Raw genomic sequence first — 57,671 nt, 5'->3', positions numbered from 1 at the left:
ACGACTCAGAATTATTCAAAGGACGACAAATTCACCGAAATACCTTTCTCATCCGGTTCATCCTTTCACGAGTACGTTGAGCAACAATTGAGCGAGGTTTATCTTTCGGAGCACGAGTTGGTACTGGCTGAGCAGATCATTGGTAATATCGACGAAGACGGCTATTTGCGCCGCGATTTGGAATCGATTATGGATGATTTGGCATTCATGCAGAATGTCACCACCGACGAATTCGAGTTGCTTCGCATTCTTAGGGTTATTCAGGAATTCGATCCTCCCGGCGTAGGAGCAAGAAACCTTCGGGAATGCTTACGTCTGCAGGTGGAGAGAAAGGACTTGTCGAAGCCGGAAATACAACTGGCATCCCGGATTCTCCGCGATACATTTGACGAATTCACGCGCAAGCATTACGATAAGATTACCCGGAAATTCGGCGTTTCGGAAGACGAGCTGAAAAGAGCCATCGATGAAATATTAAAGCTGAATCCGAAGCCGGGAAGTTCGTTTAGCAATACGATTAATCGCACAAACCAATCCATTATCCCCGATTTCATTCTGGAATTGATGGATGGCGAGTTACAGCTTTCGCTGAACCAGCGGAATGTACCCGATCTTCATATCAACGGGCATTATGCTAATATGCTCAAAGCTTACCAGGAAAATCGAAAAAACCTAAGCCGTCAGGACAAGGACACCGTCATGTTCATGAAGCAAAAGCTCGATTCGGCCAAGTGGTTCATCGATGCCATTCGCCAACGTCAGCAAACGCTGCTGTTGGTCATGAACGAAATCATCGATTACCAGAAGGAGTACTTCATGGAGGGAGATGAAACCAAGATGCGTCCGATGATTCTGAAAGACATTGCCGACAGAACCGGACTGGATATTTCAACAGTTTCCCGCGTTTCCAACAGCAAGTACATTCAAACACATTTTGGAATTTTCCCGCTTAAATATTTCTTTTCTGAATCGATGCAAAAAGACACCGGGGAAGAAGTCTCTACCCGGGAAATAAAGCAAATACTAAAGGAGTGCATTGAAGGAGAGGATAAGCGCAAGCCGTTAACCGATCAGGCTCTGGCCGAAATTCTGAAGCAGAAGTCTTACCCAATTGCACGCCGTACTGTTGCCAAATACCGCGAACAGATGGACATTCCGGTCGCCCGTATGCGAAAAGAGTTGTAAGTAAAAAGGAAGGCAACAATATTCACCTGAACAATACCGTAATGGAAAAATTTTTAGCCCGAAGCATATCAATTGCTTTTCACCCGTTGTTATTACCCACACTCGGATTGCTTCTTCTGTTTCAAACAGATTTGTACATCACATTTCTATCGGGAACGCTAAAACAGGTTGTTATCATCAGCACACTGGTCAGCACAGGCGTTATTCCTGCCCTGTTTGTGCTTAGCGGACGAATATTTAAAAGCAACTCAGATTCGTGGGAGAAAGTTCCGGTCCAGACATTAACTTATCTCATTTCAGGTGTGAGTTATTTCGCCGGATATTATTTGGTTTCCAAATTACCGGTAGCTGGCTTTTTTAATGCTATTTTTCTTTCCGGAACACTGGTGTTGGTGGCTTTGGCGTTAATATCCCTTCGGTGGAATATCAGTTCACATATGGCCGCATTAGGAGCGTTGTTTGGGATTGTTTTGGCCATCATGCTACGTCTCGGACAACATGATATGGGCTTGATTGTAGTCATCCTGCTGGCCGGAGGATTTACAGGATATGCACGGCTGGTAATGGGAAAAAATAACCCGGCACAGGTTTATGCCGGGTATATCTTAGGATTTTCTATTTTATTCCTCATCTTCAATTTTGTTTGAGCGATTCATCACCCAGGCATCTTTAAACTCCGGGTATTCCTTCCGAAGCTTCAGTGCCGCAGCCATTGCATCGGAGTAATCGTCAAATGACTTAATCGCCAAACGATAATAGCCGTCCATATTCCGCATAATTACGTGGGGCTTAAATCCCTTCTTGCTCCATTCCTTGCTCTTTTCGCGGGCAATTTCCGGAATCGTATAGCTATTTACTACCACAAAATATTTATCATCGAGATTAACCCCTTCGTCTTTAACTACCGGCTTTGGCTTGGCTACCGGCTTGGGTTTTGGCTTGGGAGTCTCGATTTTTGGCGGTGCCGGAGGTGGCGGTGCCGGCTTCTCCTTTTTCTTACATGAATAGGAAAAAGCAACAACAATGACCATTACGGCAATCACAAATCTCTTCATAAGCGTGAATTTACGTGATTAAAACAAATGTAATAATTATCCGGTTGAATTCCATTATGAAAACTATCCGGACTACCGGGTTAATTCACAAACTTATAACCAATACCTTTCAGAGTTTTGATATGATCGTTACCTATCTTCTCCCGTAATTTCCTGATATGCACGTCAATGGTACGATCTCCGACAATCACGTTTTCTCCCCATACAGCATTATAAATCTCTTCGCGGGTAAAAACCTTTTCAGGTTTGGAAACCAGCAACGACAGCAATTCAAATTCCTTTCGGGGAAGAATCATCTCCTTATCATCGATTTTGAGGAGGTACCGTTCCTTATCAATCGTTAGGTTACCAATAGTGATAATTTGTTCGGGAGCAGCGGCCTCGGCTGCGGCAACGCCTGAGCGCTTCAGCAGCGCTTTAACGCGACTGATGAGCACCTTCGGCCGGATGGGCTTGGTGATGTAATCATCGGCTCCCGCCTCGAAACCGGCAATCTGTGAATAATCTTCACCACGTGCTGTCAGGAAAGCAATCACGGTATCCTTACATGACGGAATCTTGCGGATTTCTTCACAAGCCACGATACCATCCATTTCAGGCATCATAACATCCAGAATAATCAAATCCGGTTTTTTCTTTTCAGCCATCTTAATAGCTTCCACTCCATTCCTGGCTGAATACACCTTAAAACCTTCGCGCTCGAGGTTGTAGCTGATAAATTCAAGAATGTCTTCTTCGTCGTCTACCAGGAGAATTTTGTAGTTATTTTCTTTTTCTGCCATAATGATTATGATTATGCCGGGTCAGTTTTACCCTCCCAAATTACAAAATGTTAATTTGGTTTAACCCATTCCGGAAAAATTATTTGCCCGGAGTGCCCTTTTCTAACGTAAACGTAAAAGTAGTTCCTTTATCGAGAACACTCCGCACCTGTATGGTTTGGTCGTGTGCTTCAATAATATGTTTAACAATCGCTAGTCCAAGGCCGGTACCTCCCTGCTGCCGCGAACGACTTTTATCGACACGGTAGAAACGTTCGAAAATACGGGGCAGATCCTGCTTGGCAATTCCGAGACCATTGTCGCTCACCTCCACCAACACATGATCATCCATGTCGAAGAAACCAACTTTCACATAGCCGCCTTTCTTTCCGTATTTCAAACCATTCATCACCAGGTTGCTAACCGCTTCGAAAATTCGCTTTTTATCGGCCAGTACCCAAAGTGGCTTCGTATTGGTTTGCTGGAAAAGAAGTGAAATGCGGCGCTCCTGGGCTTCCATCAGCTCCAGCTCAAATACGTCTTCGGTCAGTTTCACAATGTCGAAAGTCTCCCAGTTCAGCTTCAACTCACCGGACTCTAATTTGGTGATTGACTCCAGATCTTCCACAATACTAATCATCCGGTCGATACTTCTCTCGGTACGTTCCAGGTACAATCGATTGATTTTCGGGTCGTCCATTCCACCGTCGAGTAACGTTAGAACGTACCCCTGAATATTAAAAATCGGGGTTTTCAGCTCATGCGAAACGTTGCCCAAAAAGTCTTTCCGGTACTTTTCCAAATCACGAAGGCGCTCAATTTCCGAAAGTTTTTCGCTGGCCCAGGCTTTTACTTCCATGTTTACCTGCGAAATAATATCAGAGCTGCCTTCCTGCCGTTTTAACTGTTTCTTTCCTTCAACCGGAACTTCCCGAATGGTTTTGTAAATTGGGGTGATTTTATCGTATATCAGGTGATTCAGAATGTAATGAATCAACAAATATGCGATTCCGAAAAAAACAGGAACAAAGAGAAAACTCCAGTACCAGTAGGTTACGTGCAGAAAGAAAGAGCTTGCCAATAAAAGCGTGAAAACGAGTGTGAGGGATACCGATAGTAACACCGACATCCTTCTTGGTGAGGAAGTATTCATTAATTGTTCGTTTTTCAATTCTATTACACTCTAAATATCAACAAATATAGGAATTGTTTGTCCGGTAAACCTAAACTAAACAATAAATAAGAAAATTCAGATAATGATAACCAGTTAACATTTCTTAACACAGGTAACAACTGTGTAACAATATCTTTGGCACGAGTTTTTTACAAAAATCTAATCAATGGAAAGCTTTTATCTAATCCTTGTAATTATCCTGTTTGCTTTGGCTGCGTCCGACCTGATTGTCGGGGTAAGTAACGACGCCGTTAACTTCCTGAATTCAGCCATAGGTTCCAAAGCCGCTCCCAAATGGCTCATTTTGGGTGTCGCCGGTTTAGGTGTTCTTATCGGAGCAACTTTTTCCAGCGGTATGATGGAGGTTGCCCGTAAAGGGATCTTCCATCCTGACATGTTTGCTTTTTCCGAAATTATGACCGTTTTCCTTGCGGTGATGATAACGGATATCATCCTGCTTGACATGTTCAATACGTTTGGTTTACCTACGTCTACAACCGTATCCATCGTGTTCGAACTTTTAGGTTCGGCTGTAGCAGTGGCTGCTGTTAAAATCAAAGAAGCCTCTGGTTCAATGGTAGAACTCGCTCAGTATATCAATACTGAAAAAGCACTCGCCATTATCTCCGGAATTCTGGTATCGGTAGTCATCGCATTTACAGTGGGAACCATCGTCCAATGGTTTACCCGACTGGTATTCACCTTTAAGTACGAAAAGAAAATTCGTTACATCGGTTCCATGTTTGGAGGTTTTGCATTTGCCGTTATCACCTATTTCATCGTCATTAAAGGTGCCAAAGGTGCATCGTGGTTAACACCTGAAAATGTTGACTTCCTCAAAAACAACATGTGGACGATTCTGTTTTTCAGCTTCATTGGGTGGACCATTTTACTACAAATTCTCCAGTTCATTTTCAAGAAATTCGACGTTCTCAAGTTCATCGTGCTGGTAGGAACCTTCGCGTTAGCGATGGCTTTCGCCGGAAATGATTTGGTGAACTTTATCGGGGTACCGCTTGCCGGATTCGAATCGTTCAAAGCGTGGATGGCTGCCGGTGCCGTTAATCCGGATGGATTCACCATGAACATCCTCAACCAACCGGTGAAAACCGATACCTACATGCTCTTGATCGCTGGACTCATCATGATTGGAACCCTGATTGCCTCCCGAAAAGCAAAATCGGTGGTTGCTACCACTGTCGATTTGGCCCGTCAGGCTGAAGGTGACGAGCGCTTTGGTTCTTCCTACGCATCACGTGCCCTGGTACGCTCTTCTATTCGCACCGGCGATAGATTGAAACGCATCCTGGGAAGCCGGGTTACCAGCTGGATCGACAGCCGTTTCGAAGCTGTTCCGATAGACGATACGAATCCGGACCGACCGCATTTCGATAAAATCAGGGCGGCCAGTAACCTGATTGTTGCATCGGTATTGATTACCATCGGTACCAACCTGAAACTACCGCTTTCAACAACTTACGTTACCTTCATGGTAGCCATGGGTACTTCGTTGGCTGACCGCGCCTGGGATCGTGAATCAGCCGTTTACCGTATTTCAGGTGTCTTCACGGTAGTAGGAGGTTGGTTCCTGACCGCTTTTGTTGCTTTCACCGTTTCACTCATCATTGCTACCCTGATTTCACTCGGTGGACAGTACATGATTTTTGTCTTTGCTGCTGTTGCTGCTGTTATGGTGATTCGCACCTATGTATTCTTCCGCAAACGCGAAGCTAAAAAGCTGGAAGAAGAGGATTTCCCGGAAGCAACTGTAGAAGTAGAAAAGGTACTGGACAAGTCCAATCAGAAAGTAACCAACGCGATTATTTCCACATCGAAAGCTTACTTCCTTGCACTGGAAAGTTTCTTTGCCCAAAACCGGAAGCAACTGGCACAGATTGATCGCGACGTGGAAGAGTTCAACCAGAAAGCGAGAAAGCTGAAAGCCAACATTTCCAAGGTGGTGCAAAAATTACAGAAAGATTCGGTTGAAACCGGACATTTCTACGTGCAAATTGTTGACTACCTGCGTGAAATGGCTCACTCAATCAAATACGTAGTTGGCCCGTTGCACCAGCATGTGGAAAACAATCACAAGCCATTCAACGATGACCAGGTTGAAGATTTAACCAAGTTCAGTTCGCAAATTACCGACTTCCTGAATTTTGCTCTTCACATTATTAAAGAAAGCGAGTTCGATCAAATTGAAGAACTGATTGCCAAACGACAGGTCATCATCGATAACATCCGCGATTTGGAGAAAAACCAGATTCGCCGTATCAAGAAGAAAGAAGTCAATAGCCGCAACTCGGTTCTGTTTTTCAATGTGATGTCAGAAACCAAAAACCTGTTGCTACAAACTGTTAACATGGTCAAATCGACCCGTGATTTTATCACACATTCAACAATGGAACAACAATAAACCAGGTTGCTTCAATATACTGAGCCCTTCCCCTTCCGGGAAGGGCTTTTCTTTTGGTCCCAGAATACTTCCCCTTATTTAAGCACTCCACAGCGATTTTTGTTAATTAATTATTAACCTGTAATAATCTCGAAATATTTCTTTAAAAACTTATTTAATCTGAATTAGTATTTACTTCTCATTTCATACCTATCTATGTATCACAGTAAAAGCATCAGGAAGAGAATTGAGTTGACAGAGCATTTTTCTTCTTTGGCGAACATATAGCTGAAACTTCATTAAGATACAAAGTAGGTTCAAAACAATTTTTCAAGAGGCCATTGTTAGATGGCGAGTAACTTTCCTTTCCAAAAAGGGTACCTGAAGCGTCGGGTGCCCTTTTTCTTTTTATTGCTAAACAGGTTTCGCTTCAATACAGAATGTGATTATCTTTAACATGTTCTAATCCAAAATAAACCAAACAATGAAACTGATTTTTTCACTATTCTTTCTCTGCTCATTTTTCTATGCAGCAGTGGCAGCACCAGATGCTTCAAAAAATATCCCGTTAAAAGAACATCCGCGTCCCGGATTCCAACGCAACACTTTTCAAAATCTGAACGGAACCTGGCATTTCCGGACCGATAAAAACAATGCAGGGGTCAGGCAGCATTGGCAAAACCAACCGGAAAGTTTCAACCAGCAAATATTGGTTCCGTTTTCGTGGGCAAGTCCAAAGTCAGGAATAAAAGAGCCCGATGTACATTACGGATGGTACACCCGGGAATTCACGCTGAATGACGAACTCACCGCGTCCGAGGGGAAAACCTACCTGGTTTTCATGGCCAGTGATTTTCATACCACCGTTTGGTTGAACGGTCATAAAGTAGGGGAGCATCGTGGCGGATACACCCTTTTCGATTTCGATATACAACCTTACCTGCAACAGGGAAAGAACCGGTTGGTAGTGCGCGTAGAGGATCGTGATTGGGACAACCGTCCTTCGGGGAAACAGTACTATGGCAACGCCCGGGGAATATGGCAAACGGTTTACCTCGAGAAACGTCCGGACATCTTTATCAAACAGGTTCATTTCCTGCCCGACATCGACAAAAAACAAGTAACCATACAAGTAACGCTTTCGCGGAAAGCGGAATCAGACTGGCCTTTTACTTTAACTGGAGAAAATAACAACCTGCATCTGAAAGGAGCGATTCCGGCTTCGAACACCACAGCTCAATTCACCCTTCCGGTGAAAAACATGCTCTTATGGGAATTGAGTAATCCCTTCTTATATAATGTAACCGTTACAGCGGGAAAAGGAAAACAAGCCGATGAGATTCATACCTACTTCGGTATGCGGAAAATTTCCTCTGTTAAAATCCCCAGAGAAGATTTCTGGTACGTGGCGCTGAACAACAAACCAATTTACCTGCGCCTGACACTCGACCAAAGTTATCATCCTGAAGGTTTTTACACCTTTCCTTCCGATAACTTCATGAAAAACGAAATAAAACGGGCCAAAGCGCTCGGATTAAACGGGCTTCGCATTCACATTAAAGCCGAAATTCCGCGAAAGCTTTACTGGGCCGATAAACTTGGTCTGCTTATCATGGAAGACATTCCGAACTTCTGGGGACCGCCAACACCGGAAGCAAAAAAGAATTGGGAGGAGTTAGCCGTAGCCGAAATTAACCGCGATTTCAACCATCCATCCATCTTTTCATGGGTTCTGTTCAACGAAACCTGGGGACTTTTTTCCGGAAAAGGGAATAACCGAAAATACACACCCGCTACTCAACAATGGGTTGCCGACTGGTATCACAAAGCAAAAAAAATGGACCCAACCCGATTGGTGGAAGATAACTCGCCTTGTAACTACGACCATGTGGTAACGGACCTCAACAGCTGGCATGCTTACTTGCCCGCGCGACAATGGTCTGATTTTCTGGACAACGTAGTCGCTAAAACCTTTCCAGGTTCAACCTTCAATTATATTAACGGGCACAAACAGGGCAAGGTGCCCATGCTCAATTCCGAGTGTGGTGCCGTGTGGGGTTATGCAGGCAGCACCGGCGACATCGACCTGACCTGGGAATACCATGTTATGATGAACGAATTCAGGCGCAGGCCGAAAATCGCTGGCTTCCTTTTCACTGAGTTCCACGATGTGATTAATGAATGGAACGGCTACTACCGCTTCGACCGTAGTAAGAAAATATTTGGACTGTCGGACCTCGTTCCGGGAATGAGCATGCGTGATTTCCATTCCAGCGACTACGTTATTCCCGGCAAAGATTTCTACCAGGTTTATCAGGCCGGGCAGAAAGCAACTATTCCTGTTGCCGTTTCATCGGTCACTCAAAAGAATATCGGACCAGCAACCATTGCATGGTATATTACAGGATATTCACCGACAGGAAAAGTAATTCAGGGCGAGAACGGGACCATGCCGGCTGTTATAAAACCGTTCGAGGCGGTTCCGCAAGAAAACATTACAACCAACCTTCCCGAAAATCTGGCGTCCGGTATGCTGGTCACCTTACTGAAAGATGAAAATGGTAATATTATTCAACGGAATTTTCTTCCATTCCGGACAACCGGTACAAAACTACCGGTGAATACGGTTGCAATTTCGCCTTCACAGTTCAGCAAAGCCGACTGGACCATCAAATACCGGAAGCCACAGGAAGGGAAAAAAGTGTGGGGAATGGGTACCGGATATTTCGAATACCGATTTAAGGTGCCGACCGGTTTGAATCCGGAGAATGTGACCGGCGCTGTCTTTCGCTGTGAAGTTGCATCGAGGTTTCCGCAGAGCAAATACCTGGAAGATGGTGATGCAGAAAATATCGGGATGACGATTGTTACCGAAAAAGGAACTGACCCGGGTTATGGGCAAAACTCCTATCCACAAACTGATGAAAACAAACATCCGGGGCTGCTCTCCATTTCCATCGATGGAAAACCGCTCAACCAAATTCTTCTGGAAGATGATCCAGCTGACCACCGGGGCATGCTGTCGTGGATGAACCAGAAAGCCGGAGATAAGTGGGGCGAAAACACTGGCAAAAAGTGGATGCTCGACGAAGCGGGTTCGTATGGTTACCTGGTTACAGTTGGATTATCGCTCGACGAGGTTAAAGAAGCGATGAAAAATGGCTTCCTCACCATTCGCCTGACATCGGAAAAAGGAGGTCTCTCTGTTTATGGAGCAGAATCCGGTCGGTACCCGGTCGAACCACAGATTGAATTTTTGACAAAAGAGTAATACCATTATATATAGTAATGGAAAGGGTGGAAATTTCTCCACCCTTTTTTTATTTGCCCAACCCTTGTTCTTTTAATTTTCACTTTTCATCCGGCTGAAATCTCCTCCAGACAATTTCTTCCCTGTCAACTCTTTTTTTATTTCTTTCATCGTCCTGAACAGCCTGTTTTTAGCCAAAACCACCCCAAAAGCTGTCAAAATTTCGTTACAAAAATACTTCCCTACATTGTTACAACAGCCCCCTGTAATAACACTAAAGACACCACATAATAAACTGTTTTACTGTCAATTAATTATTAATCGAATTGTAACAGAACCCACCGGTTTGTAACACAAAAGTTAATATTCCTTAATCACAGTGTAATATTTTACGTCGTTCTTCACATCGAATTCGAAAGGGATTGATATTCTAAAATATGACAAAAATGTAACAACTAATTTCTTCACCAAAAACGGCTTTAAACCGTGGGAAAAAAGAAGCAATTAGTGAACATAAATATCAAATCTGAAAACGAACCCGAATTTTAAATTAAATAATGAAGAGGATTATGAAAAAATTGCATTTTTTCCTGTTTGCAACACTGATTATGGGCGCAGTAATTTTGAACTCATGTTCAAAAAATGACAGCCCTTCAGTAGCAGATGCTCCATCTGTAAGTGCTCCTTCTGTCAACACTGATGTACAGGTTGCTACAGACGTTGATGTTACCTTCAATGTTTCTGTTCCCGGAGGATACAATTCAGCCACTGCAAATGCCACAGGAGGTTCAGCTACTATTAAGAGTGAACTTACTGCCGGAGCAACCAGCGGCGATGTAGTAGTTACCTTTACTGCTGACAGTGAAGTTGGTGCAGGTTCAGTTAGCCTGACCGTTACCGATGCCAATTCGAAATCGGACAACGCAACGGCCACTATGAACAAAACGGCTGAGCCGGCAATGCCGACCAAAGATGTCTACGCGAGTGCTGATGGTATTGGAACCGTAACCTGGAGTGCCGACACAATCTATGTATTGCGTGGTTTCATCTTCGTTAACGACGGTCAAACGTTGACCATCGAGCCCGGAACTATCATTAAAGGACAGCCCGGACAGGGTGCTGGCGCATCTGCTTTAATCGTTGCCCGTGGTGCTAAAATCATGGCTGAAGGTACCGCAGACAAGCCTATCATCATGACTGGTCTGGCTGATGACCTGAACGGTTCTGTACCGGACGATGCCAACCAAACCTGGGGTGGCTTGATCATTCTTGGTAAAGCAACTACCAGCAACGTTGCTGAAGGTGGCGAAAAATCAATCGAAGGTATTCCCGAAACTGAAACACGGGGATTGTACGGTGGTACTGATGATACCGACAACTCAGGTGTATTAAAATATGTATCTGTTCGTCACGGTGGTAGTGTAATTGGCGCCGACAACGAAATCAACGGTATTTCACTGGGTGCTGTAGGTTCAGGAACAACCCTTGATCACATTGAAGTATTCTCCAACTTCGACGATGGTATCGAGTTCTTCGGTGGTGCTCCGAACCTAAGACACGCTGTTCTTTCATACACCGGTGACGACGGTCTGGACGAAGACGAAGGTTTCCACGGAACTGTTCAGTACGCCCTGGTATGGAAAAAAGCTTCAGTTAACGAAAGTAGCGACCCACGCGGTTCTGAAGATGACGGTGGTGTTGGAGCCAACGAAGCTGCAAGACCTTTTGCTACCGTAGCAAACGTAAACGTTACTCTTTACAACGAAGGTACGAACGATAACCTGACTCCGAGCAACAAGCAGACCATCTATATGCGCGATGGTTGGGCAGGACGTTGGATCAACTCTGTATTCTACGGATTTGATGGTCCTATCGATATGGAGAGAAGAACTGACAAAATCAATGCAACTGATAACAAATCAGCAAGCTGTTACGATATGTGGCTTCCGGTGGCCGATGGTGGTTACGGAACGCTGAAAATCGAAAACAACCTGATTTATACCAACAATGCATTCTCTAACGATTCTACAGGCTTTGCCAACATGTTCCAGCTCAGCGACGAAACTGATGCAGCTCTGGAATATAATGTAGAGAAATACCTGATGGCGAAAAACAAAATCGGTGACCCTGCTTTCGGAACGGGTGCTCAGAAATTCACTCCAACCTCTGCAGATATAACTACTGATGTGGCTACAGGTCTTGCTTCTGCATACAATGTAAGCCTGGAAGACGCAGGTTTCAAAGGTGCAGTTGACCCCAATGCAACGACTCCGTTCTTTGCTAACTGGACAAAAACATGGGAAGTGATCAACAACTAGTACCCAGTGATGATATACAAAAGGGCCAATTCACTTTGGCCCTTTTTTTTAGAATACCATGTGACAAAATCTTTACATAAAAATCAACCGAGTAAACCAACATAACAAAGCCCAAATTTTATCAGTCTAAGAATTTTAACAGATTTATTATGAATTTCAAGCATGCTGTATTAAGTCTAATGTTGGTAATTGGTAGTGTTTTTTCCGCCTTTGCCCAAACAACAGGGTCCGTCCGGCTGACAGTGGTTGATGACAAAACCGGAGAGACATTGATTGGGGCAACGGTAATGATTGAAGGAACCTCAAAAGGAACCATTACCGATTTTGATGGAATTGCCACACTAAACAATATAAACGCTGGCACATACAATGTCAGAGTTTCATACATTTCATACCAAACTACTGTCATTTCCGATGTAAAAGTTGAAGCTGGTAAAGCGGAAGAGTTGACCGTCCACTTGAAACCGGCCGATCTCGAAATCAATGAAGTTGTTATTACCGCCAAAGCGGCAAAAAACAGCGAAAACGCTCTGCTCACGTTGCAACGCAAATCACCGAAACTTTTCGACGCTATTACCGCCGACCAGTTTTCAAGGATTGGTGTAAGCGATGCAGCCGGTGCCCTGAAAAAGGTAACCGGTGTCACCATCACATCAGGAAAATATGTATTTGTCAGGGGACTGGGTGACCGCTATAGTAAATCAGTACTGAACGGTTCCGATGTTCCAAGTCTTGACCCGAACAAAAACTCGGTTCAGCTCGACTTGTTCCCAACGAACCTGATTGACAACATCATCGTTTATAAGACATTTACGCCCGATCTTCCGGGCGATTTCACCGGAGGATTAGTAGACATCACAACCAAGGACTTTCCGACTTCCTTTAACCTGACATTTTCGGCCGGACTCGAATACAATCCGCAAGCCAACTTTAACAGCGACTTTCTGGCCCCAAAAGGAAGTTCAACCGACTTCCTGGGATATGATAACGGCTTCCGGGCCTTACCGAAAGAAATTGCCCAGTACAGTGCCAGCGATTTCCCCGATCCGTATCTCAATAAAAGCGAAATCACGTCGGTTTCACGGGCGTTTAAAAACCGCCAATTCAATCCGGGAAAAGCTTCACAGTTTCTGAATCACAGTTTCAGCTTCTCCGTAGGTGACCAGGTGAAACTTTTCGGCAAACCACTTGGATACATTTTCGGACTGTCATACAATCGGAAATATTCCAACTACACCGATGGGGTTCAAAATTCCTACGAGGGAATTAGTGAAGGACAAACCACGTTGAACCGTGACATTCACATGGCTACAACCGAACATAAATCAGATGATGAGGTATTGCTCGGTGCCATGTTCAACACCTCATACAAGTTCAACAATAACAACAAAATTGGTTTGAGTCTGATGACCAACCAAAGTGGAACAAATGATGCTCGTTATCAGGACGGTTACTTGCTGGATGCCAACCCCGACTCAACAACGCACTTACAGAACCGTGCTATCACTTATACGCAAAGGGCTTTCCGTAACGGACAGCTTCGGGGTGAACATGTGTTTCCGCACCTGAACAACCTGAATGTAAAATGGAGCAATTCTTTCACTATTTCCTCCATTAAGCAGCCCGACACGCGGATGATCAGGAACCAGTACACGATCAATCAACAGGGAGACACCCTTTATTACATGGGAAACCTTGATCGTCCGTCCCGCTTTTATCGTGACCTGAAGGAGATCAACAACAGTTCAAAACTCGATTTTACCCTTCCGGCGAAATTGTTTGGCGGACGCGATTCAAAGATCAAATTCGGTGGTTTGTATACCTACAAAAACCGTGAATTCCGGGAAAATATTTACCAGTACAATATCCAATCGAATAAAAATTTCGACGGTGATATCAGCGTCTTCTTTCAGGACCAGAATCTCGGTTACGTAGACGGAACGCTGAAAAACTACCTGATGATGATCAACATCGACGGCAACAACTTCGATGCTTACCAACGTTTGTTCGCGGGTTACGCAATGATCGAAAGTCCGATTGCCAAAAAACTGAATCTGACAGCAGGTGTCCGGATGGAAAAAACCGATATGGAATTGCGCGCCTTTAACGATTCGACAGGTACAATTAAAACCAATGACCTGCTTCCGTCGATTGCGCTGACCTATAATATCAACGACAAAACCAACATTCGCGCTTCTGCCAACCGCACGTTGGCACGCCCTTCATTCAGGGAGTTTGCGCCGCTGGCTACGTATGATTTCTTCGGTGGATACATTCAGAACGGTAATCCCGATTTGAAACGTACATTGGTGAACAACTTTGACCTGCGCTGGGAAAAATACCCAAGCCCGGGAGAATACCTGTCCGCAAGTCTGTTCTATAAAAAGTTCTTTAACCCAATTGAAAACGCACAGTTGCCTCGTGCCGGAGGATCAACCAGTCAGTTCCAGTTTAAAAACGTTGACAAATCGACTCTATACGGTGCCGAGATTGAAATCAGAAAAAACCTTGGTTCATTTACCGAAGCACTGAAGAATTTCCGTGTGTCAGCCAACTATACGTATGTTTACTCTTACGTGAATGTCACTCCGGAAGAGTTGGTAGCCATCCGCGCCTGGAACCCGGGAGCCAGCGATACGCGGCCGATGTATGACCAGGCGCCGTATACATTCAACGCCAGTTTATCATATGATAACCCGGAAAAAGGTTGGGAGTCAACACTAAGCTATAACGTCAGCGGAAAACGGTTGATCGTTTACCAGATTGACTTGCCGTCGATTTACCTGCAGCCGATGCCCGAGATGAATTTCACACTGAAAAAGAACTTGTCGAAACGTTGCTCATTGATGTTCAAAGCGAAAAACATTCTGGACAATACGTACAAGGAGCAAATTACACTTGGCGACAATGTTTACTATACAACCAAGTACCAACAAGGCCGTACTTATGCCATATCGTTCAGTTATAATCTAAGTAAATAGGAAAACATACATATCAGATGAAGAAATCTGTTCAAATTTTCATTTTTGCACTGCTTGCCGGCCTCATGTTTGCCTGCAACCCGCAAAAGCAAAATAACGGGCTCGTATTCGATGCAACGTTATTTAAGGGACATCCGGATACGACGGAAGTCAAAAAGTTGTTGGATGCCCAGCCGGACACAGCCTTTTACCGCTTACTTTTCGGTCGACCGAGATACATTCAGATGTATGATGCTCTCGACTCTACAGAATTTCGGTTCAAGCATAATAAGCTAATTGAGATCATCGTGCACAAGCCGACGGTGGATTACAAACCGGAAAGCATAACCCGCTTCGGTTTGCCATTTAAACCTGCAACCAGTCGGGATACCAGTGCTTATATCATGTGGAAAAACGTATATCCTCAATATCCGGTAGTGAACTTTTACCTGGTCGGAAATAAACCAAGCGGGAACGAAAAAGCTTTCAAAATATACTTCAAACTGAAGGACTAAAACACCACTGTTTATGCTTTCAATTTATTTATACAGCATGCGGAATTGCAAAATTCCATCGAATTGACAGCGCTCAAACAGCACGAATGAACCAGCATCCAAACCGGGTCTGGTTCATTCTTAAGAACTAAAAACGCCGGCATCCTAAACAGAACCGGCGTTTTTCAACTACCCTCAATACTAATTAAGTAGGCAAACCTTGCATAACGATCTTAATCAGATCTTCACATCTTTGTAACCAATCTGTAACCTTTTAGCCATACTTTTCATTTTGAATAAACACAAGCGAAATGAAAAAATTTGTTTTATCAGTTTTATTGATTGGAAGCACCGTTTTCGCGATGGCTGCCAATAACGAAAGTAAATCAGAAAATACCTCTACCGGGAAGGCTGTCGTAACAGAGCTCTCAGGTGAAATTGTAGACACCAATACCAACGAAACCCTGGTTGGCGTAAAAGTGTCAATTGACGGAACTGATAAGGTTGCTTACACCGATTTTGACGGAAAATACCATTTCGATAATCTGAAACCGGGTACATATAACCTGACAGCTTCCTACATTTCGTACGAAAACAAAACCGTTGAAAATATTGTACTCACTCCAACAGCAAATGAAGTTGATTTAAGTTTGAAGAACTCGAACTAAATTTATTTCAAAATCATTCGACCCGTTCTGTTGCCCCGGAGCGGGTTTTTTTATTGAATTCTCTGGCCCAATTCGCATTCGTTTCGCCGTTTTTAGCTACTTACTTCTCACCAATTCGAAGCAAATAAGCAGCTTATAAAACTCCTATTTTATATATTATGTTTTATACAATTACAGAATTAAACTTTAGATATCTCTTTATAGACATATTCCACATTTTATTAATTTCATTTTGAAATAAATATTTAACATTAATTTTCTGTTAACCCAAAATCAACTCAGTTAACTTTTACTTAACTTTAGCATAATAAAAACACGTAACGAGATAAGGAGGCTGTTATGAAGAAGTTAATTGGATTGATCGCGATATTGCTTTTCCTCTTACCCAATACATTTGCCCAGGATGTCAGTAAAGTCGACGGTATATATTATGCCGATTCGAAGCCTTACACCGGCGAATACACCCAGTATTACGAAAATGGAAATCCGAAAACAAAGATGAACCTGAAAGATGGTTTGAAGGATGGCAAAGCGAAAATCTATTTCGAAGATGGCAAACTGAAGGGCATTTGCTCATACAAAAACAACGAAATGGACGGAACCTGGGTTACCTACAACCAGCAGGGAGTAAAGGTAGCTATCGCCAATTACAAGAACGGCGAAAAGAATGGTGAATGGAAAATCTGGGACGACCAGGGAAAACTCATTTATGAAATGAACTATGTGAACGGACAGAAATCGGGCACGTGGAAAAAATATGGCCCTGAAGGAAAACTGTTGAGCGAAAGAACATTTTAATGATTCTCTGGATCTTAAAATTCGGGTTAATAGATTACATCTTATGGTATGAAAAAAGCCGGTTTTGAAGCCGGCTTTTTCTATATTAATTCATCTCTACATTCTCAGTTGTCGAAACTTCTGGTTCTTCAGCGGTCGCTGGCTGACGATCGAAAAAACGACGGTAGAAAAGCAGAATCAAAAATATTCCAATGGTAATTGACGAGTCAGCGAGGTTGAAAACCGGCCGGAAAAATATAAACTGCTGTCCGCCCCAGAACGGGAACCACATGGGGTAATGTCCCTCCAGAATGGGGAAATAAAGCATGTCAACCACTCTTCCGTGCAGGAAAGAAGAATAACCTCCACCGGGAGGGAAAAGCGTAGCCACCTGTCCGTAGCTATCGCTGAAAATCATTCCGTAGAACGCACTATCGATAATGTTACCAATAGCACCCGCCATGATAAGGGAAACACTAATAATCAATCCAAACGGCACGTCTCTTTTCCATAATTTCGTTAGGTACCAGCCAATCCCCACAACGGCGGCAATGCGAAATACGCTCAGGAATATTTTGCCATAATCACCGGCAAACTCGAATCCAAAAGCCATACCGTTATTCTCCACAAAGTGAATGACAAACCATTTCCCGAAAACGGAAAATTCCTGTCCAAGCATCATATGCGTCTTCACCCAAAACTTCAACGTCTGATCGGCCAGCAAAATCAGAAAGACAATCAATAACGAACTGGTTTTCTTACCCATTATCCTATATTTTCAACAAACCATTAAAAAAAATCCGGAGCGCAGAATTCCACCCCGGACAAAATAAGTCATTTATTTTTTACAACCTTCATCCAGTAACCTCTGCACGAACAATTACCGTTGCTTGTTTTTTGCATCGATACTGAGCGTAGCATGAGGAACAGCACGCAGTCGTTCTTTCGAAATCAATTTTCCTGTTTCGCGGCAAATACCGTAGGTTTTGTTTTCGATACGGATTAATGCAGCTTCGAGGTGCTGAATGAATTTTTGCTGACGTTGAGCTAATTTACCGGCTTCTTCTTTAGAAAGGGTTGCAGCTCCTTCTTCCAGCACTTTAAATGTAGGCGAAGTGTCTTGCGTGTCGTTTCCGTCACCATGGGTGATAGCATTACGGTACAACTCGTAATCCTTCCGCGCTTTCTCAAGTTTCTTCAGAATGATATCCTTGAACTCGGCCAATTCTTCATCTGAATATCGCATTTTTTCAGCCATAATGTAAAAGTATTAAGGTGAATACAGGCTTAAAATAAGCTGACTAATATAACTTTTTTCAGCTTATATTTCCATGGCTGATAACATGGGAAATTATTTTCCCACCTTCTCAACCATAATATAGGTTTCGACTCCTTTATCAATTTCAACCAGTCTGGCCTTTTCATCCTCAATGGCATCCACCAGTTCGAGATTCGAAGCCAATGTCTGGTTACTGATGTAATCACTAAAATTATTGACCGCTTCATTAATCTCATCCTGACGAGCAATTCGAAGGTTAATCTTATCGGTTACCTCAAAATCGCTTTCCTTCCGGAGATTCTGAATACGGTTAATGAACTCACGGGCGATTCCTTCCTGCCGCAATTCGGGCGACACTTCAATATCGAGCGCCACGGTCAGTCCACCTTCATTAGCGACCAACCAACCCGGAATATCTTCCGAAAGAATTTCAACATCTTCCAGTCCAAGATGAACGTTTTCGTCACCAACGACAAGTTCGTAAGCACTCTCTTTTTCGAACCGGGCAATGTCATCCTGCGACATCTGGTTGATAGCACCAGCAATCTGCTTCATGATTTTGCCGTACTTCGGACCTAACGTCTTGAAATTAGGCTTTATCTTTTTCTTGATAATACCTGCAGTATCATCAATATATTCTACTTCCTTAACGTTGACTTCCGTCAAAATAATATCCCGGACAGCCTCAAACTGTTCCTTAAAATGTTTATCCAGCACTGGAACCATAATTTTCGCCAGCGGCTGGCGCACTTTCAGTTTTTCCTTCCGGCGAAGGCCGAGAATCATCGAGGAAACGCGCTGAGCGATATCCATCCGCTCTTCGAGCGACTTATCGATAAGCGAACTATCCGCTTTCGGGAATTCAGTCAGGTGAACCGAGATATCTTCATCACGACCGGTTACCGCGTTCAAATCACGGAACAACTGCTCCATGTAGAACGGTGCGATCGGAGCAGCTAATTTGGCGACCGTCTCCAGGCAAGTATAAAGTGTCTGATAAGCCGAAATCTTATCGGCACCGTACTCACCACCCCAGAAGCGTTTGCGGCTCAAACGCACGTACCAGTTCGACAAATTCTCGGTAACAAATTCCGAAATAGCTCGTCCGGCGCGCGTCGGCTCGTAGCTTTCCAACGCATCGCCGACTTCAAGTACCAAACTGTTCAGCAGCGACAAAATCCAGCGGTCAATTTCGGGGCGATCAGCAGCGGCTACTTCCGGCTCGCTGTAACTAAAGCCATCCACATTCGCGTAAAGCGAGAAGAAGCTGTAGGTATTGTACAACGTACCGAAAAACTTGCGGCGTACCTCTTCAACACCCGCAATATCAAATTTCAGGTTATCCCACGGCTGCGAGTTAGTCAACATGTACCAACGCAGCGGGTCAGAACCGTATTTTTCAATCGATTCAAACGGGTCGACTGCATTGCCGAGCCGTTTCGACATCTTGTTTCCTTTGGCATCGAGCACGAGGCCGTTGGAAATAATATTCTTGAACGCAACCGACTTTTTCGTCATCGTTGCAATCGCATGCAATGTAAAGAACCATCCACGGGTCTGGTCAACACCTTCAGCGATGAAGTCAGCCGGGAATACCTGGTCGAATACTTCCTTGTTTTCGAACGGGTAGTGCATCTGCGCAAACGGCATAGCTCCCGAGTCGAACCAAACGTCGATCAAATCGGGCTCACGGAACATCTTTTCACCTTTCGCCGATACCAATACGATGTTGTCGACATACGGACGATGCAAATCGATTTTGTCGTAATTCTCTTTCGAGTAATCGCCCGGAACAAATCCTTCGTAAGGATTCTTGTCCATAAATCCGGCAGCAACGGCCTTTTCGATTTCACCGTAAAGCTCTTCGACCGAACCAATACACTTTTCTTCAGTTCCATCTTCCGTACGCCAGATAGGCAAAGGCGTTCCCCAGTAACGTGAACGCGACAGGTTCCAGTCAACCAGGTTTTCCAGCCAGTTACCAAAACGGCCTGTTCCGGTCGATTTCGGTTTCCAGTTGATGGTATTATTCAGTTCGATCAAATCATCACGAACCGCTGTGGTCCGGATAAACCATGAATCGAGCGGGTAGTAGAGCACCGGCTTATCGGTACGCCAACAGTGCGGATAGTTGTGCTCGTGCTTTTCGACACGGAAGGCTTTGTTTTCCTTCTTCAGCATCACCGAAATATCCACATCCAGCGTTGCATCATCGTCGGCCAGACTTTCGTCGTACGCATTTTTCACATATCGTCCGGCATATTCTGCATACAACTCTGTATTGACATTCTCGTCAACAAACGATGTATCCAGATCTTCCGTACGGAAGAAGCGGCCTTTCCTGTCTACCATGGGTTGGCGACGACCTTCGTTGTCTATCAGAATCAGCGGTGCAATGCCTGCTCTCTTAGCGACACGGTCGTCATCCGCACCAAACGTAGGAGCGATGTGCACAATTCCGGTACCGTCCGCGGTGGTAACAAAATCACCGGTGATAACGCGGAAGGCGTCTCCCATTGGTTTTACCCACGGGATTAATTGCTCGTAAGCTGTTCCTTCCAAATCGGAGCCGGTAAATTCGGCTGTGATCTGAAACGGTATCTTTTTGTCGCCGGGTTGATAATCTTCCAGCGAAAGCTCTTCGTTTTTCTCGGGGAAATAGCTTCTCAGCAAATCTTTGGACAGGATCACCGTTACCGGAATGCCTGTATAAGGATTAAAAGTTTTTACCCGGACGTACCGAATCTTTTCACCTACAGCCAGCGCTGTGTTCGAAGGTAAGGTCCAGGGCGTAGTGGTCCAGGCCAGGAAATACAAATCCGTATCAACGTCAGCAAAAAGTTTTTCCGACTTATCGTCACGAACCACTTTAAACTGAGCCACACAAGTCGTGTCTTTCACATCGCGATAGCAACCCGGCTGGTTCAGCTCGTGTGAGCTCAATCCGGTTCCTGCAGCAGGAGAATACGGCTGAATGGTGTACCCTTTGTACAACATATCCTTGTCGTACAGTTGGCGCAACAACCACCAAAGCGTTTCGATGTAACGGTTATCGTACGTGATGTACGGGTCATCCATGTTCACCCAGTAACCCATTTTTCGGGTCAGGTCCTCCCACATGTCGGTGTATTTCATCACCTCTTTTCGGCAGGCGGCGTTGTATTCCTCAACGGTAATGCTCTTACCAATGTCTTCCTTGGTAATGCCCAGCATTTTTTCAACACCCAGTTCAACCGGAAGTCCATGCGTATCCCAACCGGCTTTCCGTTTTACCAGGTAACCCTGTTGGGTCTTATAGCGGCAAAATACATCTTTGATAGCACGGGCCATTACGTGGTGAATACCCGGCTGACCATTGGCAGAAGGCGGACCTTCGTAGAACACGAATGTCGGACGTCCTTCGCGGGTCGACATGGATTTATGAAACGTATCGTCCTGCTCCCAATAGCTCAGGACATCCTTGTTTATTTGTGATAGATCAAACTCCTTATATTCCCTGAATTTCCTCGTCATAATGATTGAAAACCTCCGGTTTTTAAAAGTCTACAAATATAGGAAAATTTTTATTGAACATCAGATGTTTTATGGCTTTCCAAATAGGGTTAAAGAGTACATTTTTCTGTGGAAATTATTGAAAACTTCAGGTGACCATAGTTTATCATAAAACCTAAATCCAATTCTTCATCACAGTACTTGGGAAATCAATTTTGTTTCCAAAAACGAAAGTCTGACCGGGCAGCAAAAACTTCTACGTATAAGTTCGTAAACTTCTACTGTTCTTTTTGAAAACTTCTACTTATAAGTGATCAGTACTTCTACTTAGAAAGATGGAAAAAGAACAGTAGAAAGATTTCCACTTCTCTTGTTCTTTTCTATAAGAGAATAAAAGGGCGTGCAATAAAAGGCTTGGAGAATGAAAAACGCCATCTGCCCAACTACAAAGATTGACTGGCAGAAGGCAACAGATCGAGTTCGGCAATAATGACAGGTTCGTAAGTTTTCGAAACCTGAATGACTAAATTTTCCGGTCCGTTCAAATGAAGTTCCAGACCTTTCTTTCCTTTTTGCATCATTTTTACCTGCTCAATATTCACCATATAGGAACGGTGGCAACGCAAGATATGATGGGGTTTCATCTCGTTTTCCAGCTTCTTCAAACTGTTTCGCAACAGGTATTGCTTAATATCGCTTCGAACACGGTAATGAACCAACACATAATTTTCGCTGGCTTCGAGGTAAAGTAAATCGCTCTTTTTGAGGCTCAGGCGCATCACACCGTTTTCATCCCGGAAGGGAATAAAATCGATAGCCGGCTTTCGCAGATAATCGAACATGAGGTTTTCGAGTTTAATCTTCTTTTCCTGGAAAGCGAAAAAAAGCAAGCTGATAACATACGGTATGAGGAGAATCAGCGCTGTATTCTGAATGGCAATAAACCAAAGTTCGGCATAGGTGCGCGAATCATCGAGCGCGTAATCCTCGATGAGGGCGAAAAAGGCAGCCATAATGATGATTTCAGCGGCTACCATCCAACTGTACTGCAAAATAGAAACCGACCGCACTTTATTAATCTGGTACATGATGACCCGGCTGACGATCACCACCACCATCCCCAATAAAACCAACAATCCGGAATAGAGCAGAAACTGCCACTTGGTGATAGCGTACCAGTGAGCAGCGCCAAACGGCTCGTAAATATTGATAAAAGCATAGGCAAAAACCGTTGTAAAGGCAATCTGAACGTAAATATTTCTTTTACTGATGAAATATTCAGGTATGCTTTTGGGTCTTTCCATAGAACACGTACGGTGAGATTAATTTCTTCTGCTGTTAAAAGTAAACATATTCTACTTACGTGATCCGAAACCGGGTTGCTTTCCCTTCGGATTTTCGCCCCAAAACTACACTTCACGCCGAAATCCGCAAAATCGGAAAAAGCATCCGTCATCATAACCGGGCATACCTCCAAAATTTCATTGGATTTTTATCCCGAAATAATAAATTTCATCCCCCAAAAAGCAATTCCATCCCAAATCGGAAGCATTGATGGCAAAGGAGCAAAATCACCACTACTGATAGTCAATATCGAGCTAACTTGCAACTGAAAATACTGATTATCAACCTCCATCAGAATACAATGAAAAGAGACTACGCTGAGATGCAACAAATGATTGCCGCCAATTTTGTGGATGACAAGCCGGAAATTCAGTTGGAAAGTTGCCCGGTGAGTATTCGGAACTTTCAGTTTCGTTCGGAATTTCGAAAAAAGCGTAGTTGGAAGGATTTGCTTCCTGCTTCGTTAAGCAATCATGAGCTACTGGGAACCAGTTATCCCGAAAATGACCAATTCTGGTATCCCATTTTCCTTCCGGAAAAAGACCGAAAATCGGACGAAGCTATTTTGTTGCTTCACGGCCTTAACGAGCGGAGCTGGGACAAGTATTTTTCTTGGGCTTTTTACCTGGCCCAGCACACCGGAAAAGCAGTTATCCTGTTTCCCATTGCATTTCATATGAACCGCTCGCCGAAAAAGTGGACCAACCCAAGAGAAATGAACTCAGTGGTAAAAGAACGGAAAACCAGCTCGGCGGAATTAAAAGAGCTTTCATTCGCGAACGCTGCACTAAGTTCAAGGCTGGATGAGCGGCCCGAACAGTTTTTTCTTTCTGGTGCGCAAAGTTACCAGGATGTGGTCAGTTTGCTAAAACAAATAACGAATGGAGAACATGAACTCTTTCCGGAAGGAACTAAAGTAGACTTCTTTGCTTATTCCATTGGAGCTTTTCTATCGGAAATTCTTTTCCTGTCCAATCCCAAAGGATTGCTGAAAGATGCACGGCTATTCATGTTTTGCGGTGGTCCAACTTTCGACCAAATGAACGGAGCATCGAAATACATCATGGACAACCAGGCGTTTTTCACGTTGCGCCAAATGTTTTTCCACAAACGAAACAGGGAAATACGGGCCATTCTGAAAATGTACGGCATTCTGCGCTTTCGCGAGATGTGGAAATCATTTGTAACAATGCTTCGGATTGAGAAAAAGAAACGGAGGAGGGAACGTTTTTTCAAGAAATACAATCAGCAGATTTACTCGATTGCCCTGGCAAAAGACAAGGTGATGCCGCCGGATGCCATCGACCGGACGCTTCATGGAAGAAAAGGAAGTATTCCCGTTCCGATGGAAGTGTTGGATTTTCCATTTCCATACAGTCACGAAAATCCTTTTCCGGTAAGTAATAATGGAATTGCGAAAGACGTGGACGAAAGTTTCCGGCAGGTATTCAGTAAAGCGGTTGCTTTTTTGAGTTAAGATATAAGATTGGGTTCGATTCAGAGCACTTCATCGACAGCGTTCTTTAGAAACTGACGAGTATAATAATCGCGATCGACTACTTTACCGTTCCATACAACTACATCAAGGTCGATGGTTCTGGGTCCGAAGCGGGGCTGTGTACGGTCCCGTTTCAACCGATCTTCAATATTTTTCAGATAAACCGAAAATTCTTCTTGCGCCATCGAAGTCGAGATTTTTACCGCACCGTTGATGAAAGCCGGCTGATCGGTAACACCAATGGGTTCGGTTTCTACCATCGCCGAAACCGATAGAAGAGTCTGCTCTCCTTCCAAAATGCGAAGTGCTTCCCTGATATTCTCTTCCGGTTGAATATTCGAACCGATACCAACCACGCAAGTATTCATTTCGCTCATCTTTTTTCCTCCATTACAACGGAAACCGATTCAGCAAAACGAAGGGCATGAGGTTTGTCTACTTCAACGCGAGCCCGTTTTACCCGCTCATCTTTCATAATAAGAGAAAGAATTGTGTGCGTTAATTTTTCCAGCAGATTGAACTGGCTCTCCTGCACCAGGCTTATCACCTGTTTCGTGATGGCTTTATAATCGTAGATACCATCTGGTTCGTCGGTTTCTATCGCCTTTTGGGTGTCGACTTCTATCTCGATGTTAATCAGTACATCCTGACGATTCTTCCGTTCGTCGGGATTAAATCCGATGATGGTGCGTATGAGCAGATCTTTGATGCGTATCAGGGCCATAAAAAGGGGAATCTAAGTTAGCAGGCTAAAAATTAGCACTTCGGTAAATAAAAACAAAATGATCAGTGAAAAGTTAAAGCAATTGCTCACCACTATCGCAGAACAAAACCTGGCCGGTCAGATTTTCATTTTCCAGTATATAGGAAAGGCTTTGTAAAACCGGCTTCAAACCGGCAGCCTCTTTCATTGGTGTTCTCTCGGACAAATTATTCAGGTAAGCATCATCTTTTCCTTCCGGAGGAAGAACAGCACCGGGAGCAATAGCGTTTACGCGGAATGCCGGTGCCAGTTCCAGTGCACTCATTTTCGTTAGTTCCCAAAGTACTTTTTTCGATAAACTATAAGCAGCATGAGAGGAATTGTTCTTCTTTATCCGGGTATCGACCAAATTAATGATCACACCATTGTCGGCATGGTTCGCGAATTCCCTCGTGAGTATGAAAGGAGCCACGAAATTCACCTGCAGATTACGCTGCAACATCATGGTAGAGGTTTCTTTGATAGTGCCAGGCTGAAAAACGGAAGCATTGTTCACCAGCAAATCGAGTCGGGCAAAAGCACTAATCACATTCGAAATCAAATTCTCCGCATCCGGAACATGATTCAGGTCGGCCTGAAACAGGCGATAGGTACCGTGACTGTTGATGTGTTTTAACTCTCTCTTTAACTCAGCCGCCTCCGTCTCCGAATGATGAAAATGAAGCGCCAAGTCCCATCCTGACTGAGCCAGATGCAAAGCAACAGCCCGTCCGATGCGCTTGGCGCTTCCGGTAATCAAAGCCACTTTTCGCATACCTCTTGATTTTGTTTCCACTAAAGGTACAACGAACGAGCTTCATATAAAAAGGGCAAAGCCTTTTCGGAAAATTTCAAAATTTTAGTTCATCGGAATTTCCATAATGAGAAACCTGGCCGGTTGCAAACTCTTCACCGAGAATTCCGAAGTATCGTAAATACCTATTCCATCGCGGCTTTTCAGCGTATCTCCATCCACTTCCAGTTCTCCGTCAATCACGAAAAGATATACGCCACTGTTGCCGGAATGCATTTGGTATTCCATTTCTTTGCCATCGTCCGTTTCGGCAAGTGAAAACCAGGCATCCTGATGAATAAACAACGATTCACCGGCGCCGTCGGGCGTGACCACTGTCAGAAACTGATTTTTCATTTTCGAAGTATCGAAACGTTTCTGGTCATAGCGCGGCGTTAGATTCCGTTCGCGCGGGAAGACCCAGATTTGTAACAAATTCACTTCTTCTTCCTGTGAAGGATTGAACTCAGAGTGTGTAATTCCCGAACCGGCAGTCATTACCTGAACTTCACCGGCTTCGATGATGGAACCGTTTCCCATGCTGTCGCGGTGCTCCAACTGGCCCTCCAACGGAATCGTTATGATTTCCATATTGTTATGTGGATGAGTTCCAAAGCCCATTCCGGGTTTTACCACATCATCATTCAGTACCCGAAGCAAGCCAAACTGAATGCGATCGGGGTTATAATAGTCAGCAAAACTAAATGAATGATAAGTATTAAGCCACCCGTGATTGAAATGACCACGGGTTTCAGCTCTGTGAATTACTTTTGGCATGATAATTTCCTTTCTTCTTTAAATGAGTTGGTTACTGATGGGCAACCAAACTGAAATCGAGGGTGAAAACATCGTCAATCATTTTATCACCCAGATTGGAAAAGAACGAGCCCGAACCATATTTGATTCCATATTTTGTTCTGTCTACCGGAATTGTACCAGTTGCTTCCAGTTTATTCCCGGTTACCAAAATACTGGAATCGAATTCAACAGGCTTTGTAATTCCTTTGATGGTGAGATCTCCGGTCACATGATACAGATTTCCACCCTTGGATTCTACCTTCTTAATGACCAGCCTGGAAACAGGAAACTTTTCCACGCCAAAGAAATCGTTGGAACGCAGATGCCCAACCAGTTTCTGATTCCATTCGGGATCGGTTAAATCTAAATCTTTGATGGTTGTCATATCAACTACCACACTGCCACCGATCAACTGGTTACCTTTCATCTCCAGTTCACCTTCTTTCAGTGCGATGGTCCCGTGATGACTTCCTGCTACCTTTTTACCTGTCCATTTAACTGTACTCGCATTTGTATCTACCTGATATGACTGTGCAAACGCCGGAGCCACCGTCAACACAAGCAAGGCCAGAACCACAGCCAGTTTATTTACCTTCGTTTTCATAACTGTCAATTTTTGGTTTTTAATTGAATACAACACAAAGGTATAACTGACTGGTATTCCAGTAAATGAACAAAAATATGTTTTACTTGTACTTTTTACGCGAGCGTTCTCTAAAATCGGAAAGCGAAGTACCGGTGTACTTTTTGAAAAACCGGCTGAAATAGGCAGGATCGTCGAATCCCATTTCAATACCAATCTCCTTGATTGACATGTCGGTGCTAAATAAAAGCCGTTTGACTTCGGTAATAATGCGATTGCGAATCATTTCGCCGGCTGTTATTCCAGTCGTCCTGCGGGTGACATTGTTCAGACACGAAGGTTGCATGTTTAGCTTTTCGGCATAAAAAGCAACCCCTTTTTCTTCGCGATAATGTTTATCGATTAGCGATTTGAATTCGATAATAGATGAGTTGGGAGCATCGCCGGGTTCAACTTCTTCTTCCTGGCTCTGCTGCTCATAAATGCGGGATGCTTCCAAAAAGAAGAGATTGAGCAAATTAAGGATAATGCTGCGCGAGAACTTGTCGTGCCGGTTGTATTCCTTCATCAACTTTTCCACAATCATCTCGAAGGCAGGAATATCATCATCCGTTAGTGTAACCATACTTTTAAAAGTATGATTGAAGAATATTTCATATTGGTGCACGGGAATATTCGAATCAAAATTCATCCGGATGAATTCTTCATTGAAAATAAACGTGACTCCATCACAGTATTTATCCAGAATCATTCGATGACGTATCCCGGGCGGAACAAATAAAATACTGTTCCCTTTCAAGGTATATTCCACAAAATCGGTGGCATGAACTACTTCGCCCGTTTTTATCCAGAACACTGAATAATAATCATGCAAGTGAAAAACTTCCGATTGGTTTTCCGTTTTGTAATCACATATAGTCATCAGTTTGAAAAACCACTGGTCGTTGGTCCAGCCTTTGTGCGCGTCTCTTCTTTGTATTGCCGGAATTACCATTTTTACACAATTCGTATTTCTGAAGTCATATCCACCACTTCACGGTAGACAGCACTTACCCCACAATACTTCTCTTCGGATAACTGAACAGCTCTTTCCAGTTTAGCCAAAGGGAGATCTTTCCCGCTAAACTGATAAATTACGTGCATCTTATCGTATTTCTTTGGATGCTCGTCGGTTACTTCAGCTTCAACAATTACATTGAATTTATCGGGTATAATCTTCATTTTTCGTAACATCGATATCACATCCATGGCAGTGCAACCTGCTAATGCCAATAGCATGAGTTTCTTGGGACGGGGTCCCTTATCCGTTCCTCCACTTTCTTCCGAAGCATCAATAATAAGGCGGTGTCCGTCTAAAACCGTGTCGAAAAACATGTTTTCATGCCATGCTAAATCCACCATATGTTTCATATAATCAGCGTTTAAGTGTTATTACAGCATTTTTAGTTATTCGAACCGTAAGTTGTATATTTACGAAATCTAAAAACTATTCAATTCAATCGCATTTTCAGAATGAGAAATTATAATGAACCTATAGAGGAGGAGGCCGATCTTTCCAAATTCCGTTTCTTTCAGACATTAACAACAGAGGAAATGGAAAGGTTGAATTACGAAAAGACCTGTTCATTTTACAAAAAGGGAAGCGTAATCTATCGGGAAGGTAACCGGCTAACCGGATTTTACTGTGTCACCCGTGGAATTCTGAAAATTTATAAAACCGGAATCGACGGCAAAGAACAGATCATCCGTTTTGTGAAGAAAGGAGATATTATTGCGTATCGTTCGTTACTGAGTCAGGAATCGGCTTGTACAACTGCCAAAGTAATCGAAGATGCCGTTTTATGCCACATTCCGTATAAAACCTTACTGTATCTGATTGATGAAAACTCGAAGTTTTCGCTGGCTATGTTACGCATTGTTTGCGCCGAACTGAAAGACGCCAATGATTTCATTACGGACATTGCTCAGAAAACAGTTCGCGAACGGCTGGCCGAAGTTTTGTTATTACTAAAGGAGAGTTTCGACCTGGATGATAATAAAACCCTCCAAATTTCGCTTACGCGGGAAGAATTGGCCAATATGGTAGGTACAGCGACAGAATCGGTTATTCGGCTTCTTTCGGAGTTTAAACACGATCAATTGATCGAACTTCACGGAAGGAAAATACGAATCGTCGATTTACCCGGATTAACACGAGTAGCCAACTTATAAAATAGAAAAGCTGTCATTGGAAGACAGCTTTTTTTGTGTTTACTACTTTTTCACAATCCAATCCTCTGGATTCTGTTTTTTGTTCTCGTGCCATATCTGGAACTTCAAAACCGTCTTATTATCTCCCGGATCGGTGTATATCTTTCCGATTTCCTGTTTCGTTTCTACTTTCTGTCCTACCCGAACAAACACGTCACTCAGGTTCGAATACACCGAGAGGTAATTTCCGTGACGAATAATCACAGCTATGTTACCACCGGGTATCGCTACCACACGCGAAACCGTTCCTCTGAATATCGCCCGTGCTTTTTCGCCTGCACTGGTGGTAATGTCGATACCGTTATTCCGCACCATCACCCGCTTCAATACCGGATGCGGATGTTCTCCAAATTCCTCGGTAATTAATCCGCGATCGACAGGCCAGGGGAAACGTCCTTTGTTTTTGCCAAAATCATCCGACAGCTCTTTCTCGGCAGGTGTTAAACTAAAACCCTTTTTGTTTTTGGCTGCGCTTTTCTTTGCTTCTTCTGCAATAATGCGTTCGATCTCCTTTTGAAGACGCTGCTCTACTTCACGCTGCTGTTCCAGTTTTTTCTTCAGTTCGCGCTGTTTTTTTTGCAAACCGGCGTAGTATTGATTTTGCTGAACCTTTTGCTGACGAATTTGAGTTGATTCGTCCTGCTTTTGCTCCAGCATATTTTCTTTCTCTTTCCGCCTTTTTTCCAAATCCGCCAATTTGGCGTCCAAAATATCTTTCACAGCCAGAATGGATTCTACCTGCTTTTTCCGGTAATCGGCGTATTGTCGTAAATAAAGAAACCGTTTATATGCCTGATTGAAATCCTCAGCTGACAACAGGAACAGAAGCTTGCTGTTGGCGTCCGCATTTCTGCGGGCATACCGTATCATTTGTGCGTAATTAGCCCGGATACGTTTCAAATCAGAGGTAAGACCATTAACCACATAGGCATTGTCAGCAATGGAGCTATCGAGGTAGGCAATTTCACCGTTGATTTCGTTTATCAATTGTTCGCGCAACCGGATTTGCTTATTCAGCAGCGCCAAACGATTGAGCGAAGTCTTTGCATTTTTGCTGGTTTCTTCCAGCAACTGATTGGTGTACTTAATCTCTTCGGATGTTTTTTGTTTCTTTTTTCTAAGGTCGGTAAGTGACTGAGCCGAAGCTGTCAGAGCACCTGCCATCACAAAAAACACAGCAATAAAAATACCCGCACACCTACTCATATATTACTTCAGCAAAATTTGTTTGTACTTCGATGGAATCTTAAAATTAAAAGATTCCGGTTGATCAAACGAAATCCGGTTCAATTTTACCTTCACCTGATAATTTTCCTCGCCCTGGTAATTTAGCTGAATTTCCTCCGGAAACCATCGACCATCAATCATTTCGAAATGCGAGAAATCCAGACTCATCGTACGGTTGTAATCGATGTCGTTAAATACCAGCTTTCGTATGACAAACCTATTGGGATCGACATAAATGTCCTGCCGTATTAAATGCTCTTCGTCATACCGGTTCCGATAGCGCTCCAACTTTTCTTCCTTTCGTATTACCTTCCGGAGTTTACGATCTTTCATCGATGAAATCCGGTACATCCCATCGTCGATGATACAATGAAAATCCCTGAAATCACGATCTTTCGGGTCATTTCGAAATGAAAAAAGCTGGTTGGTAAAAATGGCCTCAAACATATCGAAGCCAATATCCATTCCTAACCGCTTTGACAAATAGTTTAACGCACCTTCATAATACTCTTTATCGATATAATAAACGGCCCGGAAGGTATCAGGTGTAATTTCCAGTTTACCTACCGGGATGGTCGCTTTTTGTGCATTGATTTGTATAACACTGTCGCGTTTAATTCGGTATGAAGCCCGAAATGAATGGCTTTTTCCCTGTGCCTCGACACTAACTGCAACACGTTTAACAGCCATGGTTTCATAAGACGGTTCATTTTCCGACACATTCTTCAGAATACGCCCGCAACTCATGTGCCTGATCTTCTTTGCCGTCGTAACTTTTTCAGTCGATTTACATGAAAATAAAAGTGTTGCAATGATGCCAACCCAAACAAAACGAAATACAACTCTCCTGGTAATCTTTAACACGGTCAATTCGGATTTTCTTCGATGTAGGTTTTCTTCTTAATTTTCTCTTTCAGCGTAGGTGAGTCATTCCCCATTTCTTCAGACTTCTTCCAGTTTTCCAAAGCTTTATCTTTCTCTCCCAGGAAATACAGAATATCACCATAATGCTCCAGTAGTACCGGATTCTTGTCATTATCATTCCGAATAGCAGACTCCATGTAGAATTTGGCCAGGCTGTAATCTTTCTTTTTGAAAAGCACCCAGGCATAAGTATCCAGGAATGTAGCATTATCGGGATTAGCCTGTACAACTTTACCACTCAACTTTTCAGCCAACTGCAAACTATCACTTCGTAACGATAAGTAATAAGCGTAGTTATTCATTGCTGTATAGTTTGTCGGATCGAGTTGGACCACCTTATTAAACATAGCATACGACTCCTTCAGTTTCTTCATCTTGTACAACGCTTCTGCACGGTACATGTAAAATTGAGAACTCAACTGATTGTTATCGCCAACATATTGCTGTCCTTTATCCAAAACAGATATTACATCCTGGTATTTTTCCATTTGTAGTGCACCGACAGCTTTCATCACATAGAGCAATGGTTGACTTGGGAAATACTTGAGTGCATCATCACCGTCCGTGTACATGGCTTTCCAATCCTGCAGGTTATTATCGAGGAAAAGTAAGCGTTGCCAATACTGAATATTGTCTTTATTCATCCCAACCACAATGCGCATTTCGTCACGTGCCTTCTCAATTTCGTTGTGCTGAACAAGATAGTCAACATACATGGCCCGGGGACGCTCATCATCCATGTTAGCATTCATCATGGCCTTTAGCAACTCGAGTTCCTGTTCGTCGGTCACCTTGCGGTTGTCCTTCTGAACAATCATCACATACATCTGAATCTTGGTGTCCACATCCAAATTCGGATTTTTGAATGCCATCAATAAGTGCTGATATGCTTCATCCGGTTTTCCGCTTTCGCGATAAAAATTAGCCAGTGAAATCTGGACAAAACCATTATCCGGTTCGATTTGAAGAATTTTATTGTAATTCTCCAATGCTTTAGTACTATCACCATCAGCCAGGTACATATCGGCCAACAAACCATAGTAGCGGGTATCCTTCGGATTGGTTTTGATCAGTCCTTTAATCTCATCAAACGCCTCTTTCTTTTTCCCCATTTTGAGGTAAAGTTGCTGCTTGGCTACAGCAATTTGCTCCAGTGGCCCCGTTGACTGCTGAAGTGCATCGAATGCTTTCAGTGCATCTTCATACTTACCGGCCTGTGCCAGCAACGAAGCGTGATAGTATTTGTAATCATCGTTTCCGGGAAACAAAATCGCCAGCTGTCCGTACTGATCGGCTGCTTTATCAAACTGTTTGTTTTGCTGATAAACGCGGGCCAACATCAAATGATAATATTCATTTTCAGGATTATTGGCAACTGCTTTTTCGAGTAACAGCATGGCACTGGTAAAGTCGCCTTTCGCTATATGAATATTTGCCAGTTCGAACATGGCTGTCGAAGAAGAAGGATCGATTTCGAGACAGCGTGAGAAAATCGGAATAGCTTTATCGAGGTTTCCCAACGCTTTCTGTTTCAACCCTTCAATTAGCAAATATTGAAATTCTCGTTCCTGATCTTTGGTAACCTGGGTTGTTTCCTGAGCCACCTGTTTCTCGGGAGCTTTTTGTGCCACTTTTTTTGTTGTTGCACAAGATGACAAACCAATGAGGGCCAGAAACAATACCCAATAGGTAATCGAATTTTTTCTAATCATGGTGATAATTAATAGCACCGTGTGCCTGTGTATAATTTAATTTTTTCCGGTGTGCCCGAATCCGCCTTCACCGCGAACTGTTTCAACCAATTCGTTCACTTTCACCCATTCCACTTTTTCGTGCTGAGCCACTACCATTTGTGCAATGCGCTCGCCATCGGAAATAACAAATTCTTCGGAGGAAAGATTGATGAGGATAACCTGAATTTCCCCCCGGTAATCAGCATCAATAGTTCCGGGAGAATTCAGTACGGTAATACCTTTTTTCAAAGCAAGACCGCTGCGTGGCCGAACTTGTGCTTCATATCCTACCGGAAGTTCAATAAAAAGCCCGGTGGGAACAAGTGCACGTTCGAGAGGTTTTAAAACAATATCTTGTTTCAGGTTAGCCCTCAGGTCCATACCGGCCGAATGCTCGGTGCTGTAATGAGGCAGAGGGTGTCCTGAATGATTGACAATTTTCACTTCCATATGTTCATTTCGGTATTTAACTCGCTAAGATATAAAACTTAAGCGAAACCAATTAGTTAAAAAATGTTTTGCTCTGTCAAGTCCTAAACAAACAAACGTTTCAGCTCCTTTTTTTCTTTCCAAACCACAAATCCGAGGAAAAACAGAAGAACGATTGTCCGAAGAACATAATGAATGACAACATTCGATACATTGATGTTCACCCCCACAGCATAAAGAATCAGGGCTACGAAAAAATAAAGTGCTACCCTTTTTAGATCGTATTTTACCGGGAAATGCTTTTGACCCAGAAAATAGGAAGCAATCGTCATAAGAACAGAGGCAACCAAAAAAGCCAAAGCTGAAGCCATATACCCCAACACCGGGATAAAGAGTACGTTCAATCCGATGGTAACTATAGCTCCCAAAAGTGCCAACTTAGCTCCATAACTGGTTTTATCTGTGAGTTTATACCAAAGCGACAGTGTATAAAATATTCCCTGGAAGAAATAGCCCATCAAAATGAACGGGACAATTTTCAAACCTTCGTAATAACGGGGACCAATGAAATATTTGGCAATACCGATATAAAGCATGACACCCAAAAAGATGGTCAATCCAAAAATGACAAAGTATTTCATCACCAGCGCATAGGTCATTTTCGAATCTTCCCCTTTGTAATGGGAAAAGAAAAACGGTTCGAACGAGTATCGGAATGCCTGGATGAAAAGATTCATCAATACAGCCAGCTTAAAGTTGGCGGCATAAATTCCCAGTTGTTGCAATCCATCAACCGATTCGGGCAACAATTTCGGCATCAAAATCTTCTCTATATTCTGATTTGCCATTCCTGCCAGTCCCACAATAAGTAAGGGCCATCCATACCGAAGCATCTGCAAAAGCAACTGTTTATCGAAAACCATTTTCTTTCCGACAAAATCGGGAAAGAGCATTAACATCATAACACCCGATGAAATCAGATTGGCTATGAACACGTAACCAATTCCGATGTGAGGATTGTAGATGTACCGGAAAATGGAATATGGATTGGCATCGATGATCTTCGGGCAGTAATAAATCAGGAAAATGTTCAGTCCTATATTTACAGCAATTCCCGTTAATTTAACAAAGGCAAAACGAATAGGGCGGCTATTCAACCGAAGGCGTGCAAAGGGAATGGAGGTAAAAGCATCGAGCGCCACCGTTAATCCCATCCAGCGGATGTATTCCGGGTGGCCTGGATATTCCATCCAGGTAGCAATATTTCCTGAAAAGACAAAAACAGCCAGCACAAACGAAACCGAAGTAACGAACAGAGAAATAAGGGTAGTGGTATAAACTTCATCGGGCTTTTTACTTTTCCCGGCAAACCGGAAGAAAGAAGTTTCCATTCCGTAGGTTAGCAATATCAACAGAAACGCTACGTACGCATATACGTTACTAACAATACCGTATTGTTCCGGAGCAAACATCCGGGTATAGAAGGGAACCAACCACCAGTTAAGAAATCGTCCAATGATACTCGAACCACCATAGATGACGGTTTCTCCGGCCAGTTTTTTTAGTGCGCTCAAATCAGTGCTTTATTAACGGTGAATTATTTTACTTTTACAAATATAAGGTTAGCCGTTGTACATCGAAGAGACTTTGAAAGAAAGCGCAAAAATTTTTAGAGTATTACTCTACCGTATTTATTCATATGAATTGTTGACACTTCACTACCGTGGAAAGCAGTCAACACGAGCGTTCCACGTGAAGCAATTTTAATAAATCCGGCAAAATTGTTAATAACTGCCGAAAATTTTGAAAATTTGTCGCATACCATTACCATTTTTAAATTTCGTTGTTTGTTTACCAGTTGATATGATGAAAAAGTTAGCTGTTCTCACATTAACCCTGTCGTTGACGGGAATTCTTTTATTTCAGTGTTCGAGTACTCCGAAGCGTTCCCGCAAGCCGGTAACAGCTATCGAAATTCTACCGAAAAGCAAATACTACCCGCAGGGAACTCCCATTACCATAAAAACAAGAACCAACGTAAAGAACGGTATCATCCAAAACATCAAGGTGGAAGTGGACGGAAAAAGTTATTTCAGTGGTAAGACGCTCGAAAACGAAATTAAGGTTTCAACGGACGAAATGGCGATGGGCAAGCATTCCATAAAAGTTATCGCCATAAAAACAGACAGCGTAACCGGAGAAAACTATAGCGATTTTATCGTGGTTTCGGATACTAAACCAGTTGATTACACATATAAAATCACCGCTACTTATCCGCATAATACCAAGTTTTTCACCGAAGGTTTGCTAATACACAACGGCTACTTATACGAAGGAACTGGTGAGAAAGGCCAATCGGTAATTGCCAAACAAGTGTTGAAAACCGGAAAAATACTGCAGGAGAAAAAGCTGGATAAAAAATACTTTGGTGAGGGTATTACGATTCTCGATAACAAGCTGTATCAGCTTACTTACAAGGCCCAAACCGGCTTTATTTACGATGTAAAAACATTTGATAAAACAGGACAATGGCATTACGAAGCCAAAGAAGGCTGGGGGATGACGAACGATGGTACGAATCTCATCATGAGCGATGGAACGGAAAACTTACGCTTTCTCAATCCCGATAATCAACAAGTTTTAAAAACTATAAGTGTTTATGACGACAAAGGCCCTGTTAAATACCTGAATGAGCTCGAGTATATCAACGGAGAAATTTGGGCCAACGTGTGGACGACGAACACTATTGTTCGAATCAATCCCAACAATGGAAAAGTATTGGGAAGAATTGATCTAACCGGTTTACTCAGTGTGATGTACCGCGACGAAAATAAACCGATTGATGTACTGAACGGAATTGCCTGGAACGCTAAAACCAACGCTATTTACGTTACTGGAAAACTGTGGCCAAAGCTTTTCGAAATTGTCCCTGTTAAGAAATAGTTGACACGAGATAAAAAGACAAAATGAAGGCCGGTATTTGAGTAGTACCGGCCTATTATTTTTAAAACAACGATGGGTTGTCTCCGTCAATTTTGGCTCTGCCCAGATGGTGATAGGCAAGCTCTGTAGCTTCCCGTCCCCGCGGTGTACGTTTTAAAAATCCTTCTTTTATAAGGAAAGGTTCGTACACTTCCTCAATGGTTCCGCCATCTTCACCAACGGCAGTGGCAATCGTACTGATTCCAACCGGTCCGCCTTTAAACTTGTCAATAATTGTCGTCAGAATGCGGTTATCCATTTCATCGAGGCCGTGCTTATCAATATTGAGTGCTTCGAGGCCAAAACGCGTGATTTCGATGTCTATTTCGCCGTTTCCCTTCACCATAGCAAAGTCACGTACCCGACGAAGGAGAGCGTTCACGATTCGCGGCGTACCGCGGCTTCTCGAAGCTATTTCAAGCGCAGCTTCGCGATTGATAGGAACATTCAGGATCGAAGCCGAACGTTCAACAATGCCCGTCAAAATCGCTGTATCGTAATATTCCAGGTGGCAGTTGATTCCAAAGCGAGCACGCAGCGGACTTGTCAATAAACCGGAGCGCGTCGTAGCACCAATCAGCGTAAACGGATTTAATTCCAGTTGAATGGAACGGGCACTTGGCCCTTTATCGATCATGATATCGATCCGGTAATCCTCCATTGCCGAATAAAGATATTCTTCTACCACAGGACTCAAACGATGTATTTCATCGATAAACAGCACATCGTTTGCTTCCAGATTGGTTAGTAAACCTGCTAAATCGCCTGGTTTATCCAACACCGGTCCGGACGTCAATTTCAAATTAACGCCGAGTTCGTTGGCCAGAATATTTGAGAGGGTAGTTTTCCCGAGTCCGGGCGGGCCATGCAACAAAACATGATCAAGTGCATCACCCCGCATGAGCGCAGCTTTTACAAATACCTGCAGGTTTTCAACAATCTTAGCCTGTCCTTTAAAGTCGTTGAAGCGAAGCGGACGTAACTTATTATCAAATTCACGTTCAGTTTCAGAAACCTGATTGCCCCTGAGATCAATAAAGTCGCTCATAATATAAGGGATTCTTTACCAGGTAAAGTTAGTGAATGAAGGGAGGAAAACAATAATCAGACAATTTTGAGACTCAGTAAAATCTCATTCAGCTGATTCATATCAAAGGGTTTGGCAATGAATTCATCCATCCCCCACGAAAGGCATTTTTCACGGTCGTTATCGAGTGTATTGGCAGTAACAGCGATGATAGGAGTATATTCACTTAACTTATTCGCTTTCTCAATTTTCCTAATCTCCCTGGTTGCTTCCAATCCGTCCATCACCGGCATCATAATATCCATCAGAATCAAATCAAATTTCTTCTCTTTGAAAAGATTCACAGCTTCTAAACCGTTGTTGGCAATAGAAACTTTATGGTTATACTTCCGCAGATTGTACGTCGTAATTTTCTGATTTAGAAAATTATCCTCCACCAGCAGTATAGACAGCCCTTCTTTATTTTGATCTTCAATTTTCAAATCAGCAGAGTTTAGAATCAAATCCCTTTACTTATTAATATGATTTTTATGTAAAAGGATACCCTTTGAATTCAAATAATTTTCAAAGTGGTACTACAAATAAATCTATTCGGAGAGAAATAAACAAATCCGAAAAGAGCATCTTCATTTTATATTATTAGAAGTAAAGTTAAAATTTTAAAAAGATGATGTTAATGATATACGGTTTATAACGCTTAAAAGTTCATATTTCTTTTGTTGTAATACTCCTTATTAACTTCATTTTTTACAATTTTGACAAGAAATGAACATAATGGTGTTTTCTTAATCAGTATTTTACTGTGATTTTAACAGGCTGTTAAGATCGTTTTGTGAATAGCTGTTTATTTTGTTGAACGGTGTTAATTCAGTGAAAAAGGCGTTGATTTTTTAGGGTGAAATTGATCGCTAACTTTTTTGGATCTTGAAATGGGTAGCGTTAATGAAAATATTCATCTATTCGCCAAAAATATTTTTCAGATTTTGTTTTTATTTTTTAACATGATTGAAACATTCTATTTCAACATAGGAGTAAGAAATACGCTTTTCATACAGAAAAATGTAGTGAAAAACAGGATTTTGTGAGGTTATTAACGTTGTTGATTTCTGTTGAAAACACTGGATAGGTAAGAATTTTCTGGTGTTAAACCGTCGGATTTCTTTCGACCGTATGGAGTGAGGAAGTCAAGCTAGAGGTTATTACATAATATGTTACAATGAAGAATAAGAAGCGCTTTGTTATTGATTCAGAAATTGCTGCTGAGAACGTCGATTTAAGGCAGAAATTGAAGTACAATATTCGGCAGTATGATAACGCTTTCCAGTCCGGAATTAGTCGTTTTGCCAATCACGATGCGCTTCGAAAAAGAGCTTCTGATTTAAAGGACAAAGTAGTTTCTCACCTCGACGATTACCTGGAGGAGTTTGAAAAGAACGCTCTGGCAAACGGTAGTCAGGTATTATGGGCGAGAGATAAGGATGAGGCAATCGAATTGATAACTGACATCTTGTTGAAAGAAGAGGTTAAGCTCGTGGTGAAGAGCAAGTCGATGCTCAGTGAAGAGATCCACCTGAACGAAGAGTTGGAAAAGTTGGGAATGGTTAGCCAGGAGACTGATTTGGGCGAATTCATTGTGCAAACAGCTGGCGAACCACCGTTTCATATTGTCACGCCGGCTATGCACAAGTCAAAGGAAGATGTAGCTGAACTTTTTCACGAACATTTTAACACACCTACCCAGTCAACGCCTGTTGAGTTGACCAACTTTGTTCGCGAGAAATTGAGAATTCCGTACCAGGAAGCCGGCGCAGGAATTACAGGCGCTAACTTTTTGATTGCTGAAAACGGAAATGTTGCGTTAACTGAAAATGAAGGGAACGGGGTAATGAGTACGTCTTTTCCGAAAACACATATCGTTATTGCGGGAATTGAGAAGATAATTCCTTCGATGAAGGATTTAGGATTTATCTGGCCGTTGTTGGCCGGGCATGGTACGGGGCAAAAAATATCTGCTTATAACACCGTTTTTACCGGACCTAAGAGAAAAAGCGAAGAGGATGGCCCCGAAAAGCAATTTATTATTCTTATCGATAACGAACGTTCGTCGATGCTGGATACCAACGAACATTGGCAGGCTTTAAAGTGCATCCGGTGTGGCGCTTGTTTGAATGCTTGTCCTATCTATAAAGTGGTTGGCGGATATACCTATAATACAGTTTACAGTGGGCCAATTGGATCGGTAATCACTCCTTTTATGAAGAATTTTGCCGAGTTTGGTCACCTAAGTACAGCCTGTACGCAATGTGGAAAATGTGATGAAGTTTGTCCTGTTATGATTCCATTGCCCAGATTATTACTTTTAAACCGAAAACTAACTAACGAAAATGGAGGGAATGATTGGCGATGGGACACAGGAATGAAATTTTTTGAATACATTAGCTCTAACCGAAAACGGATGGATGTGACACAGGGTAGTTTGAAGAATTCAGCTGTTTCGCTAACCGCTAAAAACTTAATGGGAAAAAATAAATCGATGCCGACTTTTGAAGAGCTCTCCTTTTCGCGGCAGTGGAAAATAAAAGGTAAAAACGGATGATGTTATCAAAAACTTGTAAATACGCTGTTCGTGCTGTCATTTATATGGCAGCCAACTATAATGAAAATCAAAAATGTGGAATAAAAGTACTGGCGGAAGAATTGAAAATTCCGGCTCCTTTCTTAAGTAAAATTCTGCAAAAGCTTGCCCGGTTTAATGTTTTGGTTTCCAATAAAGGTCCCAATGGCGGTTTTGCGCTGGCTGCGCCTCCGGATCAGATTTCATTATATAAAGTGGTAGAAATTATCGATGGTAAGGAGCTGTTTGAGAGTTGTGCTCTTTCTGATGATACTTGCGACGGCCGCAGGGAAGCGTCTCATGTATGTGCGTTACACGATAGTTATTCTGATATTCGCAAACAGTTGATAAGTACCTTCAAGGACAAAATGATTGCGGACTTGCTAACGGAAGCTGGCAGTTTCCCTGGAAAAATGAAATTTTAACTCAGCCATTTTCCTACAAAAGTATTTTTGAGCCAGTACAGGTAAATTAGTGTACCGGTGATAGCTCCTGTTGTATTTGCTGCAAAATCACCCCAACTACAATCACGGTTGATAGGTAACTCATATTGAAGAATCTCGAGTAAGCCGCCTATAAAGATTAACAACAGGGCATTTATCAACAGAATTTTCTGGTTGGAATATTTTTTGAATTGATGAAAGTATCCGGCAAGTAGCATTGACATAACGAAATACATCGTGAAATGTACTACTTTATCGAAGTAAGGAATTGACAACAAAGACAGTTTTGGAATGTCGCCTGCCGGTGTTAAGGTTAAATAGAGAATAACGATAAACCAGCCAATAATTTTAATGTACTTTTGCATTTTGATTTACATTGAATTGCGAATATACAAAAATGGCGGGCATATACTTCCACATACCTTTCTGTAAAACGCATTGTCATTACTGCGACTTCCACACGAGTTGCCGTCTTGCTGACCTGCCAGGTGTCATGGAGGCAGAGTTCAAAGAACTTTCGCTGAGAAGGAATTATCTCGGTGATGAGATTGTTGACACCATCTATCTGGGGGGAGGAACCCCTTCCCTTTTGCGATTGGAATACCTGAAAAAGATACAAGAATCAGTGCACTCATTGTTCAAAGTCAGCAATGAAGCAGAATGGACTATTGAGGCTAATCCCGATGATTTAGAGCAAAAGTATTTGTACGATCTCCAAAAATCGGGGTTTAACCGACTAAGCATCGGGACACAAAGCTTCGACGAAGAGATACTAAAATACCTGAATAGGCGCCATAATGCGCAGCAATCTGTTCGTTCGGTCCTTCTGGCAAGGGAAGCCGGTTTTCAGAATATATCAGCCGATTTAATTTATGGTATTCCCGGACTAAGTAAGGAAGCCTGGGAGCGCTCAGTTGATACGGTTGTTGATCTGGATGTGGAACATGTTTCGGCTTACCACCTCACTTATCACGAAGGCACCGTTTTATATCAGCGTTTGCAGGATGGCAAACTCAGCGAAGTTCCCGATGAAGTAAGCTTGGAGCAATACGAGTATTTGGTATCGGCTTTGAAAAATGCCGGTTACGAACATTACGAAGTAAGTAATTTTGCCAAACCAGGTTATTATTCCCGTCACAACTCTGCTTACTGGAAAGAAAAGAAATATCTGGGCATTGGCCCTTCTGCTCACAGCTACGACGGCCTATCGAGACAGTGGAACATCCGTAGTAATCCGCAATATGTTCAGTTGATCAATGAAAATCAGAAATTTTTCGATATTGAAGAACTGAGCGAAGTTGATCGGTACAATGACTACATCATCACTTCGCTTCGGACGATCTGGGGCATCGATATCCGGAAGATTGAAACGGAGTGGAATAGTGAGCTTGGAAGGCATTTTCATAAGTCGCTTGCTAAATATCGCGGAACTGATTTGGTATTTGTAGAGAACGATATTTTCAGGTTAACCGAAAAAGGAATTTTTGTTTCCGATCGCATTATGGAAGATTTCTTTTATGCCTGATTTTGTAATTTAGTTGTATTCCGGAAGAGAAGACTGATGAAAGAGTGGAAGGAAATAGACATACTGTACAACGCGCTTCGCCGACTGTATTACCGTAATAAGATCCTCTTGGGAGTTATTCGGTTGGTGCTTGTTGTTGTAGGATTGTCGTTTCTACTTATTGGTTTACAGCAACTCTACTATTTTGGTTCTGACGCCAGGACAGTTCTTTTTTACTTCTTCATTTTCGTGGTAATTAGTCTCTTTGTCTTTTTTGTTGGTTTGCCTTTTTTCAAATTGTTCGATTGGCTTCCAGGTGTTACACCGACAGAGATTAGTAATGTTTTGAAAACTCGTTTTTTTGGTTTAGAAGATCGGTTTCAGAACATGATGGAGTTGAAATCAGTCTACGAACAGAATAACGGAAATGATCTCGTAATTGCAAGTATTAAGCAAAAGCTTGAAGTTGTTCAGAAATATCCGCTCAAAGAAGCTTTCCGGTTTCGGTTACCGCAAATGGAAAAGTGGAGTTTAACTATGGCAGCTGCGCTTTTCCTTTCTTTTAGTCTCTTTAGGCCTGGCTTCCTAATAAAAGGATATCATCAATACGTCCATTACAATCAGGAATTTTCACCTGCTGCTGACTTTTCATTTGTGCTCCTAAATGATTCACTTTCTGTTAAAAAGGGACATTCATACAAAATTCGTGTTCGTTTGCAAGGAAGCAATTTTCCTGCGCATTTGAACGTGGTGATGAATGGAAATCAATTTGCCATGCAACCTGTCGGCGATGGTTCATATAATTATACCATTGGAAATGTGTATCACGATTTACAGTTCCAGTTGAATGGCGGACCATATTACTCCGGTGTTTATGGTATCAAGTGTTTGGCGGTTCCTGTTATTAGGTCATTCACCGTCAATGTTATCCCTCCGAAGTATACGTCTATGGCGTCTAGAACACTCGAGAATCAGGGTGACGCAGAAATTCCTGCCGGAAGTAAGGTGAAATGGACGCTAAACGCCGTTGATGCTGATTCTGTTTTTGTTTGTTCAGGTTCACATGCCGAACAGATGGTCAGACAGGATGATGGGAGTTTTCGTTTAGACTCGACGATATTAGGGAATACCGAGTACTTTTTCAGGGTAAAGAATGTAAATTTCACGGATGACGGTTTGGTATATAATTTAAAAGTGCTGAAAGACGAATATCCGTCCATCGCTGTTAAGCAGGTACAGGATTCCGTAAATCTTACAGCTTATTATTTTCATGGAAGAATATCCGACGATTATGGGATCAATAATGTGAAATTTCACGTCGTTGGTAACGAGCTCGATTCGACATCTAATGTTTCCGTGCATCCAAACCAAAACCCACAGGATTTCTTCTACGGATATAGTTTCAAAGGGTTGAAGCCTGGCGTTTATCAATATTGGTTTACAGTGGCCGATAATGACAAGCTCCATCATTTTAAGAAGAAACAAAGCGAGGTGTTTACGTTTCGTTTTCCCGGATTTCACGAAGTGGAAGCGGAAAACAAGAAAGGCTATCAGCGGCTTGAAGACAAATTGAATGAAGGGAAGGAAGCGGCCCGGAAGATACAACAGGATTTCGGAAAGATGCGAAATAAGATGTTAAGCGGTCAACTTACCGATTGGGAAAAGAAACAAATATCGGAAGGAATTAGGCAACAGAACAGCCAGCTTCATCAGTTGATGGATAATGTGAGTAAAGAGAATCGAGAACTGAATAATTTGTCGAAGAATTTCTCACAGCTGTCACCTGCTTTGTTGGAGAAGCAAAAGCAAGTAGAGCAGTTGATGGATCAGCTTTATTCCGATGACTTGAAAAAGTTGTTTGACGAGTTGAACACGCTCATGAACCAGTTTGACCAAAAGAAATTCAACGAGTTAACTAAGGACATCAATTATCGGTTGGATGATTTAAGTAAGCAGTTGGACAGGAACATCGCTTTGTTGAAGAAAATGCAGGTAGAAAAGTCCATTCATGACATTGAGAACAATTTACAGGAGCTGGCAAAACAGCAAAAAACTTTGTCCGACTTGATGAAAAAAGGCGGTCGTTCCAAAGAGGATTCTTTGTTAGCTAAGCAAGACGAAGATATTAAAGCTGCCTTTTCAGCAATTGATTCTGTAATGAAGCAGAATGGCGAATTAGAAAAGCCTTATTCGATTAACAAGTCAGGTTCGCTCCGGAAAGAAATAAACGATGATATGCAATCGCTTTCTGAAAAGAAGGAAAGCCGGAATAAGCGTAGTGATACTTCTGACCGGATTAGTCATTCCTTGAAGAAGGTAGCCGAGAATTTGAATAAGAGTATGTTGTCGTCACAGATGGAAATTGATTGGGAACAGGTTCGGCGGATTCAATACCTCGCGGATAATATTCTGACTTATTCATTTCAGCAGGAGAATTTGATGGAAGAGATGAAGGGAGTTTCTGCTTTGGATCCCGCGTTGACAGGCTATCTCGACAAGCAAAAGAATCTGGTGCAGTTTGAGGAACAGTTGCGTGATACGCTGTACCTGTTGTCGAAGCAGGCACCACAGATTAATATGCAAATAGGCAAGGAGTCGCTCAATTGGAAATATTATACCGATAAGGCACTTTCGGGTTTAGAGGAGAGTCAGTATCAAAAAGGAAGGATTAATCAGCAGTTTTCAATGACGTCGGCTAACAACCTGGCGTTGTATCTTTCAGAGGCATTGCAGCAAATCATGGATATGATGAAGAATGCACAGCCCGGCGATGGTACCTGCAATAGGCCTGGCGGTAAAAGCAGTTCAATTCCCAGCCTGGCAGAGCTTCAGAAAAAGCTAAAGCAGCAAATGCAGGGGATGTTGGATGACCTTAAGAGTGGCCAGAATCCAGGAAATGAACAGATTGGTGAAATGTTGATGCAGCAGGAGATGATTGAGCAGGCGATTCGGGAGCAGGTTTTGAAAGGTAATTTAGGTCCGGATGTCGAGAAGCAGCTGAAGGAAGCGCAAAGGTTACTCAATCAAAATAGAAATGATTTGGTAAGTAAAAACGTTACCCAACAGACAGTTAAGCGACAAAATCTTATATTTGAACATTTATTGGATGCAAAAAATGCCAAAATGCAGCGTAATTCAGACAACGAAAGAGAGTCTGAAACAGCTAAAAATCAATTGGTAAGTCATCCCCAAGAGTTTTTTGAGAAGGAGGCGAAAAAGGAAGATGAGCTTGACATAATTTCGAGGTCATCGTGGAGAATGAACTATTTTTACCGTGAAAAGTTTAATTCTTATCTAAAAAATATTAATGGTCGGTAATGTAATCAAACGGCAATTGGAAATTCAATCCCGCATCGAGGAGTTGAAAACGTGTCTTAAGGTGTGTCACGAGATGCGTGATTCGTTGTCGCTTGATTGTGAGACCTATTTTTCTTTTCAGACTTCGTTGCTTGAGGCTGTTCAAAATGCGATTATACATGGGAATAAGTCTGATGAGAGTAAGAAAGTCAAGATCGATTTGGAGGTAGATGAATCTACAATCCAGGTTCGTATAGAAGATGAAGGAAAAGGTTTTGACCCGGAATGTGTTGCTAATCCTACCTGTGGCGATAATATAACCAAGGAAAATGGCAGGGGAATATTTTTTATTAAAAACCTTTGCGATGGGTTTGAGGTTATCGGTAAAGGGAATGTCGTCAAATTGTTAATCCGTATTTAGTCGTGAATATTCAGTTTTACAACGAGGATGTGGAATTACCCCATCTCGATATCGAACGCGTTAAAAAATGGCTTGTTTTTGTAGCCAAAAAGCATGAAAAAGAAATAGGTGAGCTGAGTTACATTTTCTGTAGCGATTCGTATTTGTTGGAGGTGAATCGACAATACTTAAGTCACGATTACCTGACTGATATTATTACGTTCGATTATACCGAGTGTGATACGGTGTCAGGTGATGTGTTCATCAGCACCGAAAGAGTTGCCGATAATGCTATTGAGTTTAATGTTTCTTATGATGAAGAATTACTTCGGGTTCTTGCTCATGGCATTTTGCATTTAATCGGATTCAATGATAAAAATGAGAATGACCAGGAGGAAATGACGCTGCAAGAAGACGCGTCTATTTTAGATTATCATAATATTGAAAAATAAAGAAAAGAGAATATGCTGCCAAAATACGATGTGATAGTAGTGGGAGCCGGTCATTCCGGTAGTGAGGCTGCAGCAGCAGCAGCAAATTTGGGTTCGAAGGTTTTATTGGTGACCATGGACCTGAATAAGATTGCACAGATGAGCTGTAATCCTGCTGTTGGTGGTATTGCCAAGGGGCAGATTGTTAGAGAGATAGATGCTCTTGGCGGCTACATGGGAATTGTGACTGATCGGAGTACAATTCAGTTCAGAATGTTAAACCGTTCTAAGGGGCCGGCAATGTGGAGTCCAAGGGCTCAGTGCGACAGGATGCGATTCTCAGAGAATTGGAGATCCGTTTTAGAGGGTATTCCGAACGTCGATTTCTGGCAGGGAATGGTAAAAGATCTCATTTTCGAAGGGGATCGTGTTTGCGGTGTGCGGACTGAATTGGGTGTTGAGTTTTTTGGAAAAGCGGTTGTTTTGACGAATGGCACTTTTTTGAACGGCTTAATGCATTTCGGAAAAACAAAAATTGAAGGTGGACGCATTTCCGAACCTTCCTCTAAAGGGATGTCTGCCCAGCTGTTTGACTTTGGATTCAAAGTTGGTCGGATGAAAACCGGTACGCCAGTGCGTATTGATGGTCGTTCTATTGATTTCTCGAAATTGCAGGAACAACCCGGAGATGAGTCGTACGGAAAATTTAGTTATTTGCCGAGTTCAGATAACCGGGCATTGAAACAAAAAAGTTGTTTTATTACTTATACGAATAAGGAGGTTCACGAAGAGCTATCTACCGGCTTTGAGTTTTCACCGCTGTTCGATGGTAGTATTGAAGGGCTAGGTCCGCGGTACTGTCCGAGTATCGAGACCAAGTTGGTGACATTCGCCGACAAGGAAAAACATCAGTTGTTTCTGGAACCGGAAGGAGAGAGTACCATCGAATATTATCTCAATGGATTTTCTTCGTCTCTTCCATGGGATGTTCAGATCAAAGCTATCCACAAAGTAGAAGGTTTAGAAAATGCTCGCGTACTTCGACCCGGATACGCCATCGAGTATGACTATTTCGATCCGACGCAACTTCATCATACGCTGGAGACGAAGATGGTTTCGAACCTGTACTTTGCCGGTCAGATAAATGGAACGACAGGATATGAGGAAGCAGCTGCGCAGGGTATCATCGCTGGTATCAATGCACACCTCAAGATAAATGAAAAAGAACCGTTCACGCTCGGACGTAATGAGTCTTACATTGGTGTTCTCATTGATGATTTGGTAACGAAAGGTGTAGACGAACCTTATCGGATGTTTACCAGTCGTGCTGAATATCGGATTTTGCTACGTCAGGATGATGCAGATATTCGACTTACGGAAAAAGGGTACCAACTCGGTTTGGTAGACGAAGAGCGTTATAGTTTATTACAGGAGAAAATTTCCTTACGCGATAAAGTGATTAATTTCTGCAAAGAGTATTCAGTGAAGCCGCAATACATCAACGATCTTTTGGAAGGAAAAAATACCGCACCACTTAAGCAGGGAACAAAACTGTTTAATTTGGTTCTTCGTCCACAACTTCGGATTTTTGATTTATTGGGTACGGTTCGTGGTTTGAAGAAATTGTATGATTCACTTCCGGAAGAAAGGAGAGATGAAATTCTCGAATCAGCTGAAATTTTGATGAAGTATTCTGGATACATCGAAAGAGAGAAAGGAATTGCTGATAAATTGAATCGACTCGAGAATATTAATATCACTGGTAAATTCGATTACATGTCTTTGGAGTCATTATCAACCGAGGCTCGCCAAAAATTGGATAGAATTCTACCGGATACGATTGGACAAGCCAGTCGAATTTCCGGTGTTTCACCGAGTGATATAAATGTACTTTTGGTGCTTCTGGGAAGGTAATGTTCCACGTGGAACATAAGTATAAAAGTTGTAGACTTATTGATTTTCCTATATTTAAACAGCTAAAATGACAAAAATTAATTTGGATGTTGTACAAGCATCTATCAGGAATATTCCCGACTTTCCGAAGCCGGGAATTCAATTTAAAGATGTTACCACCGCATTTAAGCAGCCCGAGCTTATGCAGTTTATTGTAAAGGAAACGGCGAATCATTATCGTGATTTAGGTATCACCCGAATTGTGGGAGTGGAGTCTCGCGGTTTTATTTTGGGAACGGCTCTGGCGTATGAATTAAATGCCGGTTTCGTGCCTGTTCGTAAACCGGGAAAATTACCAGCCGAAACCTATAAGCAATCTTACGAATTAGAATACGGAACGGACACTTTGGAAATGCACACCGACGCACTTTCGTCTGAAGATGTTGTTTTAATTCATGACGATTTGTTGGCTACCGGAGGAACTGTTGGTGCAACAATTGACTTGGTTCGTAAATTTGGAGTGAAGAAAATTTTCGTCAACTTTTTTGTGGAATTGGATTTTCTGAAAGGACGGGAGAAAATCGATGAGCAAGTACCGGTTTGGTCATTGATTCATTTTTAAAAAGAGAATATGAGTGAGGAAAACCTGCGGAATGAACGATTAAAAGAATTAGTTCGGGTCCTTCCCGAATCTCCCGGGGTTTATCAGTATTTCAACTCCGATGGAAAAATCATTTATGTAGGTAAAGCCAAAAACCTCAAAAAGCGGGTTTCCTCCTATTTTACCAAACGCCACGATAACCGGAAAACTGAAATTCTGGTTCGGAAGACTGCCGATATTCAACATGTGGTGGTCGAGACAGAAGAAGATGCCCTTCTCCTCGAAAATAATCTCATTAAAAAATACCAACCGCGTTACAACGTCCTTCTCAAGGACGACAAATCTTTTCCCTGGATTTGCATCAAGAATGAACCTTTCCCGAGAGTTTTTTCTACCCGACGAGTGGTTCGTGACGGTTCCCTCTATTTCGGTCCTTACACTTCGGTTGGAATGGTGCGCACCATCCTGGATGTAATCAAACAGCTTTACACCATTCGAACCTGCGGCTATAATCTGGCCCAGGAAAATATTGCGAAAGGCAAATACAAAGTTTGCCTGGAATATCATTTAGGAAATTGTAAGGGGCCGTGTGAAGGACTTCAGGAAGAAGGAGAGTATAACGAAATGATTGACCAGATTAAAAATATACTGAAGGGAAACCTGAATTCGGTCACGTCACATCTCAAAACAGTCATGGATGGGTATGCTTCTTCGTATGAATTCGAGAAAGCGGCAGAAATAAAATCGAAGCTCGATATTCTCGAAAAGTACCGGAGCAAATCGACAATTGTCGGCTCTTCTATTACCAATCTGGATGTTTTTTCTTTCGATGAAGATGAAAAATTTGGTTACGTCAATTTCCTGAAAGTGGTGGATGGGGCCATTATTCAATCACACACCATCGAAATGAGGAAGCGGTTGGATGAATCAAAAGAAGAATTGTTAGCGCTGGGAATTGTCGAAATCCGGCAAAAAGTATTCTCCAATGCCCGGGAAATTGTGGTCCCCTTTCATCCGGATACTGATTTCGATCAAATCATTTTTACGATTCCCCAGCGCGGAGACAAAAAGAAATTACTGGAGCTTTCGCAGAAAAATGCACGCTTTTATAAGCTGGAAAAACGCAAACAGCAATCGCTTCGTAATCCACAAAATAAAGTAGACCGGATTATGGAGACCATGAAAACCGATCTGCGATTAAAAGAAGCGCCGGTTCACATTGAGTGTTTTGACAACTCCAATATCCAGGGAAATTATCCGGTAGCATCGTGTGTCGTTTTTCGGAATGGGAAGCCGGCTAAAAGAGATTACCGGCATTTCAATATTAAAACAGTAGAGGGGCCCAACGATTTTGCATCGATGGAGGAGATTATATTTCGTCGCTACCGTCGGTTGTTGGACGAGGAGAAAGACCTTCCGCAGTTAATCGTCATTGACGGAGGGAAAGGACAGTTGGGCGCTGCATTAAATTCGTTGGAGAAACTTGGTCTGCGGGGAAAAATCAGCATAATTGGAATTGCCAAAAGACTGGAAGAGATCTTTTTTCCGGGTGACAGCGTTCCGATTTATCTCGATAAAAATTCAGAGACTTTAAAGATTATTCAGCACTTGCGCGACGAAGCGCACCGGTTCGGAATTACCTTTCACCGCAATAAGCGTTCGGCTGGTTTTATTAAATCGGAACTGGATAATATTCCCGGCGTCGGCCCTAAAACGGTTGAAGCACTTTTGAAGGAATTTAAGTCGCTAGAGCAGATAAAAAGCCGTTCGGTAGAAGAAATAGCCGCAGTAATTGGGCGGTTAAAAGCTGAAAAGGTAATTTCGTATGTCAAATCAAGCAGCAGTAAATCAGTCAATAAGTAAATATTACTTGAATTTTTAGTAGCTAAACTAAAGGAACAGGTTCAAAAATTCTGCTGCATTTATACTTTTCAGCTCATTTTCCTCCAAAAACTGCTGTAATTTCTCTTTGATATCCTTTCGATCATGGAAATTATCCATCAATTTATCAGAAAGAGCATCTATCAATTCAGGCGATAGAATCTCACTCGCCAATTCTACCGATTTTATTCTGCCTTTCTCTATTTTCAGGCTCAATGATGCTGGTTTTCCTGAAAGCAACCCATCTTTTAGGAATACATATTTGGGCGAGTAGCCGTAGTTCCATTCCCAGGTTCCGAATTTTTCCTTTTGCAGTTGTTCGATCGCAGCTAAGTCCTCTTTCGAAAAAGTATAAGCTTCAGCATTCGGATTGACTTCACGAATATGTCCCAAAATTTGCTGTGTGAACTCTTCAATCGAAGGAGGAGAGGGCAAAAAAGAGGAAATATTGGCAACCCGCGAGCGATTTGATTTGACTGCTTTGTCCTGGAAAAACGAGGGATTTGATTTTAATGCACTGGAAAGCTTTCCAATTTGGGAAGTATAAAGCAGCGTTCCGTGCGATAAAACGCGCTTTTTGTAAACATGCATCGCATTACCCGATATTTTTTTGCTTTTCACCAGCAAATCGTGCCGGCCCGAAAAAGAGGCTTCAATTCCAATAGTCGCGAGAGCGTTGACTATCGGTTGCGTGAAGCGTTTGAACGATATATCCTCGTTTGCGGCGATATTCCGGATGAAACAGAAGTTCAGGTTTCCGGAATCGTGAAAAACAGTACCGCCGCCCGATAACCGCCGAACCACTTTGATTCCGTTGGCTTCAACATAGTCGAGATTGATTTCTGAAAGCGTATTTTGGTGCTTCCCCACGATGATGGAGGGCTCGTTGATATAGAGTAGGAAGAACTCATCGGTGAAATTCTTCAATAAGTATTCTTCCGATGCAATATTGAAATACGGGTCGTTCGACGATGAAACCAGGTAATACATAGCTCGATGTTTGTCAATATGCTGGCAAAAATAGGGTTTTGCGCTCAATCTTGCTTCATACGGCGGTAATTCGTTAAATTAGTGCTCCAAAATTTGGAGGTACTATGCGTGTAGTGATTCAGCGGGTTAGCCGGGCTTCAGTAACCATTGATGGAAACGTTAAATCGTTCATTAATAAAGGCTTGCTTGTATTGTTGGGAGTCGAAGATGCTGACGGACAAGAAGATATTCAATGGTTGAGTAATAAAGTTACTCAATTACGAGTATTTAATGATGACAATGATGTCATGAATCTTTCAGTTAAAGATGTTGAGGGAGAACTGCTTGTTGTTAGTCAGTTTACGCTTCACGCGAAAACGAAGAAAGGAAACAGGCCATCCTATATCACAGCCGCCAAACCGGAAATTTCCGTGCCGATGTACGAAGCTTTCGTGGAACAATTATCGAAGGATTTGGGTAAAGAGGTACAGACAGGAGAGTTTGGCGCGCACATGGACGTTGAATTGGTGAACGACGGGCCGGTTACAATTCTCATCGATACCAAAAACAAGGAATAAATGGAAGAACAGGTGACGCTGCAGGAAGCGCAAACGATGGTGGACGACTGGATTAAAAAGTACGGAGTCCGCTATTTTAGTGAGTTGACCAATATGGCTATCCTGACGGAAGAAGTGGGAGAGCTGGCCCGCATTATTTCGCGGAAATATGGCGATCAGTCATTCAAAAAAGGCGAAGATGGCAGTAAATTAGCCGACGAAATGGCCGATGTACTTTGGGTGCTGCTATGTTTGGCCAATCAAACCGGAGTTGACATTACATCGGCATTCCGGAAGAACCTGGAAAAGAAAACCAATCGCGATAGCGAGCGACATAAGAATAATCAAAAATTATAAACATAAAGTTTTTACAATGAAATCCATCAACGGTTTCGATCGCAAATTTGCGGACGAAGAAGTAAAACAAGCCATTGAAAATGTGCTGAATAAATATGCTGATAGTAGGAATGACGAAATGCTGGAACTGGCTTTCTCGTGTATTGACCTGACCACGTTGAACTCGACCGATACCGAGGCGCGCGGAAAACAGTTTGCAGACAATGTTTCCAATTTCAAGGAACAGTTTCCCGGATTGGCCAACGTCGGAGCTATTTGCGTTTACCCAAAACTGGTTCCGGTAGTCCGGAAAAATCTGAAAGCAGAAGGCGTGAATATCGCTGCGGTATCAGCTGGCTTTCCGTCTTCGATGACGTTTGCCGATGTGAAGGTGATGGAAACAAAGAAAACGGTGGAAGTAGGCGCTGACGAAATCGACATTGTCATTTCCATTGGCGATTTTCTGGCTGGAAACTACGAATTCGTTTTTGACGAAATTAAACAACTGAAAGAAGCTTGCGGAAAAGCACACTTGAAAGTTATCCTGGAAACAGGAGCATTGAAAACGCCGGAAGCTATCTGGAAAGCTTCGCTGATTGCGATGCATGCCGGAGCTGATTTCATCAAAACCTCTACCGGAAAAATGGACCCGGCCGCTACGTTGGAAGCAGCCTGGGTAATGACGACAGCTATTAAGCATTACCATGAAGAAACCGGCCGCAAAGTGGGATTTAAACCTGCCGGCGGAATTTCAACAGCCGATGAAGCATTGCAGTATCTGACAGTTGTGAAAGAAGTATTAGGTGAGGAGTGGATGAATAACAAGCTCTTCCGGATTGGTGCTAGTCGACTGGCAAATAACTTATTAACGGAAATGATAGGAGAAGAGGTTAAATACTTCTGATTCTCGAAGAAAATACGACAGCCCCGTAAAACGTCATTTCGGCGCTTTTTACGGGGTTTATTTATTTCGGTCGGTAATGTAGTAGATGTACTGCTGAAGAGACGTTTTTACGTCTGAATCGGGGTAATCATCCAGAATATTCAATGCTTTGTCGCGGTAGTCGAGCATCACCTGGTGCGCATACTCAATTCCGCCTTTTGATTTCACAAACGTTACGACCTGCTCAATATCTTCCGCTGATTTGATTCGTTTCTTGACGATTTTCAGAATTTTTTTCCGCTCGCCATTTTCCGATTGATTCAACGCATGAATGAGCGGCAGCGTCATCTTCTTCTCCCGGATATCATTCCCGGTAGGTTTCCCCACCATGTTGGTTTTCTCGTAATCAAACAGGTCATCTTTAATCTGAAACGCGACTCCGGCTAATTCGCCCAGTTCCCGCATCCGCGAAATAACATCTTTATCGGTTGTCACCGAACTGGCACCAACAGCAGCGCTGGTAGCCAGTAACGAAGCGGTTTTCTTCCGGATAATTTCAAAATAGACCTCTTCGGTTATATCCTGTTTTCGGGCTTTCTCAATCTGGAGAATTTCTCCCTCACTCATGTCGCCTACGGCTTTCGAAATCAACTGAAGGAAATCGTAGTCTTCATGGTCGATGGACCAAAGCATACCTTTTGCGAGAATGAAATCACCGACCAGAACGGCCAGCTTGTTCCGCCAGATGGCGTTTACCGAGAAAAATCCGCGACGCTGATAGGATTCGTCCACCACGTCGTCGTGTACGAGCGTTGCTGTGTGTAGCAACTCGATGGTTAACGCCGCATGATAAGTCCGTGTATTGAAAGTCCCGTTCAGCTTGGCGGTCAGAAAAACCAGCATTGGGCGCATCTGCTTACCCTTGCGCCTGAGAATATAATTAATAATCGAGTTAAGCAGGGGAATATCCGTTTTCGTAGACTTACGAAAAAACGGTTCGAAACCTTTAAGCTCTTCAGCTATTGGATTCTTTATTTGCTCAATAGAAACAGTTGACATTTTTTTCGTACTATCCTTATAATCCGCAACGTCCAAAGGTAAGAATTAATTTGATCTGCGAACGTTAACTTGTTTTGAAACTTTCTAAATTACTGATTAACAACAAAATAGAATGTTTTTATAAATAAATGTTAAGCTTTGATATTCAATGTTTTATAACATATTTTTGATAATCGGGAAGGTAACTGCACAGTTGCTCAGGCGTCAAGGAGGTGATACCAGCACAATATATTTATATATTTGCATTTCTTGATGATATATATTACGTAACCTGAATGATAACTTGTTAAAATGCTTTTTAGATGAATATAACTGAACTTGAAAGCGAAAAACTGGAAAAAGCTGCCAATATGTTGAAAGCAATTGCGCACCCGATGCGCATCGCCATACTCAGCTTTTTGGAGGGAGACACAAAACTTACCGTAACTGAAATTCACGAACGACTCGGAATTGAGCAGTCCACTACCTCGCACCATCTCGGAATTTTAAAAGATAAAGGTGTTCTTTGCTCGCAGCGCGATGGAAAAAATACCTTCTACTTTCTGAAACACGAAAGCCTGAGTAAACTGGTTGATTGTATTGGCCAGTGTACCTGCAGTGAATAAACAACGAATTGCGATAACCGCCGCCCAGCTCACCTGGGCGGTTTTTTTTTGCCTTTACTTTCCGTAGATTTGGCCATCTGAGCCCTGTGAAATACTTGACAAAGCAGGCGCTTTGCTGTAACTTCAATCCGATAACTCAAGAAAATCAAGATAATGGCCGAAAAAAATCCGAAACGACTGTTTCTGCTCGATGCATATGCACTGATTTACCGCTCTTACTTTGCATTCATCAAAAACCCGCGCTACAACTCCAAAGGCTTAAATACTTCGGCCATTATGGGATTTTTGAATACCCTGGAGCAAATTCTGAAACAGGAAGATCCCAGTCACATTGCGGTGGCTTTCGATTTAAAAGCTCCCACATTTCGTCATGAAATGTATGAGCCGTACAAAGCGAACCGCGAAGAGATGCCTGAGGATTTGCGGAAATCCATTCCCTATATCCGTCAGCTTATTGAAGCCTATCATATTCCGATTGTCGAACGCGAAGGTTTCGAAGCGGATGATGTGATTGGGACATTGGCAAAATCAGCCGAAAAAGAAGGCTATGAAGTTTTCATGGTGACTCCTGATAAAGATTACGCACAGCTGGTTTCGGAGAACATTTTCATGTACAAGCCGAAGCGTAGCGGAAACGATTTGGAAGTGTGGGGACTGAAAGAAGTGAGCGAAAATTTCCAGGTTGAAAAGCCCGAGCAGGTGATCGATATTCTCGGATTGATGGGCGACACCGCAGATAATATTCCCGGTTGTCCCGGAATTGGCCCCAAAACGGCGATGAAGCTGATCTCGGATTTTGCCAGTGTGGATGGAGTTTATCAGAACATCGATAAACTGAAAGGCAAACAGAAAGAGCGTTTGGTGGAAAACGAAGAGCAGGTTCGTATTTCCAGGAAACTGGCGAAAATTATATTAGATGTTCCGCTGGATGCAACGCCGGATGGTCTGGTACGCACTGAACCGGACAAGAATGTGTTGAGGGATTTATTCAGTGAGCTGGAATTTAAAACACTCGCCAAACGTATTTTGAACGAAGAGATTCCGGTACAGCAGGATAATAATTTCGAGCAAGGCACCTTGTTCGGTGCACCCGAATCGCCGCAGGAACCGGAAATGGCACCGGAAAATATTTCAGACATTAACTCGACAGATCATGAGTATTTCCTGATGGATACGCCGGAACTGCGTGCGGATTTACGCGCTGATTTATGCGTGTTGAAAGAGTTCTGTTTCGATACAGAAACCACCGATATCGATCCGCACACAGCGCAATTGGTTGGGATGTCTTTTTCGTGGAAAGACCACGAGGCTTTTTATGTTCCGGTTCCGGCCGACCAGAAAGAAGCACAGGCACTGGTCGATGAATTTCGCTCCATTTTTGCCGACGAGCGTATCATGAAGATTGGTCAGAATATCAAGTACGACATCCTGGTGATGGGGAATTACGGCATCGAGGTGAAAGGTGAAATCTTCGACACGATGATTGCTCATTACCTGGTTCAGCCTGAATTGCGCCACAACCTCGACTACCTGAGTGAGTTGTTCCTCGGCTACAAGAAAGTGGCAACCGAAGAACTGATAGGTAAAAAAGGAAAGAACCAGCGTTCCATGCGCGATGTGGCTGTTTCCAAAATAAAAGAATATGCCGGCGAAGATGCGGACATTACCTGGCAGCTGAAACCGATTCTGGCCCGTGAACTGGAGAAAGCCGGCGTAGAAAAACTGTTCCGAGAGGTGGAAATGCCGTTGTTGAACGTGCTGGTCGACATGGAGCAGGCCGGTGTGAAAATCGATAAGGAAGCATTGGACGCTTACGCGGAAGAACTTCGCGAACAAATCATCACGTTAGAGAAGGATATTCATCAACTGGCAGGAGAGGAATTCAATGTTTCATCACCCAAGCAGCTGGGAGTAATTCTCTTCGAAAAGCTGAAACTGGACAGCAAGGCGAAAAAGACAAAGACCAAGCAATATTCGACCAACGAGGAGACGCTGGTCAAGCTGCAGGACAAGCATGAGATTGTGGGAAAGGTGCTTGATTATCGTGGCTTGAAGAA

Annotated in this window: 50 protein-coding genes (2 of these 50 running past the window's edge); 26 read left to right on the top strand and 24 right to left on the bottom strand. The window is 42.8% G+C overall.

Annotation, left to right across the window (positions count from 1 at the left end):
- Together rpoN and CLV93_RS04655 are read left to right on the top strand one after the other, a co-directional pair.
- Positions 1-1,185, top strand: partial view of an RNA polymerase factor sigma-54 gene (rpoN, locus tag CLV93_RS04660; RefSeq protein WP_106541010.1) — the 3' portion only. The gene continues 273 nt to the left of window position 1, outside the view; the window shows 1,185 of its 1,458 coding nt (coding positions 274-1,458); its start codon lies off the left edge, out of view; the stop codon is at positions 1,183-1,185.
- Positions 1,186-1,226: 41 nt separating this feature from the next.
- Positions 1,227-1,832: a hypothetical protein gene (locus tag CLV93_RS04655; RefSeq protein ID WP_106541009.1), complete on the top strand. Its 606-nt coding sequence runs from the start codon at positions 1,227-1,229 to the stop codon at positions 1,830-1,832.
- Here the strand turns inward: CLV93_RS04655 and CLV93_RS20215 are convergent.
- The 3 genes from CLV93_RS20215 to CLV93_RS04640 form a co-directional block, all read right to left on the bottom strand.
- A complete protein-coding gene (locus CLV93_RS20215) occupies positions 1,806-2,240 on the bottom strand; it encodes an SPOR domain-containing protein (protein ID WP_170108862.1) in 435 nt (144 codons plus the stop codon). The genes CLV93_RS04655 and CLV93_RS20215 overlap by 27 nt on opposite strands.
- A gap of 80 nt (positions 2,241-2,320) precedes the next feature.
- Positions 2,321-3,022: a response regulator transcription factor gene (locus tag CLV93_RS04645; protein WP_106541008.1), complete on the bottom strand. Its 702-nt coding sequence runs from the start codon at positions 3,020-3,022 to the stop codon at positions 2,321-2,323.
- A 79-nt stretch (positions 3,023-3,101) separates the two neighbouring features.
- Positions 3,102-4,154 (bottom strand): sensor histidine kinase, encoded by a 1,053-nt coding sequence (locus CLV93_RS04640; RefSeq protein WP_106541007.1) that lies wholly within the window; start codon positions 4,152-4,154, stop codon positions 3,102-3,104.
- A gap of 187 nt (positions 4,155-4,341) precedes the next feature.
- On the opposite strand from CLV93_RS04640, the gene CLV93_RS04635 reads away from it, so the two are divergent.
- The 7 genes from CLV93_RS04635 (at position 4,342) to CLV93_RS04605 (ending at position 17,061) form a co-directional block, all read left to right on the top strand.
- A complete protein-coding gene (locus CLV93_RS04635; protein ID WP_106541006.1) occupies positions 4,342-6,594 on the top strand; it encodes an inorganic phosphate transporter in 2,253 nt (750 codons plus the stop codon).
- A 463-nt stretch (positions 6,595-7,057) separates the two neighbouring features.
- Positions 7,058-9,844 carry a glycoside hydrolase family 2 protein gene (locus CLV93_RS04630; RefSeq protein ID WP_106541005.1) on the top strand — a complete coding sequence of 929 codons (2,787 nt, stop codon included), beginning with the start codon at positions 7,058-7,060 and terminating at the stop codon, positions 9,842-9,844.
- Between the two features lie 548 nt (positions 9,845-10,392).
- Positions 10,393-12,141: a hypothetical protein gene (locus CLV93_RS04625; RefSeq protein WP_146141949.1), complete on the top strand. Its 1,749-nt coding sequence runs from the start codon at positions 10,393-10,395 to the stop codon at positions 12,139-12,141.
- Positions 12,142-12,290: 149 nt separating this feature from the next.
- On the top strand, positions 12,291-15,122 hold the full coding sequence (locus CLV93_RS04620; RefSeq protein WP_106541003.1) for a TonB-dependent receptor: 2,832 nt from the start codon (positions 12,291-12,293) through the stop codon (positions 15,120-15,122).
- Positions 15,123-15,139: 17 nt separating this feature from the next.
- Positions 15,140-15,616: a hypothetical protein gene (locus CLV93_RS04615; protein WP_106541002.1), complete on the top strand. Its 477-nt coding sequence runs from the start codon at positions 15,140-15,142 to the stop codon at positions 15,614-15,616.
- 290 nt (positions 15,617-15,906) lie between these two features.
- Positions 15,907-16,263, top strand: coding sequence for a carboxypeptidase-like regulatory domain-containing protein (locus CLV93_RS04610; protein ID WP_106541001.1), 357 nt, complete (start codon positions 15,907-15,909; stop codon positions 16,261-16,263).
- Positions 16,264-16,602: 339 nt separating this feature from the next.
- Positions 16,603-17,061 (top strand): toxin-antitoxin system YwqK family antitoxin, encoded by a 459-nt coding sequence (locus tag CLV93_RS04605; protein ID WP_106541000.1) that lies wholly within the window; start codon positions 16,603-16,605, stop codon positions 17,059-17,061.
- 85 nt (positions 17,062-17,146) lie between these two features.
- Here the strand turns inward: CLV93_RS04605 and CLV93_RS04600 are convergent, their stop codons facing one another.
- From CLV93_RS04600 to CLV93_RS04585, 4 genes are all read right to left on the bottom strand, one after another.
- Entirely contained in the window at positions 17,147-17,806 is a 660-nt protein-coding gene (locus CLV93_RS04600) for a lipoprotein signal peptidase (RefSeq protein ID WP_106540999.1), read from the bottom strand.
- A gap of 114 nt (positions 17,807-17,920) precedes the next feature.
- A complete protein-coding gene (locus CLV93_RS04595; protein WP_025862658.1) occupies positions 17,921-18,298 on the bottom strand; it encodes a TraR/DksA family transcriptional regulator in 378 nt (125 codons plus the stop codon).
- Positions 18,299-18,391: 93 nt separating this feature from the next.
- A complete protein-coding gene (ileS, locus tag CLV93_RS04590; RefSeq protein ID WP_106540998.1) occupies positions 18,392-21,832 on the bottom strand; it encodes an isoleucine--tRNA ligase in 3,441 nt (1,146 codons plus the stop codon).
- A 422-nt stretch (positions 21,833-22,254) separates the two neighbouring features.
- Positions 22,255-23,115: a LytR/AlgR family response regulator transcription factor gene (locus CLV93_RS04585; protein ID WP_106540997.1), complete on the bottom strand. Its 861-nt coding sequence runs from the start codon at positions 23,113-23,115 to the stop codon at positions 22,255-22,257.
- A 341-nt stretch (positions 23,116-23,456) separates the two neighbouring features.
- On the opposite strand from CLV93_RS04585, the gene CLV93_RS04575 reads away from it, so the two are divergent.
- On the top strand, positions 23,457-24,632 hold the full coding sequence (locus CLV93_RS04575; protein WP_146141948.1) for a DUF6051 family protein: 1,176 nt from the start codon (positions 23,457-23,459) through the stop codon (positions 24,630-24,632).
- A 20-nt stretch (positions 24,633-24,652) separates the two neighbouring features.
- Here the strand turns inward: CLV93_RS04575 and folK are convergent, their stop codons facing one another.
- From folK to CLV93_RS04540, 7 genes are all read right to left on the bottom strand, one after another.
- Positions 24,653-25,030: a 2-amino-4-hydroxy-6-hydroxymethyldihydropteridine diphosphokinase gene (folK, locus tag CLV93_RS04570; protein ID WP_246187193.1), complete on the bottom strand. Its 378-nt coding sequence runs from the start codon at positions 25,028-25,030 to the stop codon at positions 24,653-24,655.
- Entirely contained in the window at positions 25,027-25,377 is a 351-nt protein-coding gene (locus CLV93_RS04565; protein WP_106540994.1) for a dihydroneopterin aldolase, read from the bottom strand. The genes folK and CLV93_RS04565 overlap by 4 nt, the downstream gene beginning before the upstream one ends.
- 73 nt (positions 25,378-25,450) lie before the next feature.
- Positions 25,451-26,170, bottom strand: a complete 720-nt coding sequence (locus CLV93_RS04560) for an SDR family NAD(P)-dependent oxidoreductase (protein WP_106540993.1) — start codon at positions 26,168-26,170, stop codon at positions 25,451-25,453.
- Between the two features lie 84 nt (positions 26,171-26,254).
- The gene (locus tag CLV93_RS04555; protein WP_174821574.1) at positions 26,255-26,965 is read right to left on the bottom strand and encodes a pirin family protein; all 711 of its coding nucleotides are present in this window, start codon (positions 26,963-26,965) and stop codon (positions 26,255-26,257) included.
- 31 nt (positions 26,966-26,996) lie between these two features.
- Complete coding sequence (locus tag CLV93_RS04550; RefSeq protein ID WP_106540991.1) at positions 26,997-27,590, bottom strand: YceI family protein; 594 nt, start codon at positions 27,588-27,590, stop codon at positions 26,997-26,999.
- Positions 27,591-27,672: 82 nt separating this feature from the next.
- Positions 27,673-28,563, bottom strand: coding sequence for a helix-turn-helix domain-containing protein (locus CLV93_RS04545; protein WP_106540990.1), 891 nt, complete (start codon positions 28,561-28,563; stop codon positions 27,673-27,675).
- A 2-nt stretch (positions 28,564-28,565) separates the two neighbouring features.
- Positions 28,566-28,979: an OsmC family protein gene (locus CLV93_RS04540; RefSeq protein ID WP_106540989.1), complete on the bottom strand. Its 414-nt coding sequence runs from the start codon at positions 28,977-28,979 to the stop codon at positions 28,566-28,568.
- A gap of 102 nt (positions 28,980-29,081) precedes the next feature.
- Between CLV93_RS04540 and CLV93_RS04535 the strand changes: the two genes are divergently transcribed.
- Complete coding sequence (locus CLV93_RS04535; RefSeq protein ID WP_106540988.1) at positions 29,082-29,780, top strand: Crp/Fnr family transcriptional regulator; 699 nt, start codon at positions 29,082-29,084, stop codon at positions 29,778-29,780.
- Between the two features lie 42 nt (positions 29,781-29,822).
- Here CLV93_RS04535 and CLV93_RS04530 read toward each other — a convergent pair whose 3' ends face one another.
- The 5 genes from CLV93_RS04530 to CLV93_RS04510 all read right to left on the bottom strand — a co-directional run bounded on the left by CLV93_RS04530 (position 29,823) and on the right by CLV93_RS04510 (position 35,706).
- Positions 29,823-31,025 carry a murein hydrolase activator EnvC family protein gene (locus CLV93_RS04530; protein ID WP_106540987.1) on the bottom strand — a complete coding sequence of 401 codons (1,203 nt, stop codon included), beginning with the start codon at positions 31,023-31,025 and terminating at the stop codon, positions 29,823-29,825.
- A 3-nt stretch (positions 31,026-31,028) separates the two neighbouring features.
- Entirely contained in the window at positions 31,029-31,910 is an 882-nt protein-coding gene (gene lolB1, locus CLV93_RS04525; protein WP_486187517.1) for a lipoprotein insertase outer membrane protein LolB1, read from the bottom strand.
- A 2-nt stretch (positions 31,911-31,912) separates the two neighbouring features.
- On the bottom strand, positions 31,913-33,682 hold the full coding sequence (locus CLV93_RS04520) for a tetratricopeptide repeat protein (protein ID WP_106540985.1): 1,770 nt from the start codon (positions 33,680-33,682) through the stop codon (positions 31,913-31,915).
- 36 nt (positions 33,683-33,718) lie between these two features.
- Positions 33,719-34,153 carry a dUTP diphosphatase gene (gene dut, locus CLV93_RS04515; RefSeq protein WP_106540984.1) on the bottom strand — a complete coding sequence of 145 codons (435 nt, stop codon included), beginning with the start codon at positions 34,151-34,153 and terminating at the stop codon, positions 33,719-33,721.
- A gap of 83 nt (positions 34,154-34,236) precedes the next feature.
- Positions 34,237-35,706, bottom strand: a complete 1,470-nt coding sequence (locus tag CLV93_RS04510) for a lipopolysaccharide biosynthesis protein (protein ID WP_106540983.1) — start codon at positions 35,704-35,706, stop codon at positions 34,237-34,239.
- Positions 35,707-35,995: 289 nt separating this feature from the next.
- On the opposite strand from CLV93_RS04510, the gene CLV93_RS04505 reads away from it, so the two are divergent.
- Positions 35,996-37,075 carry a glutaminyl-peptide cyclotransferase gene (locus CLV93_RS04505; RefSeq protein ID WP_106540982.1) on the top strand — a complete coding sequence of 360 codons (1,080 nt, stop codon included), beginning with the start codon at positions 35,996-35,998 and terminating at the stop codon, positions 37,073-37,075.
- Between the two features lie 61 nt (positions 37,076-37,136).
- Here the strand turns inward: CLV93_RS04505 and ruvB are convergent, their stop codons facing one another.
- Positions 37,137-38,162 carry a Holliday junction branch migration DNA helicase RuvB gene (gene ruvB / locus CLV93_RS04500; protein ID WP_106540981.1) on the bottom strand — a complete coding sequence of 342 codons (1,026 nt, stop codon included), beginning with the start codon at positions 38,160-38,162 and terminating at the stop codon, positions 37,137-37,139.
- Between the two features lie 56 nt (positions 38,163-38,218).
- On the bottom strand, positions 38,219-38,623 hold the full coding sequence (locus tag CLV93_RS04495) for a response regulator (RefSeq protein WP_228492049.1): 405 nt from the start codon (positions 38,621-38,623) through the stop codon (positions 38,219-38,221).
- Between the two features lie 734 nt (positions 38,624-39,357).
- On the opposite strand from CLV93_RS04495, the gene CLV93_RS04490 reads away from it, so the two are divergent.
- Positions 39,358-40,737 (top strand): lactate utilization protein B, encoded by a 1,380-nt coding sequence (locus CLV93_RS04490; RefSeq protein ID WP_106540980.1) that lies wholly within the window; start codon positions 39,358-39,360, stop codon positions 40,735-40,737.
- Positions 40,734-41,180 carry an RrF2 family transcriptional regulator gene (locus CLV93_RS04485; RefSeq protein WP_106540979.1) on the top strand — a complete coding sequence of 149 codons (447 nt, stop codon included), beginning with the start codon at positions 40,734-40,736 and terminating at the stop codon, positions 41,178-41,180. Before CLV93_RS04490 ends, CLV93_RS04485 begins: the two co-directional genes overlap by 4 nt.
- Here CLV93_RS04485 and CLV93_RS04480 read toward each other — a convergent pair.
- Positions 41,177-41,563: a VanZ family protein gene (locus CLV93_RS04480; RefSeq protein ID WP_106540978.1), complete on the bottom strand. Its 387-nt coding sequence runs from the start codon at positions 41,561-41,563 to the stop codon at positions 41,177-41,179. The genes CLV93_RS04485 and CLV93_RS04480 overlap by 4 nt on opposite strands.
- A gap of 32 nt (positions 41,564-41,595) precedes the next feature.
- Here CLV93_RS04480 and hemW point away from each other — a divergent pair, with 32 nt between their 5' ends.
- From hemW to uvrC, 7 genes are all read left to right on the top strand, one after another.
- Positions 41,596-42,723, top strand: coding sequence for a radical SAM family heme chaperone HemW (gene hemW / locus CLV93_RS04475; protein ID WP_106540977.1), 1,128 nt, complete (start codon positions 41,596-41,598; stop codon positions 42,721-42,723).
- Between the two features lie 36 nt (positions 42,724-42,759).
- The gene (locus CLV93_RS04470) at positions 42,760-46,020 is read left to right on the top strand and encodes a DUF4175 family protein (protein ID WP_106540976.1); all 3,261 of its coding nucleotides are present in this window, start codon (positions 42,760-42,762) and stop codon (positions 46,018-46,020) included.
- The gene (locus CLV93_RS04465; RefSeq protein WP_106540975.1) at positions 46,010-46,420 is read left to right on the top strand and encodes an ATP-binding protein; all 411 of its coding nucleotides are present in this window, start codon (positions 46,010-46,012) and stop codon (positions 46,418-46,420) included. Before CLV93_RS04470 ends, CLV93_RS04465 begins: the two co-directional genes overlap by 11 nt.
- Before the next feature lie 2 nt (positions 46,421-46,422).
- Entirely contained in the window at positions 46,423-46,851 is a 429-nt protein-coding gene (ybeY, locus tag CLV93_RS04460) for an rRNA maturation RNase YbeY (RefSeq protein WP_106540974.1), read from the top strand.
- Between the two features lie 12 nt (positions 46,852-46,863).
- The gene (gene mnmG / locus CLV93_RS04455) at positions 46,864-48,744 is read left to right on the top strand and encodes a tRNA uridine-5-carboxymethylaminomethyl(34) synthesis enzyme MnmG (RefSeq protein WP_106540973.1); all 1,881 of its coding nucleotides are present in this window, start codon (positions 46,864-46,866) and stop codon (positions 48,742-48,744) included.
- Positions 48,745-48,811: 67 nt separating this feature from the next.
- Positions 48,812-49,345, top strand: coding sequence for an adenine phosphoribosyltransferase (locus tag CLV93_RS04450; protein ID WP_106540972.1), 534 nt, complete (start codon positions 48,812-48,814; stop codon positions 49,343-49,345).
- 9 nt (positions 49,346-49,354) lie between these two features.
- Positions 49,355-51,187, top strand: a complete 1,833-nt coding sequence (gene uvrC, locus CLV93_RS04445; protein ID WP_106540971.1) for an excinuclease ABC subunit UvrC — start codon at positions 49,355-49,357, stop codon at positions 51,185-51,187.
- 27 nt (positions 51,188-51,214) lie between these two features.
- On the opposite strand, the gene lplA is transcribed toward uvrC, so the two are convergent.
- Positions 51,215-52,195 carry a lipoate--protein ligase gene (gene lplA / locus CLV93_RS04440; RefSeq protein WP_106540970.1) on the bottom strand — a complete coding sequence of 327 codons (981 nt, stop codon included), beginning with the start codon at positions 52,193-52,195 and terminating at the stop codon, positions 51,215-51,217.
- A 104-nt stretch (positions 52,196-52,299) separates the two neighbouring features.
- On the opposite strand from lplA, the gene dtd reads away from it, so the two are divergent.
- The 3 genes from dtd to deoC are packed head-to-tail and all read left to right on the top strand — an operon-like array spanning position 52,300 to position 53,971.
- Positions 52,300-52,752 carry a D-aminoacyl-tRNA deacylase gene (dtd, locus tag CLV93_RS04435; protein ID WP_106540969.1) on the top strand — a complete coding sequence of 151 codons (453 nt, stop codon included), beginning with the start codon at positions 52,300-52,302 and terminating at the stop codon, positions 52,750-52,752.
- Positions 52,753-53,088: a nucleotide pyrophosphohydrolase gene (locus tag CLV93_RS04430; protein WP_246187192.1), complete on the top strand. Its 336-nt coding sequence runs from the start codon at positions 52,753-52,755 to the stop codon at positions 53,086-53,088.
- Between the two features lie 16 nt (positions 53,089-53,104).
- Positions 53,105-53,971: a deoxyribose-phosphate aldolase gene (deoC, locus tag CLV93_RS04425; protein WP_106540968.1), complete on the top strand. Its 867-nt coding sequence runs from the start codon at positions 53,105-53,107 to the stop codon at positions 53,969-53,971.
- Between the two features lie 57 nt (positions 53,972-54,028).
- On the opposite strand, the gene CLV93_RS04420 is transcribed toward deoC, so the two are convergent.
- Positions 54,029-55,009: a polyprenyl synthetase family protein gene (locus CLV93_RS04420; RefSeq protein WP_106540967.1), complete on the bottom strand. Its 981-nt coding sequence runs from the start codon at positions 55,007-55,009 to the stop codon at positions 54,029-54,031.
- A gap of 302 nt (positions 55,010-55,311) precedes the next feature.
- Between CLV93_RS04420 and CLV93_RS04415 the strand changes: the two genes are divergently transcribed.
- Both CLV93_RS04415 and polA read left to right on the top strand, forming a co-directional pair.
- Positions 55,312-55,614 (top strand): ArsR/SmtB family transcription factor, encoded by a 303-nt coding sequence (locus tag CLV93_RS04415; RefSeq protein ID WP_025862622.1) that lies wholly within the window; start codon positions 55,312-55,314, stop codon positions 55,612-55,614.
- A 153-nt stretch (positions 55,615-55,767) separates the two neighbouring features.
- On the top strand, positions 55,768-57,671 hold the 5' portion of the coding sequence (gene polA, locus CLV93_RS04410; RefSeq protein ID WP_106540966.1) for a DNA polymerase I. 886 nt of this gene lie beyond the right edge of the window; the window shows 1,904 of its 2,790 coding nt (coding positions 1-1,904); the start codon lies at positions 55,768-55,770; its stop codon lies beyond the right edge, outside the window.

The sequence above is a fragment of the Prolixibacter denitrificans genome (genome assembly GCF_003014495.1).
GTDB classification, from domain to species: Bacteria; Bacteroidota; Bacteroidia; order Bacteroidales; family Prolixibacteraceae; genus Prolixibacter; species Prolixibacter denitrificans.
This window is presented reverse-complemented; position numbering and strand designations above follow the sequence as displayed.

Coding starts and splice junctions, on each gene's coding strand:
- CLV93_RS04535 (WP_106540988.1), top strand. CDS start 29,082: ATGAGAAATTATAATGAACCTATAGAGGAGGAGGCCGATCTTTCCAAA.
- CLV93_RS04490 (WP_106540980.1), top strand. CDS start 39,358: ATGAAGAATAAGAAGCGCTTTGTTATTGATTCAGAAATTGCTGCTGAG.
- CLV93_RS04630 (WP_106541005.1), top strand. CDS start 7,058: ATGAAACTGATTTTTTCACTATTCTTTCTCTGCTCATTTTTCTATGCA.
- CLV93_RS04415 (WP_025862622.1), top strand. CDS start 55,312: ATGAATATAACTGAACTTGAAAGCGAAAAACTGGAAAAAGCTGCCAAT.
- CLV93_RS04640 (WP_106541007.1), bottom strand. CDS start 4,154: ATGAATACTTCCTCACCAAGAAGGATGTCGGTGTTACTATCGGTATCC.
- CLV93_RS04420 (WP_106540967.1), bottom strand. CDS start 55,009: ATGTCAACTGTTTCTATTGAGCAAATAAAGAATCCAATAGCTGAAGAG.
- CLV93_RS04605 (WP_106541000.1), top strand. CDS start 16,603: ATGAAGAAGTTAATTGGATTGATCGCGATATTGCTTTTCCTCTTACCC.
- CLV93_RS04610 (WP_106541001.1), top strand. CDS start 15,907: ATGAAAAAATTTGTTTTATCAGTTTTATTGATTGGAAGCACCGTTTTC.
- ruvB (WP_106540981.1), bottom strand. CDS start 38,162: ATGAGCGACTTTATTGATCTCAGGGGCAATCAGGTTTCTGAAACTGAA.
- CLV93_RS04620 (WP_106541003.1), top strand. CDS start 12,291: ATGAATTTCAAGCATGCTGTATTAAGTCTAATGTTGGTAATTGGTAGT.
- ileS (WP_106540998.1), bottom strand. CDS start 21,832: ATGACGAGGAAATTCAGGGAATATAAGGAGTTTGATCTATCACAAATA.
- CLV93_RS04530 (WP_106540987.1), bottom strand. CDS start 31,025: ATGAGTAGGTGTGCGGGTATTTTTATTGCTGTGTTTTTTGTGATGGCA.
- CLV93_RS04480 (WP_106540978.1), bottom strand. CDS start 41,563: ATGCAAAAGTACATTAAAATTATTGGCTGGTTTATCGTTATTCTCTAT.
- CLV93_RS04470 (WP_106540976.1), top strand. CDS start 42,760: ATGAAAGAGTGGAAGGAAATAGACATACTGTACAACGCGCTTCGCCGA.
- CLV93_RS20215 (WP_170108862.1), bottom strand. CDS start 2,240: ATGAAGAGATTTGTGATTGCCGTAATGGTCATTGTTGTTGCTTTTTCC.
- CLV93_RS04600 (WP_106540999.1), bottom strand. CDS start 17,806: ATGGGTAAGAAAACCAGTTCGTTATTGATTGTCTTTCTGATTTTGCTG.
- CLV93_RS04655 (WP_106541009.1), top strand. CDS start 1,227: ATGGAAAAATTTTTAGCCCGAAGCATATCAATTGCTTTTCACCCGTTG.
- CLV93_RS04540 (WP_106540989.1), bottom strand. CDS start 28,979: ATGAAACATATGGTGGATTTAGCATGGCATGAAAACATGTTTTTCGAC.
- CLV93_RS04550 (WP_106540991.1), bottom strand. CDS start 27,590: ATGAAAACGAAGGTAAATAAACTGGCTGTGGTTCTGGCCTTGCTTGTG.
- CLV93_RS04645 (WP_106541008.1), bottom strand. CDS start 3,022: ATGGCAGAAAAAGAAAATAACTACAAAATTCTCCTGGTAGACGACGAA.
- CLV93_RS04430 (WP_246187192.1), top strand. CDS start 52,753: ATGGAAGAACAGGTGACGCTGCAGGAAGCGCAAACGATGGTGGACGAC.
- CLV93_RS04565 (WP_106540994.1), bottom strand. CDS start 25,377: ATGGCCCTGATACGCATCAAAGATCTGCTCATACGCACCATCATCGGA.
- uvrC (WP_106540971.1), top strand. CDS start 49,355: ATGAGTGAGGAAAACCTGCGGAATGAACGATTAAAAGAATTAGTTCGG.
- CLV93_RS04595 (WP_025862658.1), bottom strand. CDS start 18,298: ATGGCTGAAAAAATGCGATATTCAGATGAAGAATTGGCCGAGTTCAAG.
- CLV93_RS04545 (WP_106540990.1), bottom strand. CDS start 28,563: ATGGTAATTCCGGCAATACAAAGAAGAGACGCGCACAAAGGCTGGACC.
- CLV93_RS04450 (WP_106540972.1), top strand. CDS start 48,812: ATGACAAAAATTAATTTGGATGTTGTACAAGCATCTATCAGGAATATT.
- deoC (WP_106540968.1), top strand. CDS start 53,105: ATGAAATCCATCAACGGTTTCGATCGCAAATTTGCGGACGAAGAAGTA.
- folK (WP_246187193.1), bottom strand. CDS start 25,030: ATGAGCGAAATGAATACTTGCGTGGTTGGTATCGGTTCGAATATTCAA.
- lplA (WP_106540970.1), bottom strand. CDS start 52,195: ATGTATTACCTGGTTTCATCGTCGAACGACCCGTATTTCAATATTGCA.
- CLV93_RS04485 (WP_106540979.1), top strand. CDS start 40,734: ATGATGTTATCAAAAACTTGTAAATACGCTGTTCGTGCTGTCATTTAT.
- CLV93_RS04520 (WP_106540985.1), bottom strand. CDS start 33,682: ATGATTAGAAAAAATTCGATTACCTATTGGGTATTGTTTCTGGCCCTC.
- CLV93_RS04505 (WP_106540982.1), top strand. CDS start 35,996: ATGATGAAAAAGTTAGCTGTTCTCACATTAACCCTGTCGTTGACGGGA.
- CLV93_RS04555 (WP_174821574.1), bottom strand. CDS start 26,965: ATGCCAAAAGTAATTCACAGAGCTGAAACCCGTGGTCATTTCAATCAC.
- CLV93_RS04625 (WP_146141949.1), top strand. CDS start 10,393: ATGAAAAAATTGCATTTTTTCCTGTTTGCAACACTGATTATGGGCGCA.
- CLV93_RS04635 (WP_106541006.1), top strand. CDS start 4,342: ATGGAAAGCTTTTATCTAATCCTTGTAATTATCCTGTTTGCTTTGGCT.
- hemW (WP_106540977.1), top strand. CDS start 41,596: ATGGCGGGCATATACTTCCACATACCTTTCTGTAAAACGCATTGTCAT.
- CLV93_RS04560 (WP_106540993.1), bottom strand. CDS start 26,170: ATGCGAAAAGTGGCTTTGATTACCGGAAGCGCCAAGCGCATCGGACGG.
- CLV93_RS04615 (WP_106541002.1), top strand. CDS start 15,140: ATGAAGAAATCTGTTCAAATTTTCATTTTTGCACTGCTTGCCGGCCTC.
- CLV93_RS04465 (WP_106540975.1), top strand. CDS start 46,010: ATGGTCGGTAATGTAATCAAACGGCAATTGGAAATTCAATCCCGCATC.
- dut (WP_106540984.1), bottom strand. CDS start 34,153: ATGGAAGTGAAAATTGTCAATCATTCAGGACACCCTCTGCCTCATTAC.
- mnmG (WP_106540973.1), top strand. CDS start 46,864: ATGCTGCCAAAATACGATGTGATAGTAGTGGGAGCCGGTCATTCCGGT.
- CLV93_RS04575 (WP_146141948.1), top strand. CDS start 23,457: ATGAAAAGAGACTACGCTGAGATGCAACAAATGATTGCCGCCAATTTT.
- dtd (WP_106540969.1), top strand. CDS start 52,300: ATGCGTGTAGTGATTCAGCGGGTTAGCCGGGCTTCAGTAACCATTGAT.
- CLV93_RS04585 (WP_106540997.1), bottom strand. CDS start 23,115: ATGGAAAGACCCAAAAGCATACCTGAATATTTCATCAGTAAAAGAAAT.